This is a genomic window from Gordonia sp. 852002-51296_SCH5728562-b, assembly GCF_001665475.1.
GTDB classification, from domain to species: Bacteria; Actinomycetota; Actinomycetes; order Mycobacteriales; family Mycobacteriaceae; genus Gordonia; species Gordonia sputi.
Genome location: NZ_LZMI01000043.1, coordinates 1 through 57,671, shown reverse-complemented (window position 1 = coordinate 57,671; position 57,671 = coordinate 1). Strand labels below are relative to the sequence as shown.

Genomic DNA, 57,671 nt, shown 5'->3' with positions numbered 1-57,671 from the left:
TCGATGCCGACGTTGATGTCGGTGAGTACCGGCAGGGTCGGCGTGTGGCTCGGCCTCGGCGATCAGACGCAGGCCATCCTCGACGTCGCGCGCCCCATCGGGCAGCTCATCGCCGCGATTTTCGTCGTCCGCTGGATGCTGGCGACCCTCGCCGGACGACTCCACCCGCTCGGCGGGCTCGGGATCGCGATGGCCACCGTCGTCTTGTTCTTCCCGTTCGTGCAGGCCTGGTACCTGTTGTGGGCCGTCATCCCCCTCGCCGCGTGGGCGACCGGCCCGTGGTTCCGCGTGTTGAGCATCGCGGCGTCGGCGATCATTGCGATCGTTGTCATGCCGACGAGTTCCAACACGAGCGGCGTCGTGCTCGCGCAGGGCCTGCTCGCCGGTGTGATCATGGTCGCGATACTGACGGCGCTGTTCTTCGAGGATCTGCCGTTCACCCGGCATAGACGCAGCCGCTCGACGTCGAACCCCGACACGTGACGACGTCGGGCACAGGGGCGTCGGGAGCAGCACCGTTTTCTCTCCAGCACCCCTCACCGCATAGTCTTGGCGTGTGCGCAGCACGGCTTCACCTTCACCATCGCCGGCAGACGATCCGATGACCGATCGTCGCTCTCGCGGATCCGTCTCGACGGGCTCGACGACAAAACCCGACGCCGCGGTGCGCGTTCGCGGAATGGTGAAACGCTACGACGACCGGGCCGCCGTCGATGGGCTCGACCTCGATCTGGAGTCCGGAACCGTCCTCGCGCTCCTCGGCCCCAACGGAGCGGGCAAGACCACGACGGTGGAGATCTGTGAGGGGTTCCTGCACGCCGATGAGGGCAGCGTGTCGGTGCTCGGCCTCGACCCCTGGCGCGACAACGACAGACTCCGCACGCGGATCGGCGTCATGCTGCAGGGTGGCGGCGCCTATCCCGGTGCTCGCGCCGAGGAAATGCTGCGGCTGTGCGCCGCGTACTCAGCCGACCCCATCGATCCCGATTGGCTGCTCGACGCTCTCGGTCTCGAATCGGCCGCGCGTACCCCGTTCCGACGCCTCTCCGGTGGTCAGCAGCAGCGGCTCTCGCTCGCGTGTGCCATCGTCGGCCGACCCGAACTGGTCTTCCTCGACGAACCCACCGCAGGACTCGACGCCCAGGCACGCCTGGTGGTCTGGGAGATCATCGACCGTCTGCGCGGAGACGGCGTCTCGGTGTTGCTCACCACCCACCTCATGGACGAAGCAGAAGAACTCGCCGACCAGGTCGTGATCATCGACCACGGCAAGGTCGTGGCGAACGGCACCCCGGCGGAGCTGACGAGTCGCGGGGCCGAGAACGAACTGCGGTTCACCGCACCGCGCGGGCTCGACCTGACGATGCTCGAACTCGCGCTGCCCGAGGACTATCGCTGTACCGAACCACTGCCGGGCAATTACCTGGTCAGCGGCGACGTGACACCACAGGTGTTGGCGACGGTGACCGCGTGGTGCGCCAAGATCAACGTTCTCGCCACCGATCTGCGCGTCGAGACCCGCAGCCTCGAGGACGTCTTCCTCGACCTCACCGGACGGGAGTTACGTCGATGACCGCCGCACGCACACGGTCGACGTCGCAGTTCCCGCCGGGAACCTTCGCCCCGCACCCGCAACCCGCGTCGCTTCCCGCGATGCTCGCCGCGCAGACGCGGCTCGAGTTGACCCTGCTGCTGCGCAACGGCGAGCAGTTGCTGCTGACGATGTTCATCCCGATCACCCTGCTGATCGGATTGTGTCTGCTACCCCTCGACACCGACCTCGGCACGACCAACGCCGAACGCGCGGCGACCTTCGTGCCAGCCATCCTGACCGTCGCGGTCATGTCGACCGCATTCACCGGACAGGCCATCGCCGTCGGGTTCGACCGACGGTACGGCGCACTGAAAAGGCTTGGGGCGACGCCGATTCCGCGGTGGGGCATCATCGCGGGCAAAGCGATGGCAGTCGTCATCGTCGTCATCGCACAGGCGATCCTGCTCGGATTGATCGGCGTCGCATTCGGATGGCGTCCCGAACCCGTCGGCCTGCTGATCGGCGCGCTGATCATCGCGCTGGGCACGGCTGCGTTCTCCGCTCTCGGATTGCTGCTCGGCGGAACACTCAAGGCAGAGATCGTCCTGGCGCTGGCCAATCTTCTGTGGTTCGCGATGCTGGGCATCGGCAGCCTCGTCGTGATGTCGTCGCGTGTACCCGACTCGGTCTGGTGGGTGGCTCGCGTGGTGCCATCCGGCGCGTTGACCGAAGCGCTGCAACAAGCTGCCGATGGGCGTGTCGACGTCTTCGGCGTAGTGGTTTTGCTGGCCTGGGCCGCCATCGGCTCTGCGCTGGCGGTGAGGTGGTTCCGATTCCAATGACGACGTCAGATACGCGTACCGAGCGCTCCCCCGAATCCCCAGATGCCGCATCGCAGGACACCACGACCCGGCGTCGTGGCCTGTTCGGCCGCGTCCCCGGATTCGCAGACCCGACGGCGCGTTCGGTCTATGGCTGGGCCATCGCACAGTTGGTCGTCAATGTCGGCATCGTCGTCACCGGCGGCGCGGTACGCCTCACCGGTTCCGGTCTCGGCTGCCCGACGTGGCCCCAGTGCACCGACGGTTCCTTCGTTCCACATCAGGCGCTGGGGATGCACGGAGCCATCGAGTTCGGCAACCGGATGCTCACCTGGGTCCTGGTCGTCGTGGCCATCGGGACGTGGCTCGCGGTGTTCCGTCGACGCGGCTCGACGCGCGGCGACCGCTGGCTGGCAACACTCATCGCGCTCGGCATCCCGTTCCAGGCAGTCATCGGCGGCATCTCGGTGCTCACCGATCTGAATCCGTGGGTCGTCTCGCTGCACTTCGTCTTGTCGATGGCGTTGGTGTCGTTGGCAACCGTTCTGGTGTTCCGGACCTCGCCGCACGAGCGTGACAAGACGACGAACATCGTGGCGGCCCGCCTCGGCAGCGCCCTGTCGTGGCTGATTTATGTCCTCACCTGGGCGACCATCTACGTAGGGACCGTCGTCACGGGATCGGGCCCTCACGCGGGTGACGCCGACGCGCCGCGCAACGGACTCGACCCGGGCGCGATGACGCAGCTGCACGCCGACTTCGTGTTCGTGCTGGTGGGTCTGGCGTTGGCGGTGGCCGTCACCGCACGGGTTCTCCAACTGCCGCAGACCCGTGCCGCGCTCATCTACGTCGGGCTGCTTGCACTGCAGGGCGTGATCGGCGGCATCCAGTACGCCACCTACCTTCCGATGGCGTTGGTCATCGCGCACATGCTCGGTAGCGCGCTGCTGATGATCGGCGCCACGTGGCTCGTGCTGTGGTTCGGCAGTGATCAGCGAGCGGACAGTGCTCAACTATCGGGCGGGGATCAAACCGACCAGGTCGGCCAGCGCGAACGCGGCGACGCACCCGTCAACTGATCGGGACCGCCCCGCCGAACCGTCAGATGATCGCGCTGTTGCGCGCCTTGGGGAAATGCTCGGAATGGGCAACCCAGCCGGCCATCTTGCGATAGTGCTCGGGCGACACGGTCGCCTTCGACGTCAGTTCCCGATCCCACTCCCCGATTTCGAGGCCGGGCACGGCGTCGACGACGGCATGCGCGGTCGCGACGTCGTCGACGACGCGGTCGCCGAGGTAGCCGTTGGAGTCACCGACGAGAGTGATGCGCACGCCTGCTGCACCGACCGGCTGCAGCACAGCTGTCGCCGCGCCGCCCTCTGAGGCCACGAATTTCTTGATCGATTCGACGACCCCGGCGGGCGCCTTCGCACGCGGAGCGGTGTCGGTGGTCTCGGTCGTCTGCTCGTCGCTCATGGTCTGTAGATCATACCGACCCACGCCCCGCGGACCCGCCGCGGCGTAGCGACAGGAGCGAGCGGATCGACGTCGCTCTGACCGGCACCGCGAACCGACAGTCACGGTTCGAGATGTGCGGGGGCCACAGACTTGGCAGAGTTGACGGGTATGGAACCTCCCGCGCAGGAGCGCGAAATCCTCACCTGGGAACTGAACGGTATTGCCTGCCGGGAACTGGCGCAGATGGTCGCCGATGACAAATACGTTCCCGACATCATCATCGGGATCGCCCGCGGCGGTCTCATCCCGGCGGGAGCAATGGCCTACGCCCTCGACTGCAAACTCATGCTGTCGCTGAATGTCGAGTTCTACACCGGCATCGGCGAGACGCTGTCCGAACCGGTGATGCTGCCCTCGCTGCTGGAGAGCAGCGGGTTGCACGATCAACGTGTCCTCGTCATCGACGACGTCGCAGACACGGGCAAGACACTCAAGCTCGTCGACGATTTCTGCGAGCAGCAGGGCCGCGTGGCCGAGGTCCGCAATGCCGTGATCTACCAGAAACCCCACACGATCACGACTCCCGACTACTGCTGGCGCACCACCGACAAGTGGATCAACTTCCCGTGGTCGGTCGACCCGCCGGTCGTGGAGACCCGGAATGCGAGCAGCGAGGCCGACGGATAGAAACCGACCATCGCGCAGCATCAACCGCCACTGCGTAGCGGCGCGGTGGGCACCGTGTACAAACGAGGCATGCGCGCGATTCAGGTGACCCATCACGGCGGCCCCGAGATGCTCAACTACGGAACGGTCGACGATCCGATCCCCGCCCCGGACGAGGTGATCGCCCGGACCTCGGCGATCGGCGTGAACTTCATCGACACTTACCTGCGGCGCGGCATGTATCCGTCGACGCCGCCGTATGTGCCCGGCACCGAGGGCACGGGCGAGATCGTCGCAGTCGGCAGTGAGGTCACCGACCTCGAGCAGGGACAACGAATCGCCTGGGTCGATGCGCCCGGCTCCTATGCCGAACTCGTCGCGGTCCGCGCCGACCGCGCCATCCCGGTTCCCGACGGCGTCCCCGACGTCGTGGCCGGCGCGACGATGCTACGCGGCCTGACCGCGCACTACCTGCTCGACGGCAGCGCACACCCGGCTTCGGGTGACACCATCCTGCTCCACGCGGGCGCCGGCGGCGTCGGACTGATCCTTACGCAGCTGGCCGCGCGGCGCGGCATCACGGTGATCACCACCGTCTCGACAGACGAGAAGGAAGAGCTGTCCCGGTCCGCGGGCGCAGCGCACGTGTTGAGGTACGGCGACGACCTGGTTGCGCAGGTGCGCGATCTCACCGATGGCAACGGTGTCCCAGTCGTCTACGACGGAGTCGGCGCCGACACCTTCGAACAATCACTCGCCTCGACGGCCGTCCGCGGCATCGTCGTCGTGTTCGGTGCCGCGAGCGGACCGGTGCCACCGTTCGACATCCAGCGGCTCAATCCGGCAGGCTCACTGTCGGTGACACGTCCGACGCTCGGCCATTTCATCGCCGACACCGACGAGTTGCGCTGGCGTTCGGCAGAGTATTTCGACGCTGTTCTCGACGGTCTGGACGCGCGCGTCGGTCAGCAGTACAGGCTCGCAGACGCGTCGACCGCACAAGCCGACCTGGAGAACCGGACGACCACGGGAGCGACGGCACTCATCCCCTGAGCGCGGTTAGTGGCCCGGCGGCCTCAGAAGTAGCTGGCGATGGTGGGTAGGTTGACCACCGCGTCGATTGCGAGTCCGCAGAACAGAGCGGCGAGATACTCGTTCGACTGCAGGAACACCTTCAGGGGGGTCACCTCGACGCCGCGTCGGGTGTCACGGTAGAGCTTGTGCACACGGTTGAGGAACCACACCCCGGCCAGCACCGCGACAGCCGCGTAGATCCAGCTCGCGGCACCGATCAGCAGGAACGAGCAGATGACGGTCAGCCATGTGTAGACGAGGATCTGACGGGTGACCCGCTCCTCCGTCGCGATCACCGGCAGCATCGGCACGCCGGCAGCCTTGTAGTCCTCGCGATACCGCATGGCAAGCGCCCAGGTGTGCGGCGGCGTCCAGAAGAAGATCACGCCGAACATCACGATCGGCTGCCAGCTCAGGGAGCCGGTCACGGCGGCCCATCCGACGAGCGTCGGCATGCAGCCCGCTGCGCCGCCCCACACCACGTTCTGCCAGGTGCGGCGCTTGAGGATCATCGTGTAGACGCCGACGTAGAAGACGATCGTCGCCGACACCAGCAGCGCGCTGAGCAGATTGGCGGCCCACCACAGAACCGCGAACGACGCGACCCACAACATCAGACCGAAGATCAGCGCGTTGGTCCTCGTGACCGCGTGCCGGGCGAGCGGACGCTTGGCGGTACGCCGCATCTTCTTGTCGATGTCGGCGTCGACGACCATGTTGAGCGTGTTGGCACTCGCCGCGCCCAACCAGCCGCCGAGAAGCGTGAAGGCGATGATGGCGAGGTCGACGTGGCCTCGATCCGCCTGCAGCATCACCGGGATCGTTGCCACCAGCAATAATTCGATGACGCGCGGCTTGGTCAGAGCGACGTAGGCCATCACCAGTCCGCGTATGCGGGCCACGACACGTGTGTCGGCGGTTGTGATCGATTCGGTGACCTGCCGGTCAGAATCCACCTCGGACGTGCTGCGAGAAGTGGCGGAACCATCTCCGCTCACACGCTCACCGATCCTCACGTCAACTCCCCTGCCCCACCGACGATTCGGCTCGCGGGCATTTCCGACTACTACTCAGCATGGTAGACGCTGGGGTATTCGATCGAAGAATTGAGGCTCCGCGCAGCGATCAACCTGCGACGACGGGGGTTGCCCACAGATCGTTACGAGCCACCCCACCACAGAGTGGCGTAGGCGGATTACTCTGAACATCGTGGGCCGGACGGCCCTGCGGCAGCGCGCAGACAGATCGCGCATGAGTACGCGCGCTCGACGGCTGACGACCCAGCACGACACGTATCACGCAGGCACACCAACACGTACAGGAGACGGCACACGTGGCTGACACCGACGAGATCCGCGAACGCACCACGGCGGCTTACCCAGACGACTGGTCCGACGTGGACACACGCGCGGTCAACACCGCCCGAGTACTCGCCGCCGACGCCGTGCAGAAGGTCGGCAACGGACACCCCGGTACCGCGATGAGTTTGGCGCCGCTCGCGTACACGTTGTTCCAGCGAGTCATGCGCCACGATCCCGTCGACACCACGTGGGTCGGCCGCGACCGCTTCGTCCTCTCGTGCGGCCACTCGAGTCTGACTCTCTACATCCAGCTCTATCTCGGCGGGTTCGGTCTCGAACTCTCCGACCTCGAGGCCCTGCGCACGTGGGATTCACTCACCCCGGGGCACCCGGAGTTCCGGCACACCAAGGGCGTCGAGATCACCACCGGCCCTCTCGGACAGGGTCTGGGGTCTGCGGTCGGCATGAGCATGGCTTCGCGCTATGAGCGCGGTCTGTTCGATCCCGACGCCGCTCCCGGTGCCAGCCCGTTCGACCACTTCATCTATGTGATCGCCTCCGACGGCGACATCGAAGAGGGAGTGACGTCCGAGGCATCATCGCTCGCCGGTACGCAGGAGCTGGGCAATCTGATCGTGTTCTACGACCAGAACCAGATCTCGATCGAGGACGACACCACCATCGCACTCGGTGAGAACACCCCACTGCGCTACGAGGCGTACGGCTGGCATGTACAGACCGTCGAGAGCGGCGAGGACGTCGTCGCCATCGAGGCCGCGATCGAGGCGGCCAAGAAGGTCACCGACAAGCCGTCGCTCATCTGCCTGCGGACGATCATCGGTTACCCGGCGCCGGACAAGATGAACACCGGCGCCGTACACGGCTCGGCGCTCGGCGCCGACGAGGTCGCCAAGACGAAGGAAGCTCTCGGCTTCGATCCGGACAAGACCTTCGACGTCTCCGAAGAGGTCATCGGCCACACCCGCAAACTCGTCGAGCGGGGTGTCGAGGCCAAGGAGACGTGGACGAAGGCGTTCGACGCCTGGGCGAGCTCGAACCCCGACAACAAGAAGCTCTTCGACCGACTCCAGGCTCACGAGCTGCCCGACGGATGGCGCGATGTCCTGCCGACCTGGGCTCCCGGCGACAAGGACCTCGCGACCCGCGCGGCGTCGGGAAAGGTTCTCTCGGCGCTCGGCGGGATCCTCCCGGAGCTGTGGGGCGGTTCGGCCGACCTCGCGGGTTCGAACAACACCACGATCGACGGGGCGGCCTCGTTCGGTCCCACCGCGATCTCGACCAAGAAGTGGTCAGCCAACCCGTACGGCCGCACGCTGCACTTCGGTATCCGCGAGCATGCGATGGGCGCAATTCTCTCCGGCATCGTGCTGCACGGCCCGACGCGAGCGTATGGCGGTACGTTCCTGCAGTTCGCCGACTACATGCGTCCGTCGGTGCGACTGGCCTCGCTCATGGAGATCGATCCGATTTACGTGTGGACACACGACTCCATCGGTCTCGGCGAGGACGGCCCCACCCACCAACCGGTCGAGCATCTCGCCGCACTGCGCGCTATCCCCCATCTCGATGTCGTGCGTCCCGCCGATGCCAACGAGACCGCTGCGGCGTGGGCCCACCTGATGACGCGCCGCAATCATCCCGTCGGCCTGATCCTGACACGTCAGAACGTTCCGGTCCTCGAGGGGACGTCGGCCGAGGGGGTCGCCGCCGGAGCGTACGTGCTCAGCGACTCCGACGACGATCCGCAGGTCGTCATCATCGGAACTGGCTCCGAGGTGCAGTTGGCCGTCGAGGCACAGAAGACTTTGGCCGAGAAGGGAATCGCGGCCCGCGTGGTGTCCATGCCGAGCATGGAGTGGTTCGACGAACAGCCACAGGGCTACCGCGACTCGGTACTGCCTCCGGCAGTGCCGCGGGTGTCGGTCGAGGCGGGTATCGCGATGCCGTGGTACCGCTGGGTGGGCAACGGCGATCAGATCGTGTCGCTCGAGCATTACGGAGCGTCCGCCGACTACAAGGTGCTGTACGAGAAGTTCGGTATCACCGCGGAGGCGGTCGTCGCGGCCTCGCTTCGCGCTGTGGCGGGCTGATCGCCGATTGAATCCACAACTCAACATCGAGATCCCAACCGAGGCAACCCACTAGAGGCGCTCCCACAAGGAGCGTGATGTTGGAGGAGAGAACCGTGACACAGAACGAGAAGCTCGCAGAATTGTCCGCAGCCGGGGTTTCGGTGTGGCTGGACGACCTGTCCCGAGACCTGATCAGCTCGGGGCAGCTCCAAGAACTCGTCGACACCAAATCCGTGGTGGGCGTGACGACCAACCCGTCGATCTTCCAGGCCGCTCTGTCCAAGGGCACTGCCTATGACGACCAGATCAACGAGCTGGCCGCGCGCGACACCGACGTCGACAGCGCGGTGCGCACACTGACGACCGACGACGTCCGTAACGCATGCGACGTCCTGCGGCCGGTCTTCGACCGCACCAACGGCCTCGACGGTCGGGTGTCGATCGAGGTCGACCCGCGCCTGGCGCACGACACCCAGAAGACCGCGGCTCAAGCGGTGGAGCTGTGGAAGATCGTCGACCGTCCCAACACGCTGATCAAGATCCCGGCAACGAAAGAAGGCCTGCCTGCGATCAGCCGCACCCTCGCCGAGGGCATCAGCGTCAACGTCACCCTGATCTTCTCGGTGGAGCGCTACCAGGAGGTCATGGACGCCTACCTGAACGGGCTCGACGCCGCGCTCGCCGCAGGACACGACATCTCGAAGATCCACTCCGTGGCGTCGTTCTTCGTCTCTCGCGTCGACACCGAGGTGGACAAGCGTCTCGACGCCATCGGCACGCCACAGGCCGTGCAGCTCAAGGGTTCGGCAGCGCTGGCCAACGCGCGGATCGCCTACCACGCCTACCAGCAGGTGTTCGAGATCGATTCCCGCTTCCCCGCTCTGCGAGAGCAGGGCGCGTTGCCGCAACGCGCACTCTGGGCATCGACCGGTACCAAGAACCCCGACTACGCCGACACGCTCTATGTCAGCGAACTCGTCGCTCCCAACACGGTCAACACCATGCCGAGAAAGACGATGGACGCGTTTGCCGACCACGGCTGGGTCGACACCAAGTCGATCGTGGGTCGCGCCAAGGAGTCGCGTGAGGTCTTCGACGCCATTTCGGCTGTCGGCGTCGACTTCTCGGACGTGTTCAAGGTGCTCGAGGACGAGGGCGTGACCAAGTTCGTCGACGCGTGGACCGACCTCCTCGGCGCAACCGAGGAGCAGCTCTCCGCTGCGAAGAAGAGCTGACGTAGGTGGCAGACACCGCGGGATGGAAGAACCCGCTGCGCGACCCACGTGACAAACGTCTCCCTCGTATCGCAGGCCCGTGCAGCCTCGTCATCTTCGGCGTCACCGGAGATCTCGCACGCAAGAAGTTGATGCCGGCGGTGTACGACCTCGCCAATCGGGGGTTGTTGCCGCCGTGGTTCGCGCTCGTCGGTTTCGCCCGACGGGATTGGGACGACGAGGATTTCGCGAAAGTCGTCCACGACGCCGTTCGCGAGCACGCAAGGACAGGCTTCCGCGAGGAGGTCTGGGAACGTTTGTCGGAGGGATTTCGGTTCGTCCAGGGTTCCTTCGACGACGATGCAGCATTCGACCGCCTGCACGAGACGCTCCTGCGGCTCGACAAGGAGCGCGGCACGGACGGTAATCACGCCTTCTATCTCTCGATTCCGCCCAACGCGTTCCCCACGGTCTGCGAGCAACTCGAACGCAGTGGGCTGGCCGCCGAGGAAGGCGACAACTGGCGTCGCGTGGTGATCGAGAAACCCTTCGGGCACGATCTGCAGTCGGCCAAGGAACTCAATGCCATCGTCAATGCCGTGTTCCCGGAGTCGTCGGTGTTCCGCATCGACCACTACCTCGGCAAGGAGACGGTGCAGAACATTCTCGCGCTGCGCTTCGCGAACCAACTGTTCGATCCGCTGTGGAGTTCGCACTACGTCGACCACGTCCAGATCACCATGGCCGAGGACATCGGCCTCGGCGGACGTGCCGGCTATTACGACGGCATCGGTGCCGCGCGCGATGTGATCCAGAACCATTTGCTCCAACTCATGGCACTGGTCGCGATGGAGGAGCCGATCTCGTTCGAGCCCAAGCAATTACAGGCCGAGAAGATCAAGGTGCTCTCGGCGACGAGCAACATCCTGCCTCTCGACGAGAACACTGCGCGCGGCCAGTACGGGCCGGGCTGGCAGGGCAGCCAGAAGGTCCCGGGACTCCTGGAGGAGGAAGGGTTCAGCGCCGACTCCATCACCGAGACCTACGCGGCGATCGCGCTCGAGGTGGATTCACGACGCTGGGCGGGCGTGCCCTTCTACCTGCGCACGGGAAAACGCTTGGGCCGCAGGGTGACCGAGATTGCACTGGTCTTCAAGCGTGCACCGCACCTTCCGTTCGACAAGACGATGACCGAGGAGCTGTCGCAGAACGCACTCGTGATCAGAGTGCAGCCGGACGAGGGCATCAGACTGCGGTTCGGGTCGAAGGTGCCCGCGTCGAGCATGGAGGTCCGCGACGTCAACATGGACTTCAGTTACCGCACGGCGTTCACCGAAGCATCTCCCGAGGCCTACGAGCGGCTGATCCTCGACGTGCTGCTCGGTGAGCCGTCGCTGTTCCCGGTCAACGACGAGGTCGAATTGTCGTGGAAGATCCTCGATCCCGTCCTCGACCACTGGGCGCAGTCCGGGCGTCCCGACACCTACGAGTCGGGCACCTGGGGACCCGACTCCGCCGACGAAATGATGGCCCGCACCGGACGAACGTGGCGTCGACCCTGACCCGGCCGAGCCCGATCGTCCGGTTTTTGCCGCATCCCCCGCCCGCGCCGAGGAGGCACTGATGATCGTCACCCTGCCCGACACGACGACCAACGAGGTCGCCAAGAAGATCGTCATGGTCCGCGAGTCCGGAGGCGCCATCAGCCTCGGACGCGTGCTGACCCTGGTGGTCGTCGCCGAACACGGCGAACCGACCGAGGCGGCCATTGAAGCGGCCATCGGTGCCAGTAGCGAACACCCGAGCCGGGTGATCGTGATCTCGTGCGATCCGCGCGGCGAACAGTCACGACTCGACGCGGAGATCCGTGTCGGTGGTGATGCGGGTGCGTCGGAGGTCGTGCTCCTGACGCTTCACGGTGAGCTGGCGAATCATCCACGCAGCGTCGTGACGCCGTTCCTGCTGCCCGATACCCCCATCGTGACGTGGTGGCCCGGTGCCGCGCCCGAGGATCCCGCCAAGGACACGATGGGCAAGATCGGGCGTCGGCGGATTCTCGACGCGACGAAGTCGGCGAACCCGGAGACGGTCCTCGAACGCAGGTTGGCCACGTACGCTCCCGGCGACACCGACCTCGCGTGGACGCAGATCACCGGGTGGCGAGCCCTGCTCGCGTCGGCTGTCGAGCGGCCTCCGCACACCCCCATCACTGCTGCGGAGGTGACCGGACCCGCGACCTCCCCGAGCGTCGATCTGCTTGCGGGATGGCTTCTTTCGACGCTCGGCGTTCCGACACGGCGGTACATCGGCAGCTTCGAGGTACGTCTTCACCGTGACGAGGGCACCACGGTCATGTCGATCGACCAGAACGGCAACGCCGTACTGAGTGCCCCGGGCAAACCCGACGGCCGTGTGGCGATGATGCACCGCGACCTGCCGATCTGCCTGGCAGAGGAATTACGCCGACTCGACACCGATGACATGTACGAACTCGCCCTGCGCGGCGCGGTGGAGCTACAGGCACAGGGAGCGCCGGTATGACGACGGAAACCCTCGTGTTCGACGACCGCGACATGCTGACCACCACGGCGGCAGCACGATTCGTCGACATAGTGTCACGTGCGCAGAAGGAGCGTGGCGTCGCGTCGGTGGTGCTGACCGGAGGAAGCAACGGGATCGGCATTCTGCGCGCTCTGGCACCGGGAGGCGAGGTCGACACGAGCCCGCTGGACTGGTCGCGGATCGACTTCTACTGGGGTGACGAACGTTTCGTTCCGAACGACGACCCCGAACGCAACGTCGGACAGGCCACCGAGGCCCTTCTCGCGCATGTGCCGGTCGACCCGGCCCGAGTGCATCCGGTGGCGGCGTCGGACGGACCGTTCGGCGACGACATCGAGGCTGCCGCACAGGATTACGCGGCCGTCCTCGCGGCCAACGCGGATAACGGCATCTCCCCAGCGTTCGATCTGCACCTACTCGGGATGGGCGGCGAAGGTCACATCAACTCGCTCTTCCCCCACACCGACGCGACCGCAGAGAACGTGCGGACAGTTGTTCCGGTCGAGAACTCGCCGAAGCCACCGCCGCGTCGGATCACGTTGACCTTCCCCGCGCTGAATCGGTCGTCGGCGGTGTGGTTCCTGGTGTCCGGCGCCGACAAGGCCGACGCTGTGGCCGCCGCACATTCGGGGGCGTCGCGCGACGACTGGCCGTGTGCGGGTGCGCACGGAACGTCGGAGACCGTGTGGTTCCTCGACGACGCCGCCGCCGGAAAACTCTCGGTATAGTTCCCCGGTCGGCGGCGGCTGCCGTCGGCCGCGCTAGCCGCTGTTACGCAGCGCCGTCGCCAGACCGTTCATCGTGAGCTGGATGCCACGTCGGACCCGCGGGCTGTCGTCGCCTGCACGGAACCGCCGCAGCAGTTCCACCTGCAGCAGATTCAACGGCTCGAGATACGGGAATCGGTTGTACACCGAACGCTTCAGTGCGGCGTTGTCGGCGAGAAGATCATCGGTGCCGGTGATCTTCGCGTACATCGCGAGGGTGCGCTCGTGCTCGTCGACGATCATCCCGAATACCTTGTCGCGCAACGCTTCATCCGGAACGAGCTGGGCGTACCGGTGCGCGAGACCCATGTCCGACTTGGCGAGCACCTGCGCCATGTTCGACATCACCGTGCGGAAGAACGGCCACTTCTCGTAGTACCGATGGAGGGTCTCGAGTCGCTGCGGGTCGTCGCCGACCCACTGCTCGAAGGCCGTGCCGGTGCCGTACCACCCCGGCAGCATCACACGGGACTGCGTCCACGACAGCACCCACGGAATGGCGCGCAGGTCCGAGATCTTCTCGGTCTGCTTGCGCGACGCGGGCCTGCTGCCGATGTTGAGTGCGCCGATTTCCGACAGCGGTGTCGACGTGGTGAAGTACTCGACGAACCCGGACGTCTCGTGCACGAGCTTCGAGTACGCGGCACGGGCAAGGGCCGCTACCTCGTCCATATTCTGGTACGCCTGTTCCGATTCATCACCGAGACCCTCGACGTCGAGCAACGACGACTCGATGGTTGCCGCGAGTAGCGTTTCCAGATTGCGTTCGGCGACAACGGGTTCCGCGTACTTGGCCGCGATGATCTCGCCCTGCTCGGTGATACGCAGCGAACCCTGCACCGCCCCCGGCGGTTGGGCCAGGATCGCGTCGTAGCTCGGGCCGCCACCGCGACCGACCGTGCCACCGCGACCGTGGAACAGACGCAGGCGGATACCCGCCTTCTTGGCCGCCTCGACGAGGTCGAGCTCACCGCGATAGAGCGCCCAGTTGGCGGCCATGTACCCGCCGTCCTTGTTCGAATCCGAGTATCCGAGCATGACCTCCTGCATCCCGGCCTGCGAATCGACGAGATCGCGGTAGAACGGCAAATCGAGCGCAGCGAGCAGCGTTTCGGCGCCCTGCTGGAGATCTTCGATCGTCTCGAACAGCGGGACGATCCGCACCGTCGAGACCAGCTTGCCGTCGTCGTCGATGTCGATGAGGCCTGCTTCTTTGAGGAGGATCATCGGCTCCAACATGTCGCTGACCGACGTACACATGGAGATGACGTAGTTCGGTACGGACTGCGGGCCGAATGCCGCGACGGCGGCGGCAGCAGCGCGAACGATGTCGAGTTCCTTGCGTGCGAGCTCCGAGAGGTCCGAATCGGGCCTGGTGAGCGGACGGCGGGCCTGCAGCTCCGCCGACAGCACCGCAACGCGATCCTCCTCGGACAACGACAAGTAGTCGGGTGTGGCGCCCGCCCACGCCAGCAGCTCGGCGATGACCTCTTCGTGCATGTCGGAGTTCTGCCGCATGTCCAGACCCGACAGATTGAATCCGAACGTCCGGACGCCCTCACGCAGGCGCAGCAGCCGATCGTCGGCGATGGCCTCATCACGATTCTCGCGGAGCGCTTCGTCGACGACGTCGAGATCGGCGAGGAGTTCGGCCGAATCGGCATACGGCGGCTTGCCGTCGATGAGGTCGAGATCCTCCTTCTGCAGCACGTCCGGGCCGAACAACGCTTCAGCCGTCGCGACGAGTCGCGCACGAATGTGCTTGAGTGCCAACCGGAATGGCTCGTCGGTCGCCGGGTCGTCTGCGTCGACACCCGCGAGTTGGACGAGCCGCCCGCTGGTTTCGATCAACCGCGCCGACATGCTCAGCTCCTGACGGAGCAGCCGAAGTTCGGACAGGTGGTGTCCGATCGCGGTGCGCGCCGCGAGGGACGTCGCCAACGCGACCACATCGCCGGTCACATACGGGTTGCCGTCACGGTCGCCGCCGATCCACGAACCCATCCGCAGGATCGGCTCGTCGGACAGGCCGGCGTCGGGGTACGCCGCCTGCAGTGTCGACCGCACCGACGTGTTGATCTTCGGTACGACGTCGAAGAACGAGGCGTCGTAGTAGCGGAGGCCGGACCGGATCTCGTCCTGGATGGTGAGACGTTCGAGACGGATGAGTGCCGTCTGCCACAGTGTCAGGATCTGGCGCTCGATCGCCTCGATGACCTCGGCGTCCTCGTCGGAGGTGAGGTTGGTGCGTCCGCGAAAGCGCATGAGCTCGGTGATGCGGTTCTGCGCGTCGAAGACCGTGCGGCGTCGGGTCTCGGTCGGATGGGCGGTGATCACCGGGACGACCGTCGCGTCGGCGAGCGCCGCTCCCACCTGGGCGTCGGACAGGTCGGCGGCCGCGAGCTTCGCGTAGGTGGCGGCGAGGCTGCTGTCCTGCGGAGGATCGCCCGCGCGCACGTGAATGGCACGACGACGCTCGCGGTGGATGTCCTCGGCGAGATTCGCCAACAGCGCGAAGTTGCCGAATGCACGGATGACCGGCATCGCGGTGTCGATGTCGAGATCGGTGAACATGTCGGCGAGCTCGTCGCGGTCGATCTCCGCACGTCGGATTCGGAAAGCAGCGACGCGCGCAGCTTCGACCAGATCGAAGACCTCGTCACCCGCGTGCTCTCTGATCGCATCGCCGAGTAGGCCGCCGAGCAACCGGATGTCCTCACGCAACGGTTCGGTGAGGGCTCGCCCCTCGTCGTCAACGGAGATCAGATCATCGATGGACGTCGATGGACGCCAGGCCGGGGCACCGTGGGACGGATCGGTTGAGGTCATGTCCTCAAGTATTCAGGTATTCAGCGAACGGGGCATCTCGACGCGAACCGAACACGACAGACCAGACACAGCACAAGAAGGGGCCGACAGCACAACTTGGGCAGACACAGCACGGGGGCCGCGCACTGTGCGCGGCCCCCGTGCTGAAAGTGTCAGAAGTACGTGATCTTGGTCAGGAGTACTTGATGTCGAGTTCGACGCCGATGATGAGGATGAACCACACCAGGCCGACGAAGACCGTCAACCGGTCGAGATTGCGCTCGACAACGCTCGAACCCGACAGACTCGACTGCACGCCGCCGCCGAACAGCGAGGACAGGCCACCGCCCTTGCCGCGATGCAGCAGCACGAGGACGACCAGCAGAACACTGGTCACGATCAGACCGATTTCGAGCGCGAGCTTCATCCGGTGAGCATTCCTGTTTCGTCGTGTACGGCAGAGGGCAGGTTGGCCTCGTTGCACACATGAGCGCGCATGACGAAACCAACCTGCCACAGTCTACGCGTCGGGAGCTATGACCCCGCGAGCGACCCACGGCGTGTGGGCACCACCCCTCAGGGCAGTGGACCACCTGCCGCGATGGCCGAGAGCGTTGCGAAATCGTCGGCCTTCAGCGATGCACCGCCGACAAGTGCGCCGTCGACGTCGGGCTGTGCCCCGAGGTCGCCGACATTCTTGGCGTTGACGGAGCCGCCGTAGAGCACACGGACCGTCGCCGCGGTGGCCTCGTCGGCCAGTTCCGCAAGCGCACCGCGAACCGCGCCACACACCTCTTGGGCGTCCTGCGCACTGGCAACACGGCCGGTGCCGATCGCCCAGACCGGTTCGTAGGCGACGACGACCTTGCCGATCTCCTCGGCCGAGAGACCTGCCAACGACGCCTTGAGCTGTTCGACGTTGTGCGAGACCTGGTTTCCGGCCTCACGGACGTCGAGGTGCTCGCCGATGCACACGATGGGGGTCAGCCCGTGACGCAGCGCCGCCTTGGTCTTGGCCAACACCACCTCGTCGGTCTCACCGTGCAGGGTCCGACGCTCGGAGTGCCCGACGATGACGAAGGTGCAGCCGAGCTTCGCGAGGAACGCTCCGCTGATCTCGCCGGTGTAGGCACCCGAATCGTGCTCAGACAGATCCTGCGCACCGTAGGTGAGCAGCAACTTGTCGCCGTCGACGACGGTCTGCACGCTGCGGATGTCGGTGAACGGTGGGATCACCGTCACGTCGACCTTCTCGAAGTACTTCGCCGGCAGCGCGAACGCGATCTTCTGCACCAGGGCGATCGCCTCGAGATGGTTGAGATTCATCTTCCAGTTGCCCGCGATGAGCGGTTTACGAGCAGCCATCAGTCCTCCAGCACCTTCAGACCCGGAAGCTCCTTGCCTTCGAGGAACTCCAACGACGCGCCGCCACCCGTCGAGATGTGCGAGAAGCCCTCTTCCGGCAGCCCGAGCGTGCGCACGGCAGCAGCCGAGTCGCCACCGCCGACGACGCTGAACGCGCCGTTGTTGGTCGCGGTGATGATCGCCTCGGCCACACCCTTGGTGCCCGCGGCGAACTTCGGGAACTCGAACACGCCCATCGGGCCGTTCCAGAAGATGGTCTTGGCCCCGGTCAGCACCGCGGCGAAGCGGTTGACCGACTCAGGCCCGATGTCGAGGCCCATCCACTCGTCGGGGATGTCCTCGACCGAGACGGTGTCGGACTCGGCATCGGCGGCGAACTTGTCGCCGACGACGACGTCGACCGGAAGGTGGATGACGTCGGCGAACCGGTCGAGCAGGTCTTTGCAGACGTCGATCTGATCTTCCTGCAGCAGCGACTTACCGACCGAATGTCCTTGCGCGGCAAGGAAAGTGAACGCCATACCGCCGCCGATGACCAGGGTGTCGACCTTGGGGGCCAGCGATTCGATCACGCCGAGCTTGTCCGACACCTTCGAGCCACCGAGCACGACGGCATAGGGCCGCGCCGGATCGGTCGTCAGCGTCGTCAACACGTCGACCTCACGCTCGACGAGCTGACCCGCGTAGTGCGGCAGCAGCTTGGCGACGTCGTACACCGACGCCTGCTTGCGGTGGACCACACCGAAACCATCGGAGACGAACGCGCCGTCGTCGCCCACGAGCTCGGCGAGCTGGGCGGCCATCGACTCGCGCTCGGCATTGACCTTCGACGTCTCGCGGGCATCGAATCGAACATTCTCGAGCAGCAGCACGTCGCCGTCGGTCAATCCCTCGGCGCGCGCGAGCGCATCGGGTCCGACGACGTCGGCGGCGAGCTGGACGTTGCGTCCGAGTTCTTCACCGAGGCGCTCTGCGACCGGCGCCAACGAGTACTTCGGGTCCGGTTCGCCCTTGGGACGACCGAGGTGGGCGGCGATGACAACCTTGGCGCCCGCGTCGATCAGTGCGTTGAGCGTCGGCAGCGACGCGATGATGCGGCCCGGATCGGTGATCTTCGTTCCGTCGAGCGGAACGTTGAAATCCGACCGGACCAGCACCGCGCGCCCTGAAACGCCTTCGGCCAGAAGGTCTTTCAGAGTCTTCACACTCATTACAGCGACTTACCCACCAGATCGGAGAGGTCGACGAGGCGGTTGGAGTAGCCCCACTCGTTGTCGTACCAGGAGCTGACCTTGGCGAGGTTGCCCTCGATGACCTTGGTCAGGCCCGCGTCGAAGATCGACGAGTGCGGGTCGCCCACGATGTCCGAGGAGACGATCGGTGCGTCGTAGTAACGCAGGATGCCCTTGAGCGGTCCGTCGGCGGCAGCCTTCATCGCGGCGTTGATCTCGTCGACCGACACGCCCTTCTCGAGTTCGACGGTGAGGTCGGTGATCGAGCCGGTCGGGATCGGCACACGCAGCGCGAAGCCGTCGAGCTTGCCCTTCAACTCGGGGAGCACGAGTCCGATGGCCTTGGCGGCACCGGTCGAGGTCGGCACGATGTTGATCGCCGCCGCGCGTGCGCGACGCAGGTCCTTGTGCGGACCGTCCTGCAGGTTCTGGTCTGCGGTGTAGGCGTGGACCGTGGTCATCAGGCCCTTGATGATGCCGAACTCGTCGTTGATCACCTTCGCGAACGGGCCGAGGCAGTTGGTGGTGCACGACGCGTTGGAGATGATGTTCTGGCTGCCGTCGTACTTGTCGTCGTTGACGCCCATGACGATGGTGATGTCCTCACCGGTCGCGGGTGCCGAGATGACGACCTTCTTCGCGCCGGCTTCGAGGTGTCCCTTCGCCTTCTCCGCGTTGGTGAAGATGCCCGTCGATTCGACGACGACGTCGACGCCGAGATCGCCCCACGGAAGCGCTGCCGGACCCTCGCGGACCTCGAGCGCCTTGATCTTCTGGTTGCCGACGACGATGGTGTCCTCACCCTCGAGCGACACGTCCTCGTCGAGGATGCCGCCGACGGAGTCGAACTTCAGCAGGTGTGCGAGGGACTTGTTGTCGGCCAGGTCGTTGACCGCGACGATCTCGATGTCGGTCTGGCCCAGCTTCTTTTGTGCCTCAACGGCACGGAAGAAATTGCGGCCGATTCGGCCGAATCCGTTGACGCCTACCCGAACAGTCACTGTGTGCTCCTTAAGCGGTTTCATCGGTCTCGGGCCTCACGGCCCGGGTCATGGGGCGGAGCCAAAGCGCCTCCGCGAACCCAGTCACCGTCCAGCCTAGTGGTCTCGAACACCTCCGGCACCCATTAGGGTCGCTAGCGTCAGGCGTCGTCGAGAAGATCCGACGTGACCGCCGACTCGGTATCGGGAATCCCCTCGGTGCGAGCCTTCTTGTCGGCCATCGACAACAGGCGTCGGATCCGTCCCGCAACGGCGTCCTTGGTCATCGGCGGATCGGCGAGTTGACCGAGCTCCTCCAGCGACGCCTGCCTGTGCGTGACACGCAGTTGCCCTGCCGCGATGAGGTGATCGGGGACTTCGTCGCCGAGGATCTCCAATGCCCGTTCGACACGAGCGGCCGCGGCGACGGCGGCACGCGCGGACCGTCGCAGGTTGGCGTCGTCGAAGTTCGCGAGGCGGTTCGCGGTCGCGCGCACCTCGCGTCGCATCCGTCGTTCCTCCCACACCAATCGCGTGTCATGTGCGCCCATGCGGGTGAGCAGCGCACCGATGGCCTCGCCGTCGCGGATCACCACGCGGTCGGCACCGCGCACCTCGCGAGCCTTGGCCGACACACCGAGCCGACGCGCGGCGCCGACGAGCGCGAGGGCCGCTTCCGGCCCGGGACAACTGACCTCGAGGGCCGACGAACGACCGGGTTCGGTGAGTGATCCGTGCGCGAGAAATGCTCCGCGCCAAGCGGCTTCGGCGTCGGCGACGCTGCCACCGACCACCTGCGCGGGCAGTCCGCGGACCGGGCGGCCACGCAGGTCGAGAAGGCCGGTCTGACGCGCGAGTCCCTCGCCGTCCTTGGTGACCCGCACGATGTAGCGAGCGCTCTTGCGGATGCCCCCGCTACGGAGCACGTGGACTTCTGAGGCATAGCCGTAGAGGTCGTGGATGTCGCGCCTAAGGCGGCGCGCAACATTGCCCATGTCGACTTCGGCCTCGACCACCACGCGACCCGCGACGATGTGCAGGCCCCCTGCGAACCTCAACAGCGCAGACACCTCGGCCTTGCGGCAACTCACCTGTGTCACCGTGAGCCGGCTCAACTCGTCCTTCACGGCCGCGGTCATTGCCACCGGTCCCTTGCCTCCTGTCACCTGGTTCCCACACCCCTCGCTCGGGCGATACTTCAGACACCCGAGTCTCGCAACGTCCGCGCCTCAGACAATGGACCCAGCCTAGTCGGTGCCTTCACCTTCGCACAGTTGCTTCACCAGCGACGCAACCTTGACGGGGTCGTGCACATGCTGACCGGGGACGGCCAGATCCCCGACGCGCAGTTGTGCGCCGAAATTCTTCGCCGCCCGCACCAGGTGATCACGCTCGGCACCCGACGGTACAGATGCCGAGTCGACGACGACGTCGTCGATCGACAACGTGTCGTCGTGCGCGTGCAGGACATGGAGGTGACGCTCGACCGAGAAGCCCGGCGTCTCCCCTGGTTCGGGCGCCAGATTGACGAACAGCATCTTGCGGGCTGCGCTCTGCCGCAACGCCTTTCGCTGCGCGGGCACGAGCACGTGTGGGATGACGCTCGAGAACCACGAGCCGGGTCCCAGTACGACGAGGTCGGCAGCGGCGATGGCGTCGAGAGCATCGTCACAGGCAGGCGGGTCGGGCGGCAGCAGACGCACGCGACGCACCTTGCCCGGCGTCGTCGCGACCGCGACCTGTCCCCGGATGACCCGACTGATCCGTGGATCGGATTCGAGACCGGACACATCCGCTTCGATCTCCAACGGCCCGGTCGACATCGGAAGCACCCGGCCGTCGACGTCGAAAAGTCTGCCCAATTCATCGAGGGCCGCGACCGGGTCGCCGAGAACCCCGGACAGGCCCGCGAGGAGCAGGTTGCCGACGGGATGCCCTGCGAGTGCGCCGTATCCACCAAAACGATGCTGCAGCGTGCGTGCCCACAGTTCGTGACGCGAGCGTTCCATCGCGCCCGGTTCGGGGTTGTCGCCTCGATCGTCGAGCGCGGCGGGTGCGCTCATCAGCGCGACCATCGCCATCCGCAGATCGCCGGGAGGGATGATGTCGAGTTCGCTTCGGAGCCTGCCGGACGAACCACCGTCGTCGGCAACCGTCACCACCGCCGTGACGTTCGGGCTGAGGTACCTCATCGCCGTCAACGTCGCGTACAGGCCGTGGCCTCCACCGAGCGCGACGATGCGGTCCGGGCTGCTCATTCGCGCCCCAGATCGCGGTGCATCACACGCACGTCGTATCGCGTCGAACCGGCGTCGTCTCCCGCAGCTTTCAACCGCGACGCGAGTTCCTCGGCGATCGCGACACTGCGATGCTTGCCGCCGGTGCAGCCGACGCTGATCGTCATGTAGCGCTTACCCTCGCGTAGATAGCCCTTTCCGACGACACCGACAAGGTCGGTGTAGAGATCGAGGAAATGCCCCGCTTCGTCGTGCCCGAGCACGTAGTCGCGAACCGGTGCGTCGCGTCCGTTCTTCTCGCGCAGTTCCGACACCCAGTAGGGGTTGGGCAGGAATCGGACGTCGGCCACCATGTCGGAGTCGATGGGCAACCCGTACTTGAACCCGAACGACTGCACCGCGACGGACAGTCGTGGCTCGCCGTCGTGCGGATAAACCTCTTCGACGAGCTCACGCAGCTTCGACACCGTCAACGACGACGTCTCGACGACAAGGTCGGCGGAGTTCTTGATCGGGGCGAGGATGACACGCTCGCGAGCGATACCTTCGACGAGAGTTTCCTTGCCCTGCAACGGATGTCGACGACGAACCTGCTCGAATCTGCGAACCAGGACGGAATCGGTCGCATCGAGAAACAACACCTTGGTGGCGATCCCCGCGAGTTCGAGTTCGGTGCGCAGGGACTCCAACTGCGCACCGATCGACGGATCGGAAGCCCGCAGCACCACCGCCAGCCGGGTGACCGGCGGGTCGGACTCGCGCACGGTCTCGACCAGCGTCGAGAGCAACGGGGCGGGGACGTTGTCGGCGACGTACCAACCGTCGTCCTCCAGGATGTTGGCGACGGTCGATCGGCCCGCACCCGACATGCCTGCCACAAACAGCACGACGAGTTGATCGTCGTCGGCGATCTCAGCCACTCTCTGCTCCCGTCTGGGTTGGAACACTTGGGACACCGTTCTGATCTGACACACCGTTCTGATCTGAAACACCACTCTGGGCCGGAGCGCCCGCGTTGACGGGTTCCAGCGCGTCGTGGACAGCGCGCGCCGTCGCCTCACCGATGCCGGGAACCTGTGCGATCTCGTCGATCGACGCCTCGCGCAGTCGGGCAACCGAACCGAAGTGGGTGACCAGGGCGGTGCGGCGTGCGCGCCCGAGACCGGCGACGCCGTCGAGTACCGATTCGGTCATTCGTTTGCTGCGCTTGCTGCGGTGGAAGGTGATCGCGAACCGGTGAGCTTCGTCGCGTACGCGTTGCAGCAGGAACAGCGCCTCGCTGTTGCGCGGCAGGATGACCGGGTCGTCGTCGCCGGGCACCCACACCTCTTCGAGACGCTTGGCGAGGCCGATGACGGAGACGTCGTTGACGCCGAGTTCGTCGAGAACGGCTGCCGCCGCGTGGACCTGAGGCGCGCCGCCGTCGACGACGTACAAGTTGGGCGGATACGCGAACTTCTTCGGCGGCGGTGGCGCGGAATCGACCGCACGCGCGGAGATCTCGCCGGATGTCACCTGCACCGCGGCCGCCGCGGCGGCGTCCTGGTCGGCGCGGTGCCGCAGAAACCGCCTGCGGGTCACCTCCGCGATGGATGCCACGTCGTCGGAGTGTCCGTCGCCTGCCGCCTGCCGAATCGAGTAGTGCCGGTAGTCGGACTTGCGGGGCAGTCCGTCCTCGAACACGACGAGCGATGCGACGACATCGGTTCCCTGGACGTGCGAGATGTCGACGCATTCGATGCGCAAGGGTGCCTGGTCGAGTCCGAGCGCTTCCTGTAGTTCGGTCAGCGCGGCCGACCTGGTGGTGAGATCGCCTGCGCGCCTGAGCTTGTGCTGGGCGAGCGCCTCGCCCGCATTGCGCTCGACGGTCTCGAAGAGTGCGCGCTTGTCGCCACGCTGCGGCACGCGCAGACTGACCTTCGACCCGCGCAACCCCGACAGCCACGCGGTGAGTTGCTCCTCGTCTGGTGGCAGCTCCGGGACCAGTACTTCTCGCGGGATCGCCTCGCTGCCGTCGAGATCGTCCTGCCGACCGTAGAACTGTGTGAGGAACTGCGCGACCTGCTCGGCGGGTGACTCGTCGTCGGGTTTCTCGACGACCCACCCTCGCTGCCCGCGCACACGACCGTCGCGGACGTGAAAGATCTGCACGGAGACCTCGAGGTCGTCGCCGACCATCGCGACGACGTCGGCGTCGGTGCCGTCACCGAGCACAACGGCTTGTTTCTCCATCGCGCGTCGCATCGCACCGACGTCGTCGCGCAGCCGTGCCGCACGTTCGAAGTCGAGTTGCTCTGCCGCCGTGTTCATCTCGCGTTCGAGGCGTCGAATCATCTGGTCGGTACGTCCGGCGAGGAAGTCGCAGAAGTCGTTGACGATTGCACGGTGCTCGTCGGCACTCACACGACCGATGCACGGTGCAGCGCACTTGTCGATGTAGCCGAGCAGACACGGACGATCGATCTGGCGGTGGCGTTTGAACACGCCTGCCGAGCAGGTTCTGGCCGGGAAGACGCGGGTGAGGAGGTCGACGGTCTCGCGGATCGCCCAGGCGTGGGAGTAGGGACCGAAGTACCGGACGCCCTTCTTACGTGGACCCCGGTAGACGAACAGCCGCGGATACTCCTCGTTCATGGTGACCGCGAGCATCGGGTAGGTCTTGTCGTCGCGATAGCGGACATTGAACCGAGGATCGAATTCCTTGATCCAGTTGTACTCGAGCTGAAGCGCCTCGACCTCGGTGCCGACGACCGTCCATTCGACCGACGCCGCGGTGGTGACCATCCGGCGCGTACGTGGATGCAGCGACGCGACGTCGACGAAGTACGACGTCAGACGCGAGCGGAGGTTCTTGGCCTTGCCGACGTAGATGACGCGGCCATGTGCATCGCGGAAACGGTAGACCCCGGGGTCGGTCGGAATCGTCCCCGGTGCGGGACGGTAGGTAGTCGGGTCTGCCACGGATTCCAGGCTAGTACGCGGCACCGACCAGAGCGGTGCACCCGCCGGTCAGGTCGGTGTCGAACCGCTCTGGTACCGCGCCGCGAGTTCGCGATAGCGATCCATCGCCTCGACGGCTCTGTCCCCGTCGCCCGCCTGGACCGCGAGCACAGGGATGTGCTCGTCCGCAGGCAGGAGCAACTGCGCACCGAACCCGCGGTCGGGGTAGGTCAAACCGCGCACTCGATCCCACTCGAACAGTCTGTCTCCCCACAGGTTGCGCACCGATACGCCCTGCTTTCCGACGCGTAGCCGCGGTCGGGTGAACAGCAGAATGGCGGCCGCGATGATCAGTCCGATGATGATGATCGCCGCCTGGTCCGACGCCCCGATGTTCTCCGGGCCGGTGTCGGAGATCGTCAGCAGCACACCGAAGACGATGTGGATGGCCAGCACGACGACGGCGACGACGACGGCGATCCGCGCGAGTCGGCGTGGTCGGTAGACCATGTCCCACTCGGCATCGCCGCGCTCGGACGTGTCGGTCGACGCCATGTGCTGACGGCTCTCGGTCACGTGGGCGATCCGGCGGTGCTCAACGCACGCAGCGTGAGCGCCGACGCCAACGCCGCGGCCGTTGCCTGTGCACCCTTGTCCTCTTTGGAGTCGGGCAGACCGGCACGGTCGAGTGCCTGTTGCTCGTTGAGCGTGGTCAGGACGCCGTTGCCGACCGGCGTCGACTCGTCGAGCGAGACACGGGTCAGTCCCGCGGTCACGGCGTCGCAGACGTATTCGAAATGTGGCGTCTCGCCTTTGATCACGACCCCGAGCGCCACCACGGCGTCGTGGGTCCGGGCCAGCGCCTGCACGATGACCGGCAGCTCGATGGCCCCGGCGACCTGGACGATGGTCGGGTCATCGACGCCGCGCTTGGCTGCCTCCCGCACGGCACCGTCGAGGAGCGCGGTACAGATCGTTGCGTGCCACTGCGACGACACGATGGCGAGCGAGATATCGCCTGCATCGCCGAGGTCGAGTTCGGGTTCGCCCGGGCCGCTCATGCCTGTCCTGCCTCACCTGCGACCGCTGCGCCGTCGGCTAGCGGTTCGTCGAGTCCGATGATGTCGTGGCCCATGCGGTCGCGCTTGGTGCGCAGATACCGCAGGTTCTCCTTGTTCGCGCGCACCGGCATCGGCACGCGTTCGACGATCTGCAGACCGTATCCGTCGAGACCGACCCGCTTCGCGGGGTTGTTGGTGAGCAACCGCATCGAGGTGACGCCGAGGTCGGCGAGGATCTGTGCGCCGAGTCCGTAGTCGCGCGAGTCGGCGGGCAGCCCGAGCTGAAGGTTGGCATCGACGGTGTCAGAACCCGCGTCCTGCAGCTGATAGGCCTGCAGCTTGTGCATCAGCCCGATGCCGCGGCCCTCGTGGCCACGCATGTAGAGCACCACACCGCGGCCCTCCGCGGCGACCATCTCCATCGCGGCGTCGAGTTGCGGACCGCAGTCACAGCGAAGTGATCCGAACACGTCACCGGTCAGACATTCGGAGTGCACGCGGACCAGCACGTCGCTGCCGGTTCCGTCGTCTCCCGCGATGTCGCCCATCACCAACGCGACGTGCTCGACGTCGTCGTGGATGCTCGTGTAGCCGACCGCGCGGAACTCTCCGTGCCGGGTCGGGATGCGTGCGTCGGCGACGCGCACGACGTGCTTCTCGTGCCGACGACGCCACGCGATGAGGTCGGCGATCGAGATGAGTGCGAGGTCGTGTTCGTCGGCGAAGACCCGCAGTTCGGGAGTCTGCGCCATCGAACCCTCGTCCTTCTGCGAGACGATCTCGCAGATCACGCCCGCCGGGGTGAAGCCTGCGAGGCGCGCGAGGTCGACAGCGGCTTCGGTGTGTCCGGGGCGTCGAAGGACTCCCCCGTCCTTGGCGCGAAGCGGCACGACGTGGCCCGGTCGGGTGAAGTCGTTGGCCGTGCTGGCCGGGTCGGAGAGCTTGCGCATAGTCGTCGCGCGGTCGGACGCGCTGATGCCTGTGCCGATGCCCTCACGCGCGTCGACCGTCACGGTGTAGGCGGTGCCGTGCTTGTCCTGGTTGACCGAGTACATCGGGGGTAGGCCGAGTCGGTCGCAGGTGTCGCCGTCGAGCGGCACACACAGGTAGCCCGACGTGTAGCGCACCATGAAGGCAACGAGCTCCGGAGTTGCCTTCTCGGCGGCGAAGATCAGGTCGCCCTCGTTCTCGCGGTCCTCGTCGTCGACCACAACGACTGCCTTGCCGGCAGCGATGTCGGCGATGGCGCGCTCGACGGTGTCGAAGTCGACCGTCGTGTGCGTGGCCGTGCTGTCGGTGACGGTGTGGTCGGCGACGGTGTGGTCGGCAACGGTGTTTTCGGTACTCATCTGTGTCACTTCACTCCTGCTGCGTCCGCGGGTGTTGCGGTGGTGTTTGCCGACGCAAGACGTTCGACGTACTTGGCGATGACGTCGACTTCGAGGTTGACCACGGCACCCACCTGCGCCGTACCCAAGTTCGTCTCGTTCAACGTGGTGGGGATCAGGGAAATTTCGAACCAGCTCTGCCCCTGCCCAGCGGGGTCGCCACCGATGGCGGACACGGTGAGGGACACACCGTCGACGGTGATCGATCCCTTCTCGACGAGGTAGCGCGACAGTGTGTCGGGAACGGCGATCCGCACGACGGTCCAGTGCTCGGAGGGCGTCACCGCGGTCACCGTGCCGGTTCCGTCGACGTGACCCTGGACGATGTGCCCACCGAAGCGGCCGTCTGCGGCCATGGCGCGTTCGAGGTTGACGCGGCTGCCGGTCGCGAGGACGTCGAGCGAGCTGCGATTGAGGGATTCGGCCATCACATCGACCGTGAACGCGCCGTCGGACGACAACTCCACTACGGTCAGGCACACACCGTTGACCGCGATCGAGTCTCCGTGTGAGGCGTCAGAGGTGACCAGCGGTCCGGAAATGGTGAATCGGGCCGAATCCGAAAGGTCGTCGCGCGCGACGATCGTGCCGAGTTCTTCGACGATGCCGGTGAACAATATGCGCTCCTGTCCTGCCCTCGTTGCGGGCGACCCACTGCGTTCCGGATAACCCGCCGTGTTCTGCGCGAACACAATGGGCAACCCGCGTGGGGCGGACAGGGCGGCACACCTGTGCCGTCTTGTTCTCTCGCATCCGGACTATGACCGTCGGCTCCGGAATCACACCGGATCTGCTGACCCCGACCTGGCGGCCGGGCGCTCGCGGGCTTGTCGACGCGACCTGATCGCGACCACTCACCGCCGGTGGGGACTTTCACCCCGCCCCGAGAACGTCTGCATTCGACGCTAGCACGCAGGTGAAGCGGTGCGACACTCACCCGAAACCCGCAATCCGCCACCGGTGCCCCTCACCGGGTGATAATTCCGATCAGCGGGCGTTCATCGCCCACCGCAGAGTCAGTACAACCGCAAAGTTCAGTACAGCCGCTTTGGTTCAAACTCATGGGAAGGCGGTGTCGCAATGACCGCGAACACCGAGGGCAGTTCAACAGGGCAGACGACGTCGTCGAAGTTGCTCGGACTCGCCGCACGCAACTGGATTCCACTCGTGCTCATCGTTGTGGGCGTCATCTTCATCGCGCAGAACACGCAGCACGTGCGCATCAATTTCTTGTTCATCCACGTCGGAGCGTCGTTGTGGCTCGTCCTCACGATCATCGCGCTCGCGGGCGTGATCGCGGGATGGTTCATCGGCCGGAACCGCTTGAAGCGAAAGTAGGGTTCAGTCGCGCGCCATGCGGATGAGGACGTCGTCACCGAGTCGCTCGACGTCGGTGGTGACAAATCGCTGCGCTTGCGCGAGGGTCGTGAGCGCTGGCCGATCGACCGAAGCAGCACCTGCGCCGAGCACCGTCGGCGCGACGTAGGCCTCGATCTCGTCGACGAGACCCGCGTCGATGAAGGCGCCGATGATCGCCGGTCCGCCCTCGACGAGCACCCAGGTGGCCTCGGGTAGCGCGGCGAGGACATCTGCCGGATCGTGGCTGCGCACCTGCAGAAACGGCGCGGCGTCGTCGCGGATGCGGGCCGAGGTCTCGACGTCGCGCAACCCCATCGCCACCCGGACCGGTTGGTGTGGCGCGAGAGTGTCGTCGGGCAGGCGTGCGGTGAGCGAGGGATCGTCGGCGAGCACGGTTCCGGTGCCGACGACGATGGCGTCGATCTGTCCGCGCTGGCGGTGTGCGCGCGCCCGTGACTGTGGGCCGGTGATCCAACGACTCGTGCCGTCGGGTGCGGCCACCCGACCGTCGACGGTCGACGCGATCTTCGCGGTGACGAACGGCCTGCCGTGCTCCTGCGTGAACAGCCAGTGGCGCAGTGGGCCGGTGCGCGCCTCAACGTCGAGGCGACCGGATTCGACGTCGACGCCCGCGTCGCGCAGCCGCCCTGCTCCCCCGCTGGCGGTGGGGTTGGGGTCGGCAACCGCGAACACCACGCGCGCGATCCCCGCGTCGATCAGGGCTTGCGAACACGGGCCGGTGCGGCCGGTGTGATTGCACGGTTCGAGTGTCACCACCGCGGTTGCGCCGCGCGCGGCGTCTCCCGCAGCACGCAGCGCCATGATCTCGGCATGCGGCCCGCCAGGCGGCTGCGTGTGGCCCCGCGCGATGATCTCGCCATCGGGCGACACGATCACCGCCCCGACGGGCGGGTTGGGAGAGCTGAGCCCCAGTGCGCCGACCGATTCCTCGATGGCTGACCGCATCGAGGAATCGAGGGGTTTGTCAGTCGACACGAGCCCTGGCCGTGGCGGCCTGCTCGCGCAACGCTGCGACAGCCTTACCGGGATCGTCGGCACCGTAGACAGCCGAACCCGCGACGAAGCAGTCGACGCCCGCTTCGGCGGCCTGCTCGATGGTGTCGGCGTTGATTCCGCCGTCGATCTCGACGAGCAGTCGCAGATCCGACGAGTCGACGATTGTGCGCACGATCTTGACCTTCTCCAGCACCTCTGCGATGAACTTCTGTCCGCCGAAGCCCGGCTCGACACTCATCACGAGCAGCGTGTCGATGTCGCGCAGGATCTCCAGATACGGCTCGAGCGGCGTGTTCGGCTTGATCGCGAGGCCGGCCTTTGCCCCTGCCGCGCGGATGTCGCGCGCAACGTCGACGGGATCCGAGGTCGCCTCCGCGTGGAAGGTGACGTTGTAGGCCCCGGCCTCGGCGTACGGCGGCGCCCAGCGCTTGGGGTCGTCGATCATCAGGTGGCAGTCGAGGGGGATGTCGGTTGCCTTGAGCAGGCTCTCGACGACCGGGAGCCCGAGCGTGAGGTTGGGGACGAAATGTGCGTCCATCACGTCGACGTGCAGCCAGTCGGCGCGAGTGCTGCCCGGATGCGCGACCGCAGCAGATTCGGCTGCGAGATTGGCGAAATCGGCGGAGAGAATCGACGGCGCGATCATCGGCGTGTTGGCGTCAGTCATGGCAGTCAATCTAACTGTCCACCGGGCCCGACGATGTGGCAGGTTCCGCGGAGGCAGCCGGCGGCACCTGCTCTTCACGCGCGGCGATCGGTGTCCGCACCGCGCGGAACGTCCACAGCTTGTTGACGGCGAAGTTGATGGGCATCGTGATCACGATCGTGATGATCTGGGCCCAGTACTCGCGCGAATGCAGGCCTGCACCCTCGTGGAAGAACGACGACGAGAGGTAGATCGGCGACGTCGGATTGGTGAAGCCGACCTTCAGGAACATGCCGACGATCGCAGCGACGCTGCCGACGGCGAGAAATGGCCAAAACTCCGACCACCAGCTCGCATGCTTGGCACTTTTGAACGTCCACGTGCGGTTCAGCTGGAAATTCACGCAATTCGCCACGAGAAATCCGACGATCCAGACGATAACCGTAAAGCGAAGGTTGAAGTCGGTGCCGCTGACGTGCCACACCACGTCGTTCGCCTTCGTGGTACCACCGTGGGCCTTGTTCAGCAGGATCGCGACGACCATATTGACGACGACTCCGCACGCCCCGACAATGCCGAAACGGACAAACTGGCCCATGCTACGTATGTGTTCGGCGTACCGGGCTGCGCGAAGATCGTTCACGTATGGGCAATATACGTGGTCAACGCTCAAACTCCCGCACCGAGAATCAGCGCGCCGTCGGAAATGACGATAATTGTGTGCTCTGAATGCGGTGAATTTCGCCCATCTGCCATAGGTGATGTGCGCTCGTCGTCGTCGACGACGAGGTCGGCGGAACCCCTCGTCATCGTCGGCTACGCAACCGACGTCACGCTGCGTTGATCAGCGCCGCCAGTTCGGTCTCGAGCGCGCTCTCCCCCGCCGGCCGGAAGCCGACAGCGGGCGGCGACGTGCTTCGGTGCTCGCGCCCCGAGGGTGTGATGACGTCGATCACGGTGATGTCGCCGAACTCGGTGCGCCGACGGTACTTCCAACCGGGCAGTTCCTTGACCAGATTGTGAAGACGGCACAGCCCCTCCCCGTTCTCGGCTGTCGTTGCTCCACCGCTGCGGTGGGCGAGGATGTGGTCGATGTGTTCGACGTGGCCGTTGCAGTAGGCAACCCTGCATCGTCTGTCGCGCCGGGCGACGAAGAGCGCCAGCGCCGCGGGAAAGCACCGCGACTTGGCATCCATCGAGACCAAGGTGCCGTCGGACGGCCTTGCGTAGAGGCGTCTCAGGGTCGAGGTGGTCTCACTGTCGGGATCGAAGCCCTCGGAGACGAGCCTGCGCGCAACAGACGCCGGAATCGGCCCGTATCCCGGAACCTCCGCCGCCTTCTCACCCCCGAGCATCGTGTCGGCCGACATGACGAGGTTGACCGCGACGGGCACGGCGCCGGCTGATGCCTGTCCCGTGACCCGCTCGACGAGCGTGTCGGCCATGATCTGCGCGTGGCTGCGGTCGTCTGCACCGACGACCGAGTCGGCGTACCGCTTGAGTGCCGCGTAGACCGAGATTCCCTGCTTCATCGGCAGCAGCGCGGACAACTGAGTCATCAGATCGGGCGCCGGACGTACCGATACTCGACGATCCTTCTCGGCCTTCGCTTTTCGATCCACCACGGCCCGGGGTTCCAACTCGTACGCGTGCTGCTTCGCGAGTGCCTCCAGTTGACAGTCGCCGACGCCGTCGAGCGTCGTCGGATCCGCGCAGACCCGTCGGTCGATCTCCTCGCGCGTTTCGCGGGTGAGGTAGGCAGTCTAGCGAACCAGGATTGTGGCACGCCATTCCGTCAGCCGACCCGACGCCAGCGCGTCGCGTGTGTGGGGCATCTCGTGCTCGATCGCCCGCGCGAACCCGAGATACTGAGACCCCTTCTGCGGAGAGGCTTTTCGCGCAATTCCGATCTCAGCCGACAGTCCCCGGCCTTGCCTGGTTTTCGGTACTCCACGCTGCTGTTCATCGGCGCGACGGAGTTCATCCAACCGCGCCGCCTCACGCGCTTGTGCTGCGGCACAGGCGGATTTGATCTCTTCCAGAACGGTGAGCCGAGCGGCGGCATCGGCTTCGGACTCGGCGGCAGGCATCTCACCGAGCGCAGAAACCAGCGATTCCAGATCGCTGGTTTCTGCGAACACGAGACCCCCGGACGCCGTCGAATGTTTGTTCTAGACTACCTCGAATCAGGCGGCGTCGCAGGCATTTTCGATCGGGAAGGCGACGGTGCGAGCACGTCGAGGAGCAGTGATCACTCCTTCGTCAGCGCGGCCAGGAACATCGCGTCGGTGCCCTGCCGATGGGGCCAGAGTTGTACGTGTGGGCCGTCGCCGATCTCCTCGGTGCCGACGAGTGGTCGGGCGTCGAGTTGGCGAGCCTCCGGGACGTCGTCGAGAACAGAGGCGACGAGCTCGGTCGTCTCCGCGGGGTGCGGCGAGCACGTCGAATAGACGACGACGCCGCCGGGGCGGACCATTCGCAAAGCCTCCGTGAGCAATTCACGCTGCAGACCCACGAGTTCGGTGACGTCGTCGGGAGTTCGCCGCCAGCGGGCCTCCGGTCGACGACGAAGCGAGCCGAGTCCCGAGCACGGGGCGTCGAGCAGAATTCTGTCGTAGCCGGGGGCCAAGCCAGTCTCGGGCGTCAGATTGCGCGCGTCGCCGACGTGGACGTCGACAGGCATGTCGCGGGTGACACCCCGGATCAGGTCGGCGCGGTGTTCGCTCACCTCGACGGCGTCGAGATGCGCACCGTCGATGTCGGCGATCGCGCCGATCAACGCAGCTTTACCGCCGGGGCCTGCGCACATGTCCAGCCATCGACCGCCGTCCTCACCGATGTCGGCGGCGGTGACGGCTCGCGCAACGAGCTGACTCCCCTCGTCCTGAACTCCCGCATAGCCCTGTCGCACGGCCTCTATGTCGCCCGGGTCGCCACCCGGCAGGTACACGGCGTACGGCGAGTAACGACCGACCTCGCCACCGCTCGTCAGCGCCAATTCCTCTGCGGTGATGAGTCCCGGGCGGGCGACGAGATGTACGGGTGGCCGGTCGTCGTCGGCGGCGAGCGCGGCCTGCAGTTCGCCCGCGGAGCCACCGAGAGCGTCGGAGAACACCTCCGCGATCCAGCGCGGGTGCGCGTATCGGAACGCCAGGTTCCCGACGAGGTCGTCCCAGATCGGCGGTGCCAACTCGTCGACCCACAGGTCCTCATCGCGCTGAGAGATCTTGCGCAGCACGGCGTTCACGAAACCCGAAGGGCCCATGCCCTTTTCGCTACGAACAAGATCGACGGACGTCGAGACCGCCGCGTGTGCGCCGATGCGGGTACGCAGCAACTGGTAGGCACCGAGACGTAGTACGTCGAGAACGTCGCCGTCGATCTCGGACACCGGACGATTCGCGGCCGCGGCGATGATCGCGTCGAGAGTGCCGAGTGCACGCGCGGTGCCGTAAGTCAGTTCCGTGGCCAGCGCGGCGTCGCGTCCGGTGATCTTGCGCTCTCGCAACAGCTTCGGGAGTACGAGGTTGGCGTAGGCGTCGCGCTCACGGACCGCGCGCAGGACGTCGCGTGCGACCTCGCGTACCGGATCGGCGGCCTTCTTCCGCAGTTTCGGATCACTCATGACAGCACCGTCTCGTCGTCGAGTCGCGCACCACGCGCCCAATCCGTGGCGGGCATCTGCTTCTTGCCCGGCGGCTGCACCCACCCGAGCCGCACGGGATCTGTGGCCGTACCGACGAACACCACCTTCTTGGTGACGACGACGCGCCCGGGAGCCAGATCCTTCGGCGCGGACGGGTCGTCGGAGCCGACGAGGCCGACCGGGCCGAGCTTCACGCGCGCGTCGCCGAGTGTCGTCCACGCGCCAGGTGCGGGAGTGTGGGCACGGATACGTCGATCGAGCAGGTGCGCGGGCAGATCCCACCGGACCCGCGCGTCGTCGACCTCGACCTTGGGTGCGTGGCTGACTCCCTCTGCAGGCTGCGGCACCGGCGACAACGCACCCGCGGCGATCCCGTCGAGAGTGGACTGAAGGAGCGTCGACCCTGCGTCGGACAGCCTTTCCAGCAGCTCTCCGCTGGTGTCGGTCGGCCGGATCGTCTCGGTCAGCACGCCGTAGACGGGGCCGGTGTCGAGGCCCTTCTCCAACAGGAAGGTGCTGGCGCCCGTGGTCTCGTCACCGGCGGCGATCGCGGCCTGTACCGGTGCGGCCCCGCGCCATGCGGGCAACACCGAGAAGTGCAGATTGATCCACCCGTGCGGTGGGATCTCGAGAACGTCGGGCGGAATCAGCCCGCCATAGGCGACCACGGCTCCGACGTCGGGTTGCCACCGCGCGAGTGCGTCGGCGACCTCCGCGTCGGACATCCGACGCGGAGTGATGACCTCGATGCCGTTCACATCGGCGAGTTCGGCGATCGGTGACCGCGACACCTTACGACCACGCCCCGCGACCGCATCGGGTCGCGAGATCACACCGACGACCTCATGGTCGGCCGACTCGAGCAGTCGCTGCAATGAGGGCACCGCGACCTCGGGTGTTCCGGCGAACACGATCCGCACGTCAGACTCCTTCGGCGTCGTTGGGCGCAGACATTGCGCTCATCCGATGGTAGGTGGATCGACCTGCACACGGATCGGCCCGGTCTCGTGATGTGTGTTGCGGCGCACCTGCGCCTCGGTCAGCGCCGCCGTCAGTTCTCGCCCGTGTCGGCGATCGGTCCGCACCAGAATGCGTTCGATCTCGGCGCCGTCGGGAACACCAGCGGGGGGCCGGACGCCCGGTGGCAGTGGCACAGGACCGAGAACGTCTGCGCCGGCGGGCAATTCGATCAGATCGGTGAACGCGTTGATCGACGCGGTGTCGCCGTCGATCGAGGCCATCGTCACCGCGGGCGGAAAACCCAACTCGACCCGATTGCCGAGTTCGTGCGCGGCGAAACCCACCGGATCCCACCGGATGACCGCTTGCACCGGGCTCAGCGACGCGTCGGCAACGATCACCATCGCACCGCCCTCGTGGCGCGCACGGATCAGCGCACCGATCGCCATCCAGCGGCGGACCGCGTTCTCGTCGACACGCAGGTCGAATCGGTCGAGCTGCGCCCACGTGTCGAGGACGATCGCCGCTCCGTAACCGCCGTCGGCAACCGGCTCTGCACCCGGCGTCGACACGACGACGCGCGCCCCACCGTCGACTCGGTCGTGGATCGACGAGCCGCCGCTGGTGAGCACCGGGACACCCGCAAACGCGCGTCCCAACTCCTCGGCAGTACGGCGTGCGCCCGTCGTGAGCGCCCTGACCTGGGTACCGCCACATTCGACGCAGCGGAAACGCAGCTCGATCCGGCCACACCATCGGCAGGTGAGCTGCTGGTCGGCGCCCATCTGCACCGGCCCATGACACGACCTGCAGCGCACGTGGGTACGACACCGGGCGCACGCGAGCGACGGGATGTATCCGCGCCGAGGCACGCTGAACAGGACCGGGGTGTCGGCGGCGATGGCTTTTCGCGCGGCGTCGAACGCCACCTCGGGTATGCGTGCGCTGTGCGCCAACGGATCACGTGCCACGCGCGCATCCTCGTCGCTGATCGCGTCGATCCTGGGGCTGCGGTCGCGGACCGTCGTTCGCGCGGCAACGAGGTCGTGGGCCCAGCCGGCCTCGGCGAGCACCTGCGCCTCGGCGGTTCGTGCGAAACCACCGATCACGAGTCCGGCGCGCTCGATGTGCGCCCGCAACACCGCGACCTCGCGTGGATGCGGATACGGCGCTCGCGGCTCATCGAGGCTGTCGTCGCCGTCGTCCCAGATGACCATCAGCCCCAGATCGTGCACGGGGGCGAACACCGCACTGCGGGTTCCGAGTACGACGTCGACCGCGCCTCGACGCACAGACAACCATCGCCGATACCTGGCGGTCGGGCCGAGTCCTGCGGCGAGGGTCACGCACCGGTCGCCGAGCAGCGGCTCGCACGCCGCCGACAATCGGTCGAGGTCACGTTGATCGGGTACCACGACGACCACACCGCGCCCCGCCGCGGCGACCTGCGCCGCGAGCTCGGCGAGTCGTGCCGGCCAGTCCTCCCCCGGCGTCGCCTGCCACAACGCCCGCGGAGCACCCTCGGCGAGCGAGTCGAGGAACGAGTCGGCGTTGAGATACGCACGCCACCCGTCAGGTTCGGGAACGACGACGTCCGACGTCGGTGCAGGCGTCTCCTCCTTTTCGGTGCGCGCGTGTCGAGGCGGCACCGCAAGTCGGATCACGTCGGACATCGTGCCCGCGTAGCGCTCGGCCACCGCACGACAGACGAGCATCATCTCGGGTGAGAGCACCGGCTCGGGCGAGACGATCCGTTCGAGCCACCCCAGCTTGCCGGGATGCTCGGATTCTTCGACGCGGTCGAGAAGAAATCCGTCGACGAGTCGGCCGGAGAACCGAACCCGCACCCGGACCCCCGGGGCGGCATCGGCATCTTGCTCGGCGTCGATCAGATAGTCGAAAGGCCGGTCGAGATGGGCCAGCCCGAGCATGGGCAGGACCTTCGCGACCGGCTTCGACGCTGCACGTTCTTTCTGCAGAACTTCGGCTTATGTCTTAGAGACCCGCTGCCGAGCGCAGCTTGTCGGCCCGGTCGGTGTTCTCCCAGGGCAGGTCCAGATCGGTGCGTCCGAAGTGGCCGTAGGCCGCGGTCGGGCCGTAGATGGGGCGCAACAGGTCGAGGTCGCGGATGATCGCGAGCGGACGCAGATCGAACGTCTCGGAGATCGCCTTGCGGATTACCTCGGGATCGGTTTTCTCGGTGCCGAAGGTCTCGACGAAGAGTCCGACGGGAGCTGCCTTGCCGATGGCGTAGGCGACCTGCACCTCGATGCGGCTGGCAAGACCGGCAGCGACAGCGTTCTTGGCGACCCACCGCATCGCGTACGCCGCGCTGCGGTCGACCTTCGACGGATCCTTACCCGAGAACGCACCGCCGCCGTGGCGAGCCATGCCGCCGTAGGTGTCGACGATGATCTTGCGTCCGGTCAGGCCTGCGTCGCCCATCGGACCGCCGAGCACGAACTTGCCCGTGGGGTTGACCAGCAGTCGGTAGCCCTCGGTGGTGAAGCCGGGCAGATCCAGCTCGGCGAGGACCGGATCGATCACCTGCGACTTGATGTCAGGGGTGAGCATCTTCTCGAGGTCGATGTCGGCTGCGTGCTGGGTCGAGACGACGACCGTGTCGAGTCGGACCGGCTTGTCGCCGTCGTATTCGATGGTGACCTGGGTCTTGCCGTCGGGTCGCAGGTACGGCAGCGTGCCGTTCTTACGAACCTCGGTCAGCCGACGTGACAACCGATGAGCGAGCGCGATCGGAACCGGCATCAGCTCGGGGGTCTCGTCGGTGGCGTACCCGAACATGAGTCCCTGGTCGCCCGCGCCCTGCGCGTCGATCTCGTCCTCGGAAATGCCGCTGCGGCTCTCGTGCGAATTGAAGACACCACCCGCGATATCGGGCGACTGCGCACCGATCGCTACGTTCACACCGCATGACGCGCCGTCGAAGCCCTTGGTCGACGAGTCGTAGCCGATCTCGAGAATCGTGCTGCGGACGATGCCGGGGATGTCGACGTAGGCGGTGGTCGTGACTTCTCCCGCCACATGAACCTGCCCTGTGGTGACGAGGGTCTCCACGGCAACGCGGGCCTTCGGATCGTCGGTGAGGATGGCGTCGAGGACCGAATCGCTGATCGCGTCGCAGATCTTGTCCGGATGGCCCTCCGTGACCGACTCACTGGTGAACAGGCGTGACGCAGAGCTGGTCATCTGATCCTCTCAAACTCGTGTCCCCCCAGTGGGAGCACACGGCAAACTCGAATGGTCGCCGTTGGTGGTCTCGTGGATTACAAACTACACACTCGTCCGGACATTCGATTGACGAGGTGGAGGGCGAACCTAATCAGGCAGCAAAGCGCGAACTTCGTCAAGTATTCGGCTCGCCATGAGTGTTTTCGAACCGTACGGAAGCGACGTCTCGTTGCCGTTCGCCGCGAGCAACCAGCCCGTATTGTCCTCGGTGCCGAACGCCTTGCCGTCGCCGACCGCGTTCACGACGAGCAGGTCGCATCCCTTCCGGCGCAGCTTCGCGCGGCCGTGGTCGAGCACACCACCCTGGTCGTCGCCCGTCTCCGCGGCGAAGCCGACGATCACCACCTCGGACGGGATGGCACCGGACTCCCTGGACTGCACGAGTCCACGCAGGATGTCCGGATTGGTCGTCAGCTCGATGGGTGCGGGGCCGTCGTCGTTTTTCTTGATCTTGGTGTCGTTGACGGTGACCGGGCGGAAGTCGGCGACGGCAGCGGCCATGATCACCGCGTCGGCGTCTGCGGCACGCTTGGTCATCTCGTCGGCGAGTTGGCGCGCGTCCTCGATATGGATGACCTCGACGCCTGCAGGCTCGCCTGCCTCATTGGTCGAACCCGCGACGACGGTGACGTGAGCGCCACGCTGTGCCGCGGCGCGTGCAAGTGCGAAGCCCTGTTTCCCGGAACTGCGGTTGCCCAAGTAGCGCACGGGGTCGAGCGGCTCACGGGTGCCTCCCGCGCTGATCACGATGCGCGCACCCGCGAGGTCGTAGGGCAGCGCGTCGGAGCGGTCGAGCAGCAACTCGCCGAGCAGCGCGATCTCCTGCGGCTCGGGTAGGCGCCCGGCGCCGGTATCGCGACCGGTCAGCCGACCGGACGCCGGTGTCACGACAGTGGCGCCGCGCTCACGCAATGTGGCGACGTTGGCCTGCGTTGCGGGGTGCTCCCACATCTCCGTGTGCATGGCGGGCACGAACATCACCGGACAGGTGACCGTCAGCAGCGACGCGGTGAGGAGGTCGTCGGCCCGTCCCGTCGCGGCACGGGCCATCAGGTCTGCTGTGGCCGGTGCGACGATCACCAGGTCGGCAGCCTGGCCCAATCGCACGTGCGGCACCTCGTCGACGTGGTCGAAGACCTCGGTCGAGACGGGATGACCCGACAGTGCTTCCAGGGTTGCCTTGCCGACGAACTCGAGAGCTGCACGGGTCGGGATGACCCGCACCTCGTGTCCGGCCTCGGTGAAGTGTCGGATGACCGAGCACACCTTGTATGCGGCGATGCCGCCGCCGACACCGACCAGAATGCGCCGCTTGGCGTCCGGAGTGGACATCTCCTGTGAGTGCTACTCGCCCTCGGTGTGCTGAAGCAGATCCGAGTGGATCTCGCGCATGGCGATCGACAGCGGCTTCTCCTGCATACCCGGCTCGACCAGCGGGCCGACGTACTCGAGGATGCCGTCGCCGAGCTGGTTGTAGTAGTCGTTGATCTGACGTGCGCGCTTGGCTGCGTAGATCACCAGGGCGTACTTCGACGACGCGCGCTCGAGGAGATCGTCGATCGGAGGGTTGGTGATACCGAGCGGGGTGTCGTACGACGGTGCGTCGACGATCTCGGGGGTGTCGAAATTGGTCTGCGTGCTCACGCGAACTCCTGCTTTGTATTGTCGGATCCAACCAGCAAGGATACCAACTGGCGGGCGGCTGAGTCGACTTCGTTGTTGACCACCACGTGGTCGAACTCGCCCTGCGCGTCCATTTCGGTTCTGGCGGTTTCGAGACGACGCTGCGCCGCCTCGGGTGTTTCGGTGCCGCGACCTGCGAGTCGTTCGACGAGATCGTCCCAACTCGGCGGCGCGAGGAAGACGGTGATGGCCTCGGGAAGTCGGCGTACCGCGTTGCGTGCACCGGCCAGGTCGATCTCCAACAGTACCGGCTGACCGGTCGCGAGGGCGTTTTCGACAGGCTTCGCCGGCGTGCCCGATCGCTGGAGTCCGCCGTGGATCTCTGCCCACTCGAGGAATTCGTCGTCGGCGATCATGCGATCGAACTCGGCGTCGGACACGAAGTAGTAGTCACGCCCGTCGACCTCGCCCGGGCGCGGCGCGCGGGTCGTGGCGGAGACGCTGAAGAACAGGTTGGGCACGAGCTCGCGGACTCGCCTCACGACGGTCGACTTACCCACGGCCGAGGGGCCGACCAGAATAACCAGTCGGCCCCTCGTGTGTGTGTTCTGCCCGCTCAGGACGGGAACTTCTCGAGCAGCGCCGCGCGCTGACGATCGCCGAGGCCGCGCAGGCGGCGCGTCGGGGCGATCTCGAGTTCGGTCATGATTTCCTGCGCCTTGACCTTGCCAACCTTCGGCAACGCCTCGAGCAGAGCCGAGACCTTCATCTTGCCGAGGATCTCATCGGTCTCGGCATCCTTGAGCACCTGCGTGAGATCGGTGCCGCCGCGCTTGAGACGCTCCTTGAGCTCGGCGCGTACTCGGCGAGCGGCAGCTGCCTTCTCCAACGCAGCGGCGCGCTGCTCGTCTGTCAACTGGGGAAGCGCCACGGGTTCCTCCGTCTTTCGTTCTAGAACTGACTACACCGGCGCCCGGGGCAGGCTCCGGTGGCGTGTGGCCGCGTGTCTCGACGTGTACTCGCCCGATCAGGGGCGCCATCACGTCGAATGACTGCAGCGAAAGCGACCGTACCCATCTGAACAGGCATTTGCGAGAGGCACCCCCGCGTTTTCGGTCGGCCTCGGTGATGTAGAGGGTTGGGAAACTCCCTGCTCACCGACGACTCGGCAGAGCCTACGCGTTCGCTGTGACAGACCACGAATCCACACAAAACCGCAGGTCACAGAGTCGACTCCGCGACACGTGTGTCTCGGACGCCTCGACGTCGTCGATGCTCATCGAATCTCGCCTGGTACTGCTGTGACAGCAGTTGCGACCGACAAACTCCGCGAATTGATGCACAGCTTGAGCGTGTCGCGCGGCCGCGTCCTCGACGCTCCCCTGTGCTGACGCCCACATCCACCGATCGGGGGATGCGCTGATCATCCTGCTGATCAGCCCGTCGGCGGAGGTTGCGAAGGGCTTCTGAGCGGCAAAGTCATTGGTGTCAGAAACAGCGACCACGCCCCCCAAGGACGCGGCCCCGTCGCAAGGAGAAACACCATGAACGCCAACACCACCACCCCCGAGACCAACACCGCCGCCGCAAGCACCGAGACCGCCAACACCGCAAGCACCGAGCAGACCAAGCCGCGTCACCGGAAGACCTTCGCGATCCGCACCGCGGCGGTTGTCGCAGGACTCGGCATCGCCGGCACGCTGGCTGCCGCCGGAGTCGGCGCTGCACACGCGGGCACCTTGCCGGTGAACCACCCGGGAGAGCCGACCGTCGCCATGACCATCACCAACCACACCAATCACACCGAGTTCTACGCGGGCGGTACGCCTGGCTCCGGTCAGTGGATCAACGCACCTCAGTTCGCCCTGGCCCCGGGGGCCAGCGAGGTCGTCACCGCGAGCGCACCGAACGCACCGTCGGAGACGGTGTTCGTCAACTACCAGGTCGGTGCCTTCGGCCCGCGTGCGATCTACGAGCTGGAGAACGTCCGCGGCGCTGTGAACACCAACATGACCGGCACCACCGGTGGTCACTACTTCGTCAATGCCTCGGTCGCGAGCGGATTCCCCAACGCGAACGCCGTCTACGACCTGTGGTGATAGGAACAAGCAGGCGCCCGTCCGGCACAGACAGTGTCGGGCGGGCGTTTCGTCGTCGGAGTCCTCGGAACGTCCGACGATCAGCGCAGAGCGGCCTCTACCTCGTCGCGAGCAAGCGCGAACGCCGTCCGCAGCGCAGCGACATCGGGACCGACGCGCAGCACTCCGCGGGAACTCGCGGGCAGCACCCAGGCCGGGTCGGCGCCGGAGAAGACCTCGGGGAGGTCGGCGGCCGTCGCACCCTGCGCCCCGAGACCGGGAGCCAGGATGGGGCCGTTCAGTGCGCTCAGATCGAGCCCGTGCGCACGGGTCGCTCCGACGACAAGCCCGACCGTCGCCGATCCGTCAGCGTTCTGTTCAGCGGCGTCGTCGACGATCGTCTGTCCGACTGCCCGGTCGCCCGTCGTGGCGAGTTGCACTCCTGCCCCCTCGGGGTTGGATGTGCGTGCGAGCACGAAGACTCCGCGCCCCCCGTGCCGCGCGGCGTCGATCGCAGGCGACAGTGAGCCGAATCCCAGATACGGCGAGACGGTGACGGCGTCGGCGCACAGTGGTGACCGTTCGTCGAGCCACGCGTGGGCGTACGCCTGCATCGTCGAGCCGATGTCGCCGCGTTTGGCATCGGCGAGTACGACGGCACCCGCCGCGCGGCACCCCGCGATGACAGACTCCAACACCGCGAATCCCGCTGCGCCGAACGCCTCGAAGAACGCCACCTGCGGTTTGATCACGGCTGCGACCGGGCCGAGCGCGTCGACGCAGACGTCGGCGAACTGCCGCAGCCCAGTGGTGTCGACGGGCAACCCCCACTGCTCGAGTAACTCGACGTGGGGATCGATCCCGGCGCACAGCCTGCCACGTTCGGCAACAGCAGATCGGTAGTGAACCGCGAAACCTGTTGTGTCCGAACGTGTCACACTCATCACCCCTCGTTGACCAGCGTCGCGTGCCGACGCTGCAGCGATTCGACGCCTATCTCTTTTCGCATCGCGGCCTCGATGCCCTGCACCGCGGCGCTGGCTCCCTGCACGGTGGTGATGCACGGGATTCCGGCGGTGACGGCGGCACTGCGGATCTCGTAGCCGTCGACGCGCGGCCCCGACTGGCCGTAGGGCGTGTTGATCACCATCGCGACCTCACCGGCGAGAATCGCGTCGACGATCGTGCGCTCCCCCGGCTTGGCCTCGAAGTGCTTGGGCACCGTCGTCGCGACGATTCCGTTGCGTCGCAAAACCTCTGCGGTGCCCTCGGTGGCCAGGATGGTGAACCCGAGGTCGGCGAGGTGTTTGACCGGGAACAGCAGCGCGCGCTTGTCCTTGTTGGCCACCGACACGAAGACGGCGCCCTGCGTGGGCAGTGAGCCGTATGCCGCGGTCTGCGACTTGGCAAAGGCCCGCCCGAAATCGGCGTCGATTCCCATGACCTCGCCCGTCGACTTCATCTCCGGGCTCAGCAGCGCGTCGACTCCCGTGCCGTCGAAGCGGCGGAAGCGGTTGAACGGCAACACTGCTTCCTTGACCGCGATGGGAGCGTCGATCGGCGCGGTGCCGCCGTCTCCCGTGGCGGGCAGCAGTTCCTGCTCACGCAGTTCGGCGATGGTTTCGCCGAGCATGACGCGCGCGCACGCCTTTGCGAGCGGGACGGACGTCGCCTTCGACACGAACGGCACGGTGCGGCTTGCACGCGGATTCGCTTCCAGGACATACAGGATGTCGTCCTTGAGCGCGTACTGCACGTTCATGAGTCCACGCACGCCGATGCCCTTGGCCAATGCCTCGGTGGAGCGTCGGACCATCTCGAGATCCGATCGGCCGAGCGTGATCGGCGGCAGTGCGCACGCCGAATCGCCGGAGTGGATGCCGGCCTCTTCGATGTGCTCCATGACGCCACCGATGTACACCTCGGTGCCGTCGCACAGGGCGTCGACGTCGATCTCGACCGCGTCTTCGAGGAAGCGGTCGACGAGCACCGGATGGTCGGGCGTCAATTCTGTTGCGCGCGAGATGTAGTCGGCGAGCGATGCCTCGTCGTACACGATCTCCATGCCGCGACCGCCGAGCACGTAGGACGGGCGCACCAGCACCGGATAGCCGATCCGGGCGGCGGTATCGCGTGCCTCCTCGAACGAGGTGGCCGTGCCGAACGCTGGCGCGGGCAGTCCGGCTGCGGTGAGCACCTTGCCGAACTCACCGCGATCCTCCGCGAGATCGATTGCCGCAGGGCTGGTTCCGACGATCGGTACCCCGGCCGCCTCGAGACGGTCGGCGAGTCCGAGCGGTGTCTGCCCACCGAGCTGGACGATCACTCCCGCGACGGTGCCCGACTGCGACTCCGCGTGGTACACCTCGAGCACATCCTCGAAGGTCAGCGGCTCGAAGTAGAGGCGGTCGGCGGTGTCGTAGTCGGTCGAGACCGTCTCCGGATTGCAGTTGACCATGACCGTCTCGTAGCCGGCCTCCGACAGGGTCAGCGCCGCGTGCACACACGAGTAGTCGAACTCGATGCCCTGGCCGATGCGGTTGGGGCCCGAACCGAGGATCAGCACCTTGGGCCGCTCGGTCTGCGGAGCGATCTCGCTGGTCGCCGCGGGATCGAGCTCGTAGGTCGAGTAGTGGTAGGGCGTCTTCGCCTCGAACTCGGCGGCACAGGTGTCGACGGTCTTGTAGACGGGCCGGACGCCGAGCTCGTGGCGACGGGCGCGAACGGCATTCTCGTCGGCGACATCGTCACGCAGAGCGGCGATCTGACGATCGGAGAAGCCATTCGACTTCGCATCGCGGAGCAGATCCTCGGTGAGCTCGTCGGCGTCGCGGATCTGCGCGCCGAGCGCTCCGATCCCCGCGATCTCGGCGAGGAACCACGGGTCGATGGCAGTGGCGTCGTAGACCTGCTCGATCGTGGCTCCGGCGTCGAACGCGAGCATCACCTTGTAGATGCGACCGTCCTTGGGGGTCGCGATCTCCTCCAGCAGGGCGTCGAGGTCGACGGTCGCCGGATCGGGCCGGTTCGGCTCGGTCCAGAATCCGGCCGCCTTGGTCTCGAGCGAACGCATCACCTTGCCGAATGCCTCGGCGAAGCTGCGGCCGAGGCTCATCGCCTCGCCCACCGACTTCATCGTGGTGGTCAGCGTGTCGTCGGCGCCGGGGAACTTCTCGAACGCGAAGCGCGGCGCCTTGACCACGACGTAGTCGAGCGTCGGCTCGAAGCAGGCCGGGGTCTCTTTCGTGATGTCGTTGGTGATCTCGTCGAGGCTGTAGCCGATGGCGAGCTTCGCGGCGATCTTCGCGATCGGGAAACCCGTTGCCTTGGAAGCCAATGCCGACGAGCGGGACACCCGAGGATTCATCTCGATGACGATGAGCCGTCCGTCGCGCGGGTCCTGCGCGAACTGGATGTTGCAGCCGCCGGTGTCGACGCCGACCTCACGCAGAATGTCGATCGAGAGATCGCGCATCTTCTGGTATTCACGGTCGGTCAGGGTCATCGCCGGTGCGACGGTGATCGAATCGCCGGTGTGCACTCCGACCGGGTCGACGTTCTCGATCGAACACACGACGACCACGTTGTCGCGGTTGTCGCGCATCAGCTCGAGCTCGTATTCCTTCCACCCGAGGATCGACTCCTCGATGAGCACGTTGGCGGTCGGCGACGCCGCGAGGCCTCCACCTGCGATGCGGTCGAGGTCGTCTTCGTTGTAGGCCATACCCGAACCGAGGCCACCCATCGTGAACGACGGGCGCACGACCACGGGATACCCGAGGTCGGCGACGGTCTCGCGCACTTCTTCCATGGTGTGGCAGACGCGCGACCGCGCGCTCTCGCCCCCGACCTTGGCGACGATGTCCTTGAACATCTGCCTGTCCTCGCCACGCTGGATGGCGTCGAAGTCGGCACCGATGAGTTCGATGTCGTATTTCTCGAGAGACCCCCGATCATGCAGGGCCACAGCGGTGTTCAGCGCGGTCTGCCCGCCGAGGGTGGCGAGCACCGCGTCAATCGGATGACCGGAGTCACGCTCGGCCTCGATGACCTTCTCGACATACTCGGCCGTGATCGGCTCGATGTAGGTGGCGTCGGCGAACTCCGGATCGGTCATGATCGTCGCCGGGTTCGAGTTGACCAGGCTCACGCGCAGACCCTCGGCCTTGAGCACGCGGCATGCCTGGGTGCCCGAGTAGTCGAACTCGCAGGCCTGTCCGATGACGATCGGGCCGGAGCCGATCACCAGGACGTGATTGATGTCGTCGCGGCGCGGCATTAGGACCTCGTTCCGTGTGCGCGATCTGCCTCCAGCAGGGAGACGAATCTGTCGAACAGATAGGCGGCGTCGTGTGGGCCGGCCGCCGCTTCTGGGTGGTATTGGACCGAAAACGCTCGGCCGGAGAGCAATTCGACGCCCTCGACGGTTCCGTCATTGGCGCACACGTGGCTGACGCGGGCACGGCCGAAGTCGGTGTCGAATTCTTCGCCCGCTTCGCCCTCGAGCGCGAAGCCGTGATTCTGTGCGGTGATCGACACCTTGCCGGTCGCCGCGTCGATCACCGGGATGTTGATGCCGCGGTGACCGAACTTCATCTTGTAGGTGTTCCGGCCAAACGCGCGGCCGAGGATCTGGTTACCGAAGCAGATGCCGAACAGCGGCAGATCGGCGCCGAGGACCCGCCGGGTCAACTCGACGGCATCGTCGGCGGTCGCCGGGTCGCCCGGACCGTTCGACAGGAACACGCCGTCGGGCTTCAACTCGGCGATCGCGTCGAAGCCGGCGTCCGCGGGCAGCACGTGCACGGCGACGCCGCGCTCGGCGAACATGCGCGGGGTGTTGGTCTTGATGCCGAGATCGATTGCGGCGACGGTGAATCGTGGGTCGGAAGCCGGTTCGACGAGGTAACCGGTGTCGGTGCTGACCTCACCCGCGAGGTTCGCGCCCTTCATCGACGGCTGGCTGCGCACCCGGGCGATGAGTTCGTCGTCGTCGGCGAGCGCACCACCGGAGAAGACCCCGGCTCGCATCGATCCGTGGTCGCGCAGCACGCGCACGACGGTCCGCGTGTCGATACCCGAGATGCCGACGATGCCCTGGCGCTCGAGTTCGTCCTCCAGGGACGTTGTCGCGCGCCAATTCGACACGCGCCGTGTGGGATTGCGCACCGCGTACCCGGCGACCCAGATCTTGCCCGAGTCGCCGACCTCGCCCTCGCTGCCCGCACTGCCGGTCGATTCGCCGTCCTCGTTGTTCCAACCGGTGTTACCGATCTGCGGAGCGGTGGCGACGACGATCTGTCGGTGGTAGCTGGGGTCGGTCAGTGTCTCCTGGTAGCCGGTCATCGCGGTGCAGAACACCGCTTCGCCGAGCGTCTCGCCGACGGCGCCGTATTCCCGGCCGCGGAACACCTGGCCGTTTTCGAGCACCAGAACCGCTGCGGTCATTGGTCTTTCCTCTGTTCTGTATCGGGCTGTGTGTCGAATGCGGCCACCCATCCCGGGTAGACGGTCTTGTCGTCCGCGCGCATTCCTGAATCGATCTCGGTTCCGGTGGGCAGCACCCAGCGGATCACCAGCAGTCCGTCGGCCGTCATGACCTTGCCCGCGAGCCCTCGCTCGGTACGGACGGCGGTGATCGACGAGCGCGGAATCCAGATGTCGCTGGCCCCACGCCGTTCGAGCAGCACACCGTCGGGGTAGGCCGAGATGGTCGCGGTGGCGCGATCGCCGACGTCGCCGACTGCCACTCGGTTCTGCCAACTCGGCGCGAGCGTCGAGCCGACGTACACACCGGAGTCGGGGCCGAGCTGCGGCTCGCCGAGTTCGGTTGGGGCAACGGGCATCTCGCCGATCAACTCCGCCTGGCGACGACCCCGGTTACGCCATCCGCGCAGGACCAGCGAGATGAGTCCGAGCCACACCAGCACGACGACGATCACGATGATGATCTCCGACGCACTCACCGTGTCACCTCGCCGTCGCGTGCCGTGACCACGCCGCGCAGCAGCGTCGCCACCACGGTCGCGGGCATCGACATCGACTCGTAGGGGGTGTTGTCGGAAAGGCTCGCGAGCTCGCGCCCGTGCACCACCCACGACGTCTCCGGATCGACCAGCGTCAGATTCGCGGGTTCTCCGACGGCGATCGGGCGGCCCTGATCGGTGAGCCCGACGATCTGCGCGGGGCGTTCGCTCATGACGCGGGCGACGCCACGCCAGTCGAGCAGACCCGGAGCGACCATGGTCTCGACGATGATCGGGAGCGCGGTCTGTAAGCCGAGCATTCCGGGCTTGGCCTGCGCGAACTCGCAGCACTTCTCCTGCGCGGCGTGCGGCGCGTGATCGGTCGCCACGCAGTCGACGATCCCGTCGGCCAGCGCCTGACGCAGCGCCACCTTGTCGCGCTCCTCACGCAGCGGCGGATTCACCTTGTTGATGGCGTCGTAGGTCTGCAGCCGCGAGTCGTCGAGCAGCAGGTGATGCGGGGTGACCTCTGCGGTCACGGCGATTCCCTGCTCCTTTGCCCAGCGCAGCAGTGCGACGGTGCCCTCGGTCGACGCGTGGCAGATATGCACCCGCGCCCCGGCGTCGCGAGCCAGCAGTGCGTCGCGGACGACGATCGACTCCTCGGCCGCGCGGGGCCAGCCCGCGAGTCCGAGCCGTGCCGCTGTAGGACCCTCATGCGCGACGGCCCCGACCGTCAGACGCGGCTCTTCTGCGTGCTGCGCGATGAGCACGCCGAGCCCCTTGGCGTATTCGAGTGCCCTACGCATGAGCAGCGGGTCGGAGACGCATTTTCCGTCGTCACTGAACATCCGGACGCCCGCGGCCCCCGACGCCATCATGCCCATCTCGGCGAGTTGCTTGCCCTCGAGTCCGACGGTGACAGCCCCGACCGGGTAGACGTCGACGAGTCCGACTTCGCGTCCGGAACGCCAGACGTTGTCGGTCACCGTCGAGTTATCGGCGACGGGTGCGGTGTTGGCCATCGCGAACACGGCCGTGTATCCGCCGAGAGCCGCTGCGGCAGAACCACTTCGGATCGTCTCGGTGTCTTCGCGGCCGGGTTCGCGCAGATGCGTGTGCATGTCGACGAAGCCGGGAAGCACGATCGCGCCGGCACCGTCGACGACCTCGATGTCGTCCGGGGCGTCGATCGACGTTCCGATCTCCGCGATCTCGCCGTCGGTGACCAGTACGTCGACCGGGTCGCCCTCGCCGTACGGGCGGACCGAGCGGATCAGCACCGATCCCGTGGCAACCGATCCTGCTGCCGAGCTGGGGCCGGTCACAGCGCACCTCCTGATTCTGTGCCCGCGAGCAGCCGGAAGAGCACCGCCATGCGGACATGCACGCCGTTGCGCACCTGTTCGAGAATGGTCGCGCGCGGCGAGTCGGCCACCGAGTAGCCGATCTCCATGCCGCGCAGCATCGGACCCGGATGCAGCACGACGGCGTCGTCGGACAGCAACCCCATCCGACGCTCGTTGAGCCCGTAGCGCACCGAGTATTCGCGTGCGGACGGGAAGAAGCCACCGTTCATGCGCTCCGCCTGCACCCGCAGCATCATCACGGCGTCGGCGCCCGGTAGTTCGGCGTCGAGGTTGCCCGACGTCTCGACCGGCCACTCGTCGACGCCCACCGGAAGCAGCGTCGGCGGCGCGACCAACACGACGTCGGCGCCGAGGGTGGAAAGTAGATGCGCATTCGACCGCGCGACGCGCGAGTGCAGCACATCGCCGACGATCGCAATCCGACGTCCCTCGATACTGCCGAGTCGCTGACGAAGCGTGAGGGCGTCGAGCAGCGCCTGCGTCGGATGCTCATGGGTGCCGTCACCCGCGTTGATCACCGCGGGTCCGGTGCCCTCCGCATCCGGGCCGTCCGGGCCGAATCCGCCGGAGGTCCAGGCGGCGATCTGATGTGCCGCGCCCGACGCGGGATGCCGCACGATGAGCGCATCGGCTCCCGCAGCCCGCAGCGTCTTCGCGGTGTCGCGCAGCGATTCGCCCTTGTTGACCGACGAGCTCGACGCGCTCACGTTGATGACGTCGGCGCTCATCCACTTGCCCGCGACCTCGAAAGAAACCCTTGTGCGGGTGGAGTTCTCGTAGAACACGGTCATGACGGTGCGTCCGCGCAGCGTCGGGAGTTTGCGGATCTCGCGGCCGGTCAGCGCCTGTTCAAAGCGCTCGGCCTCGTCGAGAAGATCGGTGGCGTCGTCGCGGGTCAGGTCGGCAGTCGAGAGTAGGTGGCGCATCACTGATCCGCCTGCTCGTCGCTCGACCCCTTCGAGCCGAGCACGACCTCGTCGACGCCGTCGTGCTCGGTCAGGTGTACCGACACGGTCTCGTCGCGCGAGGTGGGGATGTTCTTTCCGACGTAGTCGGCGCGTAGCGGTAGTTCGCGGTGCCCACGGTCGACGAGGACAGCGAGCTGGACTGCCGCCGGACGGCCGAGGTCGCGGAGCGCGTCGAGTGCCGCGCGGACGGTTCGGCCCGAGTAGAGCACGTCGTCGACGAGGACGACGACGGCGTTGTCGACGCCACCGGCGGGCACCATCGTGCGTTCGAGGGGGCGGTGCGGCTTGGCACGGAGATCATCACGATAGAGCGTGATGTCGAGGTATCCGACGGGAACGTCGACGCCGGAGAACTCTTTGATCCTCGCGGCCAGCCGATCGGCGAGAGTTGTTCCACGCGTCGGGATTCCGATGATTACCACGCGGGGTGCATCGGGTGAGCCCAGAGCCGTCTTCTCGATGACCTGGTGCGCGACGCGCGCGATGGTGCGGGACACATCCGCGGCGTCGAGCAGAACACGTTCGCCCATGTATGGACCTCCTTCTCCGCCTCACGGGACGGATCGTTAAAGGATGTCTGTCGCCGAATACTTTACACGCCGGTAGGCATAGGGCTGTTCTAGCCCTGCCCGTCGGACCCGGCCGCCTGCGCCGCCCGTACCTGCGGGGCGAGCTCGGCGATCTTTGCCAACACACCGTTGACGAACGCGGGTGAGTCGTCGGTGGACAGTTCCTTGGCCAATTCGACGGCCTCGTCGACGATCACGATCGGATCGACGTCGGTCGAGTTGAACAGCTCCCACGTCGCGAGACGGAGAATCGCACGGTCGACGGCGGGAAGCCGCTCGAGCGTCCAGCCCTTCAGATGCGACGCCACGACGGAATCGATCTGTGCCTGGTCGTCGGCGAGCCCCTCGATGACCGTCGCGGTGTAGTCGTGGATCTCGCCGACGCTCTCGTCGTCGCGCACGAATTCGCGCCGTTCCGCGACGAGCTGCGCGGGGCTGACCTGCTTGGCTTCAGCCTCGAACAACAGGTCCACCGCGCGGCGGCGGGCCTTGTGCCGGGTTCCGGGTTGCTTCACTGATCTACCTTCGCTGACGGAGCCGGGCGGTCAGCTGTTGACGCGGCCGAGGTAGCTGCCGTCGCGCGAGTCGACCTTCAGCTTGTCGCCGGTGTTGATGAACAGCGGCACCTGGATCTCGGTGCCGGTCTCGACCGTTGCGGGCTTGGTGCCGCCGGTCGACCGATCACCCTGCAGACCCGGGTCGGTGTGCGTGACGACGAGCTCGACCGTGACCGGGAGCTCGACGAACAGCGGCTGACCCTCGTTGAGGGAGACCTGGACGGTCATGTTCTCGAGCAGGAAGCGTGCGCCGTCGCCGACGGTCTCCGGCGCGATCGGGTACTGCTCGTAGTCCTGTGCGTCCATGAAGACGTAGTCGGTGCCGTCGTTGTACAGGAACTGCATGTCGCGACGATCGACGGTCGCGGTCTCGACCTTCACGCCTGCGTTGAAGGTCTTGTCGACCGTCTTACCGCTGAGCACGTTCTTGATCTTGGTACGCACGAACGCGGGTCCCTTGCCGGGCTTGACGTGCTGGAACTCCAGGATCTGCCAAAGCTGATCGTCCATGCGGAGTACGAGACCATTCTTGAAATCGGCGGTGGTCGCCATGAATCAGTTCCTCAATCTTCTACGTCGGTATGTGTGCATCTCCTGCGCATCGGCGTGCGCGGGCCGTCAGATGACGGTGAAGGTCTTGTCGGTGGTGGTCAGCAGGTCGGGCTCGCCATCTGTCACGATGAGCGTGTCCTCGATCCGGACGCCACCTCTTCCGGGGAGGTAGACACCGGGCTCCACAGTCACCGCTGCGCCGGAAGGTAGTGTACCCGTCGCCAGTTTTCCGATGCCCGGCGCTTCGTGGATCTCGAGTCCGACGCCGTGGCCGAGGCCGTGCACGTACTGGTCCCCGTAGCCGGCGTCGGCGATGATCGACCGCGCCGCGGCGTCGATCGACCTGAGGTCGGCGCCCGCTTTCAGCGCCTCACGGCCCGCAGTCTGTGCCGTCAACACCAGGTCGTAGATCTCGCGCTGCCAGTCCGCTGCGCGCGCGAGCACATAGGTGCGGGTCATGTCCGAGTGATAGCCGCCCGCGACGGCCCCGAAGTCGATCTTCACGAAGTCACCGTCTGCGAGGACCGTCGACGTCGGGCGGTGGTGCGGGATCGCCGAGTTGGCACCCGCCGCGACGATGGTCTCGAAGGAGATCTCGTCGGCACCGTGGCGGAACATCGCGTTCTCGAGCGCACGTGCCACCTCGCGTTCGGTGGCCCCGGCACGGATCACACCGTCGGAGATGATCTCGGCGAGTGCGACGTCGCCGATGGCACACGCACGCCGCAGCAGTTCGACCTCTGCGTCGTCTTTGACCTCACGCAACTCGGCAACGAGTCCGGTCCGTCCGACGAGTTCACTCCCCTGCCCGAGACCGCCCGTCAGATTGGCATGTGCGGCAACCGTGAGTACATCCGACTCGAAGCCGACCCGCGAGGCACCCGCGGCGATCGCGGCGCCGATGAGCTCATCGGTGCAATTGCGCGCGATGATAGCGACGAGGTCGCCCGACTGTTCGGCGACCTGCGTCAGGTAGCGCCCGTCCGTGCAGATCCGGTCGCCGTCGCTTCCCGCGGCGGAGATCGACAGCGCGGCGTTCGAGCCCGTGAACCCGCTCAGGTAACGAATGTTGGTGAGGTCGGAGACCACGAAGGCGTCGACGGGCGCCGGGCCGGTCGAGATCAGTGCACGAAACCGCTCGCGACGACGCGCGAATTCATCGGGAAACGGAGCTGTGAGCATGCCACTCACGCTACTCGGAGGGCTGCTGAGCTACTGCTGCGCGGCGAGTCGCACGGGTGCGTTGTCGATGGCGTACCCGTCGTAGCCGTCGAACCGCTGGACGAACTCGAAGAAGACCCGGCCGACCGTGCGGGTGTAGAAGTGCAGCAGGTACCCGCCCGCCGGATCGGAGCTGCGGTCGTAGAGCACGCCCAGCTCACGCAGCTGCGCGAGCAGTTCCTCGTCGATGCCGAAGCGTCCACGAACGTAGTCGTAGTAGTTGTCCGGGACGCGCAGGAACTGCAGGCCTGCCTCGTGCGCGCGACGCGCGAGTCCGAGCACGTCGTCGCACGCGAATGCGACGTGCTGCGCGATGGCCTCGGAGTCGAGGACGTGCGGGGCGACGTTGAGTGGAATCCGCACGCCACCGTCGACAGAACGCAGCACCTCGCTGCGGATCAGCCCGCGTGGCCCCGGCACTTCGACCGGGTCGTCGGCGTCGAGACCGAACACGCTCATCAGGAATAGCCGTGCGTCGTCGGCGGTCTCCCACTGCTGGGTGAGATTGACGTGGTCGATCGCGCGAATCGCCGTGGGCGTCGTCGGCAGCCCGTCGTCGAACTCGTCGACCCAAGCGGGTTGGTCGGGCGTGGCTCCCGTCCAGAAGACCTCGGTGCCGCCGGGCACGATTGTCGTGCCGAACGCGTGCTCCGACGCGTGTGTGCGGCGGTTGACGGCGGGTGCACCGAGGATCGCGGAGCGCCTGCTCACCGCGTCCGGGTCGGATACCTGGAGTCCGATGGCCGCGATGTGCGGCGACTCGTCACGCGCCTGTTGCTCGTTGAGAACCACTCGCGGCTGACCTGCTGTCCACAACGTGACCGGTTTGCTCCGATGTCGGCCGCGCCCGACGAAGCCCAACTGGTGCAGCATGGCCTCGACCTCACGGGTGTCCTCGGCCTTGATCTCGACAAAGTCGAATCCTGTCGGGGACTTGGGGTCGGGGATGTCGATCAGGTCGAGCCGGTCCTGCAACCACAGCAGTGACCGATGCGCGTGTACCGCCGTCGGCACCGGGTCGGTCTGCCGGAATGTGTCGTTGAACACCTCCAACGACAACGGGCCGGTGTAGCCGGCAGCCAGAACATGACCGACGAAGCCCTCCAGATCGAATGCGCCCTCGCCAGGGAACAAGCGATGGTGCCTGCTCCACGACAAGACGTCCATGGAGAGCGCCGGGGCGTCGGCGAGCTGGAGAAAGAAGATCTTCTCCCCCGGGATCGCTCGGATCTCCGACGGGTCGTGCCCACGGGAAAGCACGTGAAAACTGTCGAGGCACAGACCCACTGCCGGATGGTCGGCGAGTTCGACGATCCGCCACGAACGTCGGTAGTCGTCGACGAACCGTCCCCAGGCGAGGGCCTCGAAGGCGATGCGCAGGCCGTGTGCGGCGGCGAGGTCACCGACGCGTCGGAGCTGATCGGCGGACACCGCGTCGTCGTCGATGGTCGCGGTGGCGACATTGCTGCAGACGAGGACCGTGTCGATACCCAGTCGCGCAGCGGTGGCGAATGTCGCGTCCGCGCGTCGCAGGTTGTCGGCGAATCTCGCCTCGCTGACACCTTCGATGTCGCGCAGCGGCTGATACAGGTACAGCGCCAGACCAAGCCTTTGTGCGAGGGCTCGAATCTCCTCAGGGGACTGATCGGCGGCGATGAGATCGGGCTCGAAGATCTCCACACCGGCGAAGCCCGCTGCGGCGCACGCGTGCAGTTTCTCGACGAGTGAGCCAGACACCGAGACGGTAGCGATCGAGGTCTTCATCACATCAATGTACCAATTAGTACATAGTGGTGGCAATGGTTCGCCGTGGCCAGATGCCTCGCAAGTAAGCTCCCATCGTGGCCGCCAAGCCGAAATCCGAACTCCAGCGCGATCCCGAGCGCACGCGTGCAGAACTGCTCGACGTTGCCACCGAGGTCTTCGCCGAATCGGGATATTCGGGCGCCAGAGTCGACGAGATCGCCGAACGCACGCGCACCACCAAGCGCATGATCTACTACTACTTCGGCGGTAAAGAGGGCCTCTACCTGGCAGTTCTGGACCGGGCGTACCGCGGAATCCGTCGGGCGGAACAGAAGCTGCGCGTCGACCACGCCGATCCGATCGAGGCGATCCGACGACTCGCCGAGGTCACCTTCGACCACCACATCGACAACGACGACTTCATCCGTCTGGTCTCGATCGAGAACATCCATCGCGGTGACTTCATCCGACGACTCACCGACCTCCCCCAGTTGAGCGCCCCCGCGACGTCGCTCCTCGACGACATCCTCGCCGACGGTCGGACGGCCGGCTTGTTCCGAACCGACGTCAGCGCGCTCGACGTCCACCTGGTGATCAGCTCGTACTGCGTGTTCCAGGTGGCCAATCGCTACACCTTCGGCTACCTCTTCGACCTCGATCTGACCGAGACGTCGAACCGCGCTCACCTGCGCAGAATGATCGGCGACGTCGTCGTCGGGTGGCTCACCACCACCGCCTGAACACACCCCGCGACTGAGGCCCCAACGGGAGTCTCTGCGTCTTCTTGTGCGATTCCAATCACACGAAACTGTTGACGAGACGCGGAGCACAGTGCTCTACTCGATTGCGAACGTACTAGTTCGTACATTACGGAGACAGCTCATGAACACTTCCGAGACCAGCTATCTGGTCGGACTCATCGGCACCGGCGTCGGGCCGTCGTTGACCCCGGCGATGCACATGGCCGAGGGCCGCGCGTTCGGCCTCGACTACAGCTACCGCCCGATCGACCTCACCGCGGCGGGCATCTCCCCCGACCGCATCGGCGAGGTGCTGTCCTGGGCGCGCGCGCTCGGATTCGACGCCGTCAACGCCACCCACCCGTGCAAGCAGTTGGTCATGGCGCACCTCGACCATGTCGATCCCGTCGCGGCCACGCTCGGCGCGGTGAACACGGTTCTGTTCACCGACGACGGCGACGTCGGATACAACACCGACACAACGGGATTCGCACACGGCTTCACCGAGGGGCTGCCCGACGCCGACCTCGCCGACGTCGTGCTGGTCGGCGCGGGCGGCGCGGGAACGGCGGTCGCGGACGCGCTGTTGCGACTCGGTGCCGCCCATCTCACCGTCGTCGACCTCGACGTCGACCGTGCCGGCGCCCTCGCGCACGACCTGGCCACCCGCCACCCACTGCAGCGTGTCGACGCCGCGGCGTTCGACAAACTCCCCGCACTGCTTCCGGAGAGTTCCGGCGTCGTCCACGCGACACCAACCGGCATGGCCGAACATCCCGGCATCGCGTTCGACGCCTCACTGCTACGGCCCGACCTCTGGGTGGCCGACATCGTCTATCGCCCCCTCGACACCGCGCTGCTGCAGGCCGCGCGCGCAGCGGGCGCACCGACCCTCGACGGAGGCCACATGGCCGTCTACCAGGCCGTCGACGCATTCGCGCTGATCACCGGGCTGCACCCGGATGCCGATCGGATGACCCGCCACTTCCGCCAACTCGTCGCAAACGCGTCCTGAACCGCCTGCCACCAGGCACAATCGCACCAGAGGAGCACCCAATGACCACAACCGAATCCGACGGCACCGGAGCCGTCGGGAAACGCACACCACGACACGCCGCACTCGCGGGGTTCATGGGCAGTGCCGTCGAGTACTACGACTTCTTCCTGTTCGGCTCCGCGGCAGCACTGATCTTCCCGCACGTCTTCTTCCCATCCGACGACAACGCGGCACTGGTGATGTCATTTGCCACGTTCGGTGTCGCCTACATCGCACGCCCGATCGGAGCGTTGATCCTCGGCCACTTCGGTGATCGCATCGGTCGCCAGCGGGTACTGATGTTCACGCTCGTGCTGATGGGGCTGTCGACGTTCGTCATCGGTTGCCTGCCGACCTTCGATCAGATCGGCTGGCTGGCTCCCGTACTGCTCGTGATCTGCCGTCTCCTCCAAGGATTCTCAGCCGCCGGTGAACAGGCAGGCGCCAGTTCGCTCGCACTCGAGCACGCACCCGACCACCGCCGTGCGTTCTTCACCTCGTGGACGCTGACGGGAACCCAGGGCGGACTCATCCTGGCCTCGCTCGTCCTGATCCCCTTCATGGCACTTCCCGACGACGCGAAGTATTCGTGGGGCTGGCGCATTCCGTTCTGGCTGTCGGCCGTCGTCGTTCTCGTCGCATTCTTCATCCGACGTCGACTGCACGAGACCCCGCAATTCACCGAGGCTCGCGAATCCGGCGAGATCGCACGCCTGCCTTTGGTGCCCCTGATGCGTGACCATTGGCGCGATGTCACACGGGTTGTGTTGTGCGCGTTCATCGCCGCGGTCTCGACGGTCTTCGCCAATCTCGCTCTCGCCTACGGCAAGCATGTCGGGCTCGACGCCGGACTCACCCTCTGGCTCG

General features: G+C 66.3%; 54 protein-coding genes, 1 pseudogene and 1 riboswitch (1 of these 56 running past the window's edge). Of the genes and pseudogenes, 16 read left to right on the top strand and 39 right to left on the bottom strand.

The features are described from left to right. From mptB to A5766_RS08100, 4 genes are all read left to right on the top strand, one after another. Nucleotides 1–483, top strand: the 3' portion of a protein-coding gene (gene mptB / locus A5766_RS08115) for a polyprenol phosphomannose-dependent alpha 1,6 mannosyltransferase MptB (protein ID WP_005202772.1). Its footprint begins 1,293 nt before the window's first position; only the last 483 of its 1,776 coding nucleotides appear in the window; its start codon lies beyond the left edge, outside the window; the stop codon is at nucleotides 481–483. Nucleotides 484–601: 118 nt separating this feature from the next. Further along, nucleotides 602–1,573 carry an ABC transporter ATP-binding protein gene (locus A5766_RS08110; protein WP_064870775.1) on the top strand — a complete coding sequence of 324 codons (972 nt, stop codon included), beginning with the start codon at nucleotides 602–604 and terminating at the stop codon, nucleotides 1,571–1,573. Continuing rightward, nucleotides 1,570–2,376 carry an ABC transporter permease gene (locus A5766_RS08105; protein ID WP_064864415.1) on the top strand — a complete coding sequence of 269 codons (807 nt, stop codon included), beginning with the start codon at nucleotides 1,570–1,572 and terminating at the stop codon, nucleotides 2,374–2,376. The genes A5766_RS08110 and A5766_RS08105 overlap by 4 nt, the downstream gene beginning before the upstream one ends. Beyond that, nucleotides 2,373–3,434 carry a COX15/CtaA family protein gene (locus A5766_RS08100; RefSeq protein WP_064864413.1) on the top strand — a complete coding sequence of 354 codons (1,062 nt, stop codon included), beginning with the start codon at nucleotides 2,373–2,375 and terminating at the stop codon, nucleotides 3,432–3,434. The genes A5766_RS08105 and A5766_RS08100 overlap by 4 nt, the downstream gene beginning before the upstream one ends. Before the next feature lie 22 nt (nucleotides 3,435–3,456). Here A5766_RS08100 and A5766_RS08095 read toward each other — a convergent pair whose 3' ends face one another. After that, nucleotides 3,457–3,831, bottom strand: coding sequence for a hypothetical protein (locus tag A5766_RS08095; RefSeq protein ID WP_064904209.1), 375 nt, complete (start codon nucleotides 3,829–3,831; stop codon nucleotides 3,457–3,459). A 150-nt stretch (nucleotides 3,832–3,981) separates the two neighbouring features. On the opposite strand from A5766_RS08095, the gene A5766_RS08090 reads away from it, so the two are divergent. Continuing rightward, on the top strand, nucleotides 3,982–4,500 hold the full coding sequence (locus A5766_RS08090) for a phosphoribosyltransferase (RefSeq protein ID WP_064904207.1): 519 nt from the start codon (nucleotides 3,982–3,984) through the stop codon (nucleotides 4,498–4,500). A 69-nt stretch (nucleotides 4,501–4,569) separates the two neighbouring features. Continuing rightward, nucleotides 4,570–5,532 (top strand): quinone oxidoreductase family protein, encoded by a 963-nt coding sequence (locus A5766_RS08085; RefSeq protein ID WP_064904204.1) that lies wholly within the window; start codon nucleotides 4,570–4,572, stop codon nucleotides 5,530–5,532. A gap of 23 nt (nucleotides 5,533–5,555) precedes the next feature. Here A5766_RS08085 and A5766_RS08080 read toward each other — a convergent pair whose 3' ends face one another. Then, nucleotides 5,556–6,479, bottom strand: a complete 924-nt coding sequence (locus A5766_RS08080; protein ID WP_411349263.1) for a heme o synthase — start codon at nucleotides 6,477–6,479, stop codon at nucleotides 5,556–5,558. Between the two features lie 407 nt (nucleotides 6,480–6,886). Here A5766_RS08080 and tkt point away from each other — a divergent pair, with 407 nt between their 5' ends. From tkt to pgl, 5 genes are all read left to right on the top strand, one after another. Next, nucleotides 6,887–8,965 (top strand): transketolase, encoded by a 2,079-nt coding sequence (gene tkt, locus A5766_RS08075; RefSeq protein WP_064904202.1) that lies wholly within the window; start codon nucleotides 6,887–6,889, stop codon nucleotides 8,963–8,965. 95 nt (nucleotides 8,966–9,060) lie between these two features. Continuing rightward, entirely contained in the window at nucleotides 9,061–10,182 is a 1,122-nt protein-coding gene (gene tal, locus A5766_RS08070; RefSeq protein ID WP_064904230.1) for a transaldolase, read from the top strand. Between the two features lie 5 nt (nucleotides 10,183–10,187). Beyond that, a complete protein-coding gene (zwf, locus tag A5766_RS08065; RefSeq protein ID WP_005202749.1) occupies nucleotides 10,188–11,723 on the top strand; it encodes a glucose-6-phosphate dehydrogenase in 1,536 nt (511 codons plus the stop codon). A gap of 61 nt (nucleotides 11,724–11,784) precedes the next feature. Then, the gene (locus A5766_RS08060) at nucleotides 11,785–12,702 is read left to right on the top strand and encodes a glucose-6-phosphate dehydrogenase assembly protein OpcA (protein WP_005202747.1); all 918 of its coding nucleotides are present in this window, start codon (nucleotides 11,785–11,787) and stop codon (nucleotides 12,700–12,702) included. Then, on the top strand, nucleotides 12,699–13,451 hold the full coding sequence (pgl, locus tag A5766_RS08055; RefSeq protein WP_005202746.1) for a 6-phosphogluconolactonase: 753 nt from the start codon (nucleotides 12,699–12,701) through the stop codon (nucleotides 13,449–13,451). Before A5766_RS08060 ends, pgl begins: the two co-directional genes overlap by 4 nt. Nucleotides 13,452–13,484: 33 nt before the next feature. On the opposite strand, the gene ppc is transcribed toward pgl, so the two are convergent. From ppc to A5766_RS07990, 13 genes are all read right to left on the bottom strand, one after another. Next, the gene (gene ppc, locus A5766_RS08050; RefSeq protein WP_005202743.1) at nucleotides 13,485–16,319 is read right to left on the bottom strand and encodes a phosphoenolpyruvate carboxylase; all 2,835 of its coding nucleotides are present in this window, start codon (nucleotides 16,317–16,319) and stop codon (nucleotides 13,485–13,487) included. Nucleotides 16,320–16,491: 172 nt separating this feature from the next. Continuing rightward, nucleotides 16,492–16,725 (bottom strand): preprotein translocase subunit SecG, encoded by a 234-nt coding sequence (secG, locus tag A5766_RS08045; RefSeq protein WP_005202741.1) that lies wholly within the window; start codon nucleotides 16,723–16,725, stop codon nucleotides 16,492–16,494. Between the two features lie 149 nt (nucleotides 16,726–16,874). Then, the gene (gene tpiA, locus A5766_RS08040) at nucleotides 16,875–17,663 is read right to left on the bottom strand and encodes a triose-phosphate isomerase (protein ID WP_005202739.1); all 789 of its coding nucleotides are present in this window, start codon (nucleotides 17,661–17,663) and stop codon (nucleotides 16,875–16,877) included. After that, the gene (locus A5766_RS08035; RefSeq protein WP_005202736.1) at nucleotides 17,663–18,874 is read right to left on the bottom strand and encodes a phosphoglycerate kinase; all 1,212 of its coding nucleotides are present in this window, start codon (nucleotides 18,872–18,874) and stop codon (nucleotides 17,663–17,665) included. Before A5766_RS08035 ends, tpiA begins: the two co-directional genes overlap by 1 nt. Beyond that, nucleotides 18,874–19,896, bottom strand: coding sequence for a type I glyceraldehyde-3-phosphate dehydrogenase (gap, locus tag A5766_RS08030; protein WP_005202735.1), 1,023 nt, complete (start codon nucleotides 19,894–19,896; stop codon nucleotides 18,874–18,876). The genes A5766_RS08035 and gap overlap by 1 nt, the downstream gene beginning before the upstream one ends. A gap of 140 nt (nucleotides 19,897–20,036) precedes the next feature. After that, a complete protein-coding gene (gene whiA / locus A5766_RS08025; RefSeq protein WP_039854557.1) occupies nucleotides 20,037–21,014 on the bottom strand; it encodes a DNA-binding protein WhiA in 978 nt (325 codons plus the stop codon). 108 nt (nucleotides 21,015–21,122) lie between these two features. Beyond that, the gene (locus tag A5766_RS08020) at nucleotides 21,123–22,133 is read right to left on the bottom strand and encodes a gluconeogenesis factor YvcK family protein (RefSeq protein ID WP_064870779.1); all 1,011 of its coding nucleotides are present in this window, start codon (nucleotides 22,131–22,133) and stop codon (nucleotides 21,123–21,125) included. Further along, nucleotides 22,130–23,032: an RNase adapter RapZ gene (rapZ, locus tag A5766_RS08015; protein WP_064864403.1), complete on the bottom strand. Its 903-nt coding sequence runs from the start codon at nucleotides 23,030–23,032 to the stop codon at nucleotides 22,130–22,132. Before rapZ ends, A5766_RS08020 begins: the two co-directional genes overlap by 4 nt. Next, a complete protein-coding gene (gene uvrC, locus A5766_RS08010; protein WP_064864401.1) occupies nucleotides 23,025–25,073 on the bottom strand; it encodes an excinuclease ABC subunit UvrC in 2,049 nt (682 codons plus the stop codon). The genes rapZ and uvrC overlap by 8 nt, the downstream gene beginning before the upstream one ends. 48 nt (nucleotides 25,074–25,121) lie before the next feature. Next, a complete protein-coding gene (locus A5766_RS08005) occupies nucleotides 25,122–25,607 on the bottom strand; it encodes a PH domain-containing protein (protein WP_085941911.1) in 486 nt (161 codons plus the stop codon). A gap of 17 nt (nucleotides 25,608–25,624) precedes the next feature. Next, nucleotides 25,625–26,113, bottom strand: a complete 489-nt coding sequence (gene ribH / locus A5766_RS08000; protein ID WP_005202726.1) for a 6,7-dimethyl-8-ribityllumazine synthase — start codon at nucleotides 26,111–26,113, stop codon at nucleotides 25,625–25,627. After that, entirely contained in the window at nucleotides 26,110–27,462 is a 1,353-nt protein-coding gene (locus tag A5766_RS07995; protein WP_039854555.1) for a bifunctional 3,4-dihydroxy-2-butanone-4-phosphate synthase/GTP cyclohydrolase II, read from the bottom strand. Before A5766_RS07995 ends, ribH begins: the two co-directional genes overlap by 4 nt. Nucleotides 27,463–27,467: 5 nt before the next feature. Next, nucleotides 27,468–28,118, bottom strand: coding sequence for a riboflavin synthase (locus A5766_RS07990; RefSeq protein WP_005202721.1), 651 nt, complete (start codon nucleotides 28,116–28,118; stop codon nucleotides 27,468–27,470). A 120-nt stretch (nucleotides 28,119–28,238) separates the two neighbouring features. Next, nucleotides 28,239–28,396, bottom strand: a riboswitch (FMN riboswitch). A gap of 185 nt (nucleotides 28,397–28,581) precedes the next feature. On the opposite strand from A5766_RS07990, the gene A5766_RS07985 reads away from it, so the two are divergent. Then, the gene (locus A5766_RS07985; RefSeq protein ID WP_005202719.1) at nucleotides 28,582–28,839 is read left to right on the top strand and encodes a lipopolysaccharide assembly protein LapA domain-containing protein; all 258 of its coding nucleotides are present in this window, start codon (nucleotides 28,582–28,584) and stop codon (nucleotides 28,837–28,839) included. A gap of 3 nt (nucleotides 28,840–28,842) precedes the next feature. Here A5766_RS07985 and ribD read toward each other — a convergent pair whose 3' ends face one another. The 13 genes and pseudogenes from ribD to mihF form a co-directional block, all read right to left on the bottom strand. Further along, the gene (gene ribD, locus A5766_RS07980; protein ID WP_005202717.1) at nucleotides 28,843–29,826 is read right to left on the bottom strand and encodes a bifunctional diaminohydroxyphosphoribosylaminopyrimidine deaminase/5-amino-6-(5-phosphoribosylamino)uracil reductase RibD; all 984 of its coding nucleotides are present in this window, start codon (nucleotides 29,824–29,826) and stop codon (nucleotides 28,843–28,845) included. 19 nt (nucleotides 29,827–29,845) lie between these two features. Then, a complete protein-coding gene (gene rpe / locus A5766_RS07975) occupies nucleotides 29,846–30,544 on the bottom strand; it encodes a ribulose-phosphate 3-epimerase (RefSeq protein WP_231894377.1) in 699 nt (232 codons plus the stop codon). A 10-nt stretch (nucleotides 30,545–30,554) separates the two neighbouring features. Continuing rightward, nucleotides 30,555–31,121: a GtrA family protein gene (locus tag A5766_RS07970; RefSeq protein WP_005202714.1), complete on the bottom strand. Its 567-nt coding sequence runs from the start codon at nucleotides 31,119–31,121 to the stop codon at nucleotides 30,555–30,557. A gap of 71 nt (nucleotides 31,122–31,192) precedes the next feature. Further along, entirely contained in the window at nucleotides 31,193–31,333 is a 141-nt protein-coding gene (locus tag A5766_RS24660) for a hypothetical protein (RefSeq protein WP_197501378.1), read from the bottom strand. Between the two features lie 20 nt (nucleotides 31,334–31,353). Next, nucleotides 31,354–32,613: pseudogene (locus A5766_RS07965) on the bottom strand (DUF222 domain-containing protein). Nucleotides 32,614–32,774: 161 nt separating this feature from the next. Beyond that, nucleotides 32,775–34,148, bottom strand: a complete 1,374-nt coding sequence (locus tag A5766_RS07960) for an RsmB/NOP family class I SAM-dependent RNA methyltransferase (protein WP_064870780.1) — start codon at nucleotides 34,146–34,148, stop codon at nucleotides 32,775–32,777. Continuing rightward, the gene (fmt, locus tag A5766_RS07955; RefSeq protein ID WP_005202703.1) at nucleotides 34,145–35,089 is read right to left on the bottom strand and encodes a methionyl-tRNA formyltransferase; all 945 of its coding nucleotides are present in this window, start codon (nucleotides 35,087–35,089) and stop codon (nucleotides 34,145–34,147) included. Before fmt ends, A5766_RS07960 begins: the two co-directional genes overlap by 4 nt. Before the next feature lie 39 nt (nucleotides 35,090–35,128). Further along, nucleotides 35,129–37,060, bottom strand: coding sequence for a primosomal protein N' (locus A5766_RS07950; RefSeq protein ID WP_005202701.1), 1,932 nt, complete (start codon nucleotides 37,058–37,060; stop codon nucleotides 35,129–35,131). Nucleotides 37,061–37,124: 64 nt separating this feature from the next. Next, complete coding sequence (gene metK / locus A5766_RS07945; protein WP_064904200.1) at nucleotides 37,125–38,336, bottom strand: methionine adenosyltransferase; 1,212 nt, start codon at nucleotides 38,334–38,336, stop codon at nucleotides 37,125–37,127. Nucleotides 38,337–38,465: 129 nt separating this feature from the next. After that, nucleotides 38,466–39,710, bottom strand: a complete 1,245-nt coding sequence (coaBC, locus tag A5766_RS07940) for a bifunctional phosphopantothenoylcysteine decarboxylase/phosphopantothenate--cysteine ligase CoaBC (protein ID WP_064870781.1) — start codon at nucleotides 39,708–39,710, stop codon at nucleotides 38,466–38,468. Nucleotides 39,711–39,722: 12 nt separating this feature from the next. Beyond that, on the bottom strand, nucleotides 39,723–40,022 hold the full coding sequence (gene rpoZ, locus A5766_RS07935) for a DNA-directed RNA polymerase subunit omega (RefSeq protein WP_005202695.1): 300 nt from the start codon (nucleotides 40,020–40,022) through the stop codon (nucleotides 39,723–39,725). After that, a complete protein-coding gene (gene gmk, locus A5766_RS07930; protein ID WP_197494644.1) occupies nucleotides 40,019–40,621 on the bottom strand; it encodes a guanylate kinase in 603 nt (200 codons plus the stop codon). Before gmk ends, rpoZ begins: the two co-directional genes overlap by 4 nt. Beyond that, nucleotides 40,618–40,932 carry an integration host factor, actinobacterial type gene (gene mihF / locus A5766_RS07925; protein WP_064870783.1) on the bottom strand — a complete coding sequence of 105 codons (315 nt, stop codon included), beginning with the start codon at nucleotides 40,930–40,932 and terminating at the stop codon, nucleotides 40,618–40,620. Before mihF ends, gmk begins: the two co-directional genes overlap by 4 nt. 613 nt (nucleotides 40,933–41,545) lie before the next feature. On the opposite strand from mihF, the gene A5766_RS07915 reads away from it, so the two are divergent. Then, entirely contained in the window at nucleotides 41,546–42,100 is a 555-nt protein-coding gene (locus tag A5766_RS07915; RefSeq protein WP_005202691.1) for a hypothetical protein, read from the top strand. Between the two features lie 80 nt (nucleotides 42,101–42,180). Here the strand turns inward: A5766_RS07915 and pyrF are convergent, their stop codons facing one another. From pyrF to A5766_RS07860, 11 genes are all read right to left on the bottom strand, one after another. Beyond that, nucleotides 42,181–43,023, bottom strand: a complete 843-nt coding sequence (pyrF, locus tag A5766_RS07910) for an orotidine-5'-phosphate decarboxylase (RefSeq protein WP_005202690.1) — start codon at nucleotides 43,021–43,023, stop codon at nucleotides 42,181–42,183. Further along, nucleotides 43,023–46,358 (bottom strand): carbamoyl-phosphate synthase large subunit, encoded by a 3,336-nt coding sequence (carB, locus tag A5766_RS07905; RefSeq protein WP_005202689.1) that lies wholly within the window; start codon nucleotides 46,356–46,358, stop codon nucleotides 43,023–43,025. The genes pyrF and carB overlap by 1 nt, the downstream gene beginning before the upstream one ends. Beyond that, complete coding sequence (gene carA / locus A5766_RS07900) at nucleotides 46,358–47,527, bottom strand: glutamine-hydrolyzing carbamoyl-phosphate synthase small subunit (protein WP_005202688.1); 1,170 nt, start codon at nucleotides 47,525–47,527, stop codon at nucleotides 46,358–46,360. The genes carB and carA overlap by 1 nt, the downstream gene beginning before the upstream one ends. Beyond that, complete coding sequence (locus tag A5766_RS07895; RefSeq protein ID WP_039854484.1) at nucleotides 47,524–48,045, bottom strand: PH-like domain-containing protein; 522 nt, start codon at nucleotides 48,043–48,045, stop codon at nucleotides 47,524–47,526. Before A5766_RS07895 ends, carA begins: the two co-directional genes overlap by 4 nt. Beyond that, complete coding sequence (locus A5766_RS07890) at nucleotides 48,042–49,373, bottom strand: dihydroorotase (RefSeq protein WP_064870785.1); 1,332 nt, start codon at nucleotides 49,371–49,373, stop codon at nucleotides 48,042–48,044. Before A5766_RS07890 ends, A5766_RS07895 begins: the two co-directional genes overlap by 4 nt. Continuing rightward, on the bottom strand, nucleotides 49,370–50,341 hold the full coding sequence (locus A5766_RS07885) for an aspartate carbamoyltransferase catalytic subunit (RefSeq protein WP_005202679.1): 972 nt from the start codon (nucleotides 50,339–50,341) through the stop codon (nucleotides 49,370–49,372). Before A5766_RS07885 ends, A5766_RS07890 begins: the two co-directional genes overlap by 4 nt. Then, nucleotides 50,341–50,913 (bottom strand): bifunctional pyr operon transcriptional regulator/uracil phosphoribosyltransferase PyrR, encoded by a 573-nt coding sequence (gene pyrR, locus A5766_RS07880; protein WP_005202678.1) that lies wholly within the window; start codon nucleotides 50,911–50,913, stop codon nucleotides 50,341–50,343. The genes A5766_RS07885 and pyrR overlap by 1 nt, the downstream gene beginning before the upstream one ends. Nucleotides 50,914–51,002: 89 nt before the next feature. After that, entirely contained in the window at nucleotides 51,003–51,467 is a 465-nt protein-coding gene (gene nusB / locus A5766_RS07875; protein WP_005202675.1) for a transcription antitermination factor NusB, read from the bottom strand. A 30-nt stretch (nucleotides 51,468–51,497) separates the two neighbouring features. Then, nucleotides 51,498–52,061, bottom strand: coding sequence for an elongation factor P (efp, locus tag A5766_RS07870; RefSeq protein WP_005173212.1), 564 nt, complete (start codon nucleotides 52,059–52,061; stop codon nucleotides 51,498–51,500). 66 nt (nucleotides 52,062–52,127) lie between these two features. Next, on the bottom strand, nucleotides 52,128–53,243 hold the full coding sequence (locus A5766_RS07865) for a M24 family metallopeptidase (RefSeq protein WP_039854482.1): 1,116 nt from the start codon (nucleotides 53,241–53,243) through the stop codon (nucleotides 52,128–52,130). A 30-nt stretch (nucleotides 53,244–53,273) separates the two neighbouring features. After that, on the bottom strand, nucleotides 53,274–55,046 hold the full coding sequence (locus A5766_RS07860; RefSeq protein WP_064904198.1) for a bifunctional sugar phosphate isomerase/epimerase/4-hydroxyphenylpyruvate dioxygenase family protein: 1,773 nt from the start codon (nucleotides 55,044–55,046) through the stop codon (nucleotides 53,274–53,276). A 77-nt stretch (nucleotides 55,047–55,123) separates the two neighbouring features. Between A5766_RS07860 and A5766_RS07855 the strand changes: the two genes are divergently transcribed. From A5766_RS07855 to A5766_RS07845, 3 genes are all read left to right on the top strand, one after another. After that, a complete protein-coding gene (locus A5766_RS07855) occupies nucleotides 55,124–55,768 on the top strand; it encodes a TetR/AcrR family transcriptional regulator (RefSeq protein ID WP_064904195.1) in 645 nt (214 codons plus the stop codon). Nucleotides 55,769–55,910: 142 nt separating this feature from the next. Continuing rightward, the gene (locus tag A5766_RS07850) at nucleotides 55,911–56,783 is read left to right on the top strand and encodes a shikimate dehydrogenase (RefSeq protein ID WP_064904193.1); all 873 of its coding nucleotides are present in this window, start codon (nucleotides 55,911–55,913) and stop codon (nucleotides 56,781–56,783) included. A gap of 41 nt (nucleotides 56,784–56,824) precedes the next feature. Continuing rightward, a partial coding sequence (locus A5766_RS07845; protein WP_156527409.1) for an MFS transporter occupies nucleotides 56,825–57,671 on the top strand: 847 nt, incomplete at its 3' end.

Excerpts from the sequence above, each read along its gene's own strand:
- A5766_RS08110 (WP_064870775.1), top strand. The coding sequence starts at position 602 with ATGACCGATCGTCGCTCTCGCGGATCCGTCTCGACGGGCTCGACGACA.
- A5766_RS08105 (WP_064864415.1), top strand. The coding sequence starts at position 1,570 with ATGACCGCCGCACGCACACGGTCGACGTCGCAGTTCCCGCCGGGAACC.
- A5766_RS08100 (WP_064864413.1), top strand. The coding sequence starts at position 2,373 with ATGACGACGTCAGATACGCGTACCGAGCGCTCCCCCGAATCCCCAGAT.
- A5766_RS08095 (WP_064904209.1), bottom strand. The coding sequence starts at position 3,831 with ATGAGCGACGAGCAGACGACCGAGACCACCGACACCGCTCCGCGTGCG.
- A5766_RS08090 (WP_064904207.1), top strand. The coding sequence starts at position 3,982 with ATGGAACCTCCCGCGCAGGAGCGCGAAATCCTCACCTGGGAACTGAAC.
- A5766_RS08085 (WP_064904204.1), top strand. The coding sequence starts at position 4,570 with ATGCGCGCGATTCAGGTGACCCATCACGGCGGCCCCGAGATGCTCAAC.
- A5766_RS08060 (WP_005202747.1), top strand. The coding sequence starts at position 11,785 with ATGATCGTCACCCTGCCCGACACGACGACCAACGAGGTCGCCAAGAAG.
- pgl (WP_005202746.1), top strand. The coding sequence starts at position 12,699 with ATGACGACGGAAACCCTCGTGTTCGACGACCGCGACATGCTGACCACC.
- ppc (WP_005202743.1), bottom strand. The coding sequence starts at position 16,319 with ATGACCTCAACCGATCCGTCCCACGGTGCCCCGGCCTGGCGTCCATCG.
- secG (WP_005202741.1), bottom strand. The coding sequence starts at position 16,725 with ATGAAGCTCGCGCTCGAAATCGGTCTGATCGTGACCAGTGTTCTGCTG.
- tpiA (WP_005202739.1), bottom strand. The coding sequence starts at position 17,663 with ATGGCTGCTCGTAAACCGCTCATCGCGGGCAACTGGAAGATGAATCTC.
- A5766_RS08035 (WP_005202736.1), bottom strand. The coding sequence starts at position 18,874 with ATGAGTGTGAAGACTCTGAAAGACCTTCTGGCCGAAGGCGTTTCAGGG.
- whiA (WP_039854557.1), bottom strand. The coding sequence starts at position 21,014 with ATGACCGCGGCCGTGAAGGACGAGTTGAGCCGGCTCACGGTGACACAG.
- A5766_RS08020 (WP_064870779.1), bottom strand. The coding sequence starts at position 22,133 with ATGAGCAGCCCGGACCGCATCGTCGCGCTCGGTGGAGGCCACGGCCTG.
- A5766_RS08005 (WP_085941911.1), bottom strand. The coding sequence starts at position 25,607 with ATGGCGTCGACCGACACGTCCGAGCGCGGCGATGCCGAGTGGGACATG.
- ribH (WP_005202726.1), bottom strand. The coding sequence starts at position 26,113 with ATGAGCGGCCCGGGCGAACCCGAACTCGACCTCGGCGATGCAGGCGAT.
- A5766_RS07995 (WP_039854555.1), bottom strand. The coding sequence starts at position 27,462 with ATGAGTACCGAAAACACCGTTGCCGACCACACCGTCGCCGACCACACC.
- A5766_RS07985 (WP_005202719.1), top strand. The coding sequence starts at position 28,582 with ATGACCGCGAACACCGAGGGCAGTTCAACAGGGCAGACGACGTCGTCG.
- ribD (WP_005202717.1), bottom strand. The coding sequence starts at position 29,826 with ATGCGGTCAGCCATCGAGGAATCGGTCGGCGCACTGGGGCTCAGCTCT.
- rpe (WP_231894377.1), bottom strand. The coding sequence starts at position 30,544 with ATGACTGACGCCAACACGCCGATGATCGCGCCGTCGATTCTCTCCGCC.
- A5766_RS07970 (WP_005202714.1), bottom strand. The coding sequence starts at position 31,121 with ATGGGCCAGTTTGTCCGTTTCGGCATTGTCGGGGCGTGCGGAGTCGTC.
- A5766_RS24660 (WP_197501378.1), bottom strand. The coding sequence starts at position 31,333 with ATGACGAGGGGTTCCGCCGACCTCGTCGTCGACGACGACGAGCGCACA.
- A5766_RS07960 (WP_064870780.1), bottom strand. The coding sequence starts at position 34,148 with ATGAGTGATCCGAAACTGCGGAAGAAGGCCGCCGATCCGGTACGCGAG.
- A5766_RS07950 (WP_005202701.1), bottom strand. The coding sequence starts at position 37,060 with ATGCTCGGGCTGGCCCATCTCGACCGGCCTTTCGACTATCTGATCGAC.
- metK (WP_064904200.1), bottom strand. The coding sequence starts at position 38,336 with ATGACCAGCTCTGCGTCACGCCTGTTCACCAGTGAGTCGGTCACGGAG.
- coaBC (WP_064870781.1), bottom strand. The coding sequence starts at position 39,710 with ATGTCCACTCCGGACGCCAAGCGGCGCATTCTGGTCGGTGTCGGCGGC.
- A5766_RS07915 (WP_005202691.1), top strand. The coding sequence starts at position 41,546 with ATGAACGCCAACACCACCACCCCCGAGACCAACACCGCCGCCGCAAGC.
- pyrF (WP_005202690.1), bottom strand. The coding sequence starts at position 43,023 with ATGAGTGTGACACGTTCGGACACAACAGGTTTCGCGGTTCACTACCGA.
- carB (WP_005202689.1), bottom strand. The coding sequence starts at position 46,358 with ATGCCGCGCCGCGACGACATCAATCACGTCCTGGTGATCGGCTCCGGC.
- carA (WP_005202688.1), bottom strand. The coding sequence starts at position 47,527 with ATGACCGCAGCGGTTCTGGTGCTCGAAAACGGCCAGGTGTTCCGCGGC.
- A5766_RS07885 (WP_005202679.1), bottom strand. The coding sequence starts at position 50,341 with ATGCGCCACCTACTCTCGACTGCCGACCTGACCCGCGACGACGCCACC.
- pyrR (WP_005202678.1), bottom strand. The coding sequence starts at position 50,913 with ATGGGCGAACGTGTTCTGCTCGACGCCGCGGATGTGTCCCGCACCATC.
- efp (WP_005173212.1), bottom strand. The coding sequence starts at position 52,061 with ATGGCGACCACCGCCGATTTCAAGAATGGTCTCGTACTCCGCATGGAC.
- A5766_RS07865 (WP_039854482.1), bottom strand. The coding sequence starts at position 53,243 with ATGCTCACAGCTCCGTTTCCCGATGAATTCGCGCGTCGTCGCGAGCGG.
- A5766_RS07860 (WP_064904198.1), bottom strand. The coding sequence starts at position 55,046 with ATGAAGACCTCGATCGCTACCGTCTCGGTGTCTGGCTCACTCGTCGAG.
- A5766_RS07850 (WP_064904193.1), top strand. The coding sequence starts at position 55,911 with ATGAACACTTCCGAGACCAGCTATCTGGTCGGACTCATCGGCACCGGC.